The organism is Actinoallomurus vinaceus (assembly GCF_039542055.1).
Taxonomy (GTDB): Bacteria; Actinomycetota; Actinomycetes; order Streptosporangiales; family Streptosporangiaceae; genus Actinoallomurus; species Actinoallomurus vinaceus.
On the sequence record NZ_BAABHK010000001.1, the window covers coordinates 338,973 to 395,224 of the forward strand.

At 67.7% G+C, this 56,252-nt stretch carries 56 protein-coding genes (2 of these 56 cut by a window edge); 26 read left to right on the forward strand and 30 right to left on the reverse strand.

Annotated elements, in window-relative coordinates; all coding sequences use genetic code 11:
- Positions 1–363: the start of a metal ABC transporter substrate-binding protein gene (locus ABEA24_RS01540; RefSeq protein ID WP_345428529.1), read on the reverse strand. It extends 588 nt beyond the left edge of the window; the window shows 363 of its 951 coding nt (coding positions 1–363); it begins with the start codon at positions 361–363; the stop codon falls past the left edge of the window.
- Positions 364–522: 159 nt separating this feature from the next.
- On the opposite strand from ABEA24_RS01540, the gene ABEA24_RS01545 reads away from it, so the two are divergent.
- Both ABEA24_RS01545 and ABEA24_RS01550 read left to right on the forward strand, forming a co-directional pair.
- Positions 523–723 carry a hypothetical protein gene (locus tag ABEA24_RS01545; RefSeq protein ID WP_345428530.1) on the forward strand — a complete coding sequence of 67 codons (201 nt, stop codon included), beginning with the start codon at positions 523–525 and terminating at the stop codon, positions 721–723.
- 116 nt (positions 724–839) lie between these two features.
- Positions 840–1,229, forward strand: a complete 390-nt coding sequence (locus ABEA24_RS01550) for a Fur family transcriptional regulator (RefSeq protein WP_345428532.1) — start codon at positions 840–842, stop codon at positions 1,227–1,229.
- Positions 1,230–1,614: 385 nt separating this feature from the next.
- On the opposite strand, the gene ABEA24_RS01555 is transcribed toward ABEA24_RS01550, so the two are convergent.
- Entirely contained in the window at positions 1,615–1,908 is a 294-nt protein-coding gene (locus ABEA24_RS01555) for a hypothetical protein (RefSeq protein WP_345428534.1), read from the reverse strand.
- Positions 1,909–1,990: 82 nt separating this feature from the next.
- On the opposite strand from ABEA24_RS01555, the gene ABEA24_RS01560 reads away from it, so the two are divergent.
- Entirely contained in the window at positions 1,991–2,128 is a 138-nt protein-coding gene (locus tag ABEA24_RS01560; RefSeq protein ID WP_345428535.1) for a hypothetical protein, read from the forward strand.
- Positions 2,129–2,381: 253 nt separating this feature from the next.
- Here ABEA24_RS01560 and ABEA24_RS01565 read toward each other — a convergent pair whose 3' ends face one another.
- From ABEA24_RS01565 to ABEA24_RS01575, 3 genes are read right to left on the reverse strand one after another with little or no spacing between them, the layout of a single operon-like run.
- Positions 2,382–3,449, reverse strand: coding sequence for an ABC transporter permease (locus ABEA24_RS01565; RefSeq protein WP_345428537.1), 1,068 nt, complete (start codon positions 3,447–3,449; stop codon positions 2,382–2,384).
- Complete coding sequence (locus ABEA24_RS01570) at positions 3,439–4,998, reverse strand: sugar ABC transporter ATP-binding protein (RefSeq protein WP_345428539.1); 1,560 nt, start codon at positions 4,996–4,998, stop codon at positions 3,439–3,441. Before ABEA24_RS01570 ends, ABEA24_RS01565 begins: the two co-directional genes overlap by 11 nt.
- On the reverse strand, positions 4,998–6,035 hold the full coding sequence (locus ABEA24_RS01575; protein ID WP_345428541.1) for an ABC transporter substrate-binding protein: 1,038 nt from the start codon (positions 6,033–6,035) through the stop codon (positions 4,998–5,000). The genes ABEA24_RS01570 and ABEA24_RS01575 overlap by 1 nt, the downstream gene beginning before the upstream one ends.
- A 295-nt stretch (positions 6,036–6,330) precedes the next feature.
- On the opposite strand from ABEA24_RS01575, the gene ABEA24_RS01580 reads away from it, so the two are divergent.
- Positions 6,331–7,266: a carbohydrate kinase family protein gene (locus ABEA24_RS01580; RefSeq protein ID WP_345428542.1), complete on the forward strand. Its 936-nt coding sequence runs from the start codon at positions 6,331–6,333 to the stop codon at positions 7,264–7,266.
- Positions 7,267–7,338: 72 nt separating this feature from the next.
- Here the strand turns inward: ABEA24_RS01580 and ABEA24_RS01585 are convergent, their stop codons facing one another.
- From ABEA24_RS01585 to ABEA24_RS01600, 4 genes are all read right to left on the reverse strand, one after another.
- The gene (locus ABEA24_RS01585) at positions 7,339–7,983 is read right to left on the reverse strand and encodes a DUF5994 family protein (RefSeq protein ID WP_345428544.1); all 645 of its coding nucleotides are present in this window, start codon (positions 7,981–7,983) and stop codon (positions 7,339–7,341) included.
- A gap of 295 nt (positions 7,984–8,278) precedes the next feature.
- The gene (locus ABEA24_RS01590; RefSeq protein WP_345428546.1) at positions 8,279–8,869 is read right to left on the reverse strand and encodes a DUF5994 family protein; all 591 of its coding nucleotides are present in this window, start codon (positions 8,867–8,869) and stop codon (positions 8,279–8,281) included.
- 199 nt (positions 8,870–9,068) lie between these two features.
- Positions 9,069–10,136 carry a TerC family protein gene (locus tag ABEA24_RS01595; RefSeq protein WP_345428547.1) on the reverse strand — a complete coding sequence of 356 codons (1,068 nt, stop codon included), beginning with the start codon at positions 10,134–10,136 and terminating at the stop codon, positions 9,069–9,071.
- Positions 10,137–10,415: 279 nt separating this feature from the next.
- Positions 10,416–11,552, reverse strand: coding sequence for a N(5)-(carboxyethyl)ornithine synthase (locus ABEA24_RS01600; protein ID WP_345428549.1), 1,137 nt, complete (start codon positions 11,550–11,552; stop codon positions 10,416–10,418).
- A gap of 339 nt (positions 11,553–11,891) precedes the next feature.
- On the opposite strand from ABEA24_RS01600, the gene ABEA24_RS01605 reads away from it, so the two are divergent.
- Positions 11,892–12,041, forward strand: a complete 150-nt coding sequence (locus ABEA24_RS01605) for a hypothetical protein (protein WP_345428551.1) — start codon at positions 11,892–11,894, stop codon at positions 12,039–12,041.
- Here ABEA24_RS01605 and ABEA24_RS01610 read toward each other — a convergent pair.
- A complete protein-coding gene (locus ABEA24_RS01610) occupies positions 12,034–12,927 on the reverse strand; it encodes an SPFH domain-containing protein (RefSeq protein WP_345428552.1) in 894 nt (297 codons plus the stop codon). The genes ABEA24_RS01605 and ABEA24_RS01610 overlap by 8 nt on opposite strands.
- Positions 12,928–13,021: 94 nt before the next feature.
- Positions 13,022–13,936, reverse strand: coding sequence for a LysR family transcriptional regulator (locus ABEA24_RS01615; RefSeq protein WP_345428554.1), 915 nt, complete (start codon positions 13,934–13,936; stop codon positions 13,022–13,024).
- A 350-nt stretch (positions 13,937–14,286) separates the two neighbouring features.
- Here ABEA24_RS01615 and ABEA24_RS01620 point away from each other — a divergent pair, with 350 nt between their 5' ends.
- The 3 genes from ABEA24_RS01620 to ABEA24_RS01630 all read left to right on the forward strand — a co-directional run bounded on the left by ABEA24_RS01620 (position 14,287) and on the right by ABEA24_RS01630 (position 16,220).
- Complete coding sequence (locus ABEA24_RS01620; RefSeq protein ID WP_345428556.1) at positions 14,287–14,580, forward strand: UBP-type zinc finger domain-containing protein; 294 nt, start codon at positions 14,287–14,289, stop codon at positions 14,578–14,580.
- A gap of 136 nt (positions 14,581–14,716) precedes the next feature.
- Positions 14,717–15,739, forward strand: a complete 1,023-nt coding sequence (locus ABEA24_RS01625) for a fatty acid desaturase family protein (RefSeq protein ID WP_345428558.1) — start codon at positions 14,717–14,719, stop codon at positions 15,737–15,739.
- 25 nt (positions 15,740–15,764) lie between these two features.
- On the forward strand, positions 15,765–16,220 hold the full coding sequence (locus tag ABEA24_RS01630; protein WP_345428560.1) for a universal stress protein: 456 nt from the start codon (positions 15,765–15,767) through the stop codon (positions 16,218–16,220).
- A gap of 203 nt (positions 16,221–16,423) precedes the next feature.
- Here ABEA24_RS01630 and ABEA24_RS01635 read toward each other — a convergent pair whose 3' ends face one another.
- Both ABEA24_RS01635 and ABEA24_RS01640 read right to left on the reverse strand, forming a co-directional pair.
- Positions 16,424–16,780 (reverse strand): hypothetical protein, encoded by a 357-nt coding sequence (locus ABEA24_RS01635; protein ID WP_345428562.1) that lies wholly within the window; start codon positions 16,778–16,780, stop codon positions 16,424–16,426.
- A 106-nt stretch (positions 16,781–16,886) separates the two neighbouring features.
- Entirely contained in the window at positions 16,887–17,081 is a 195-nt protein-coding gene (locus ABEA24_RS01640) for a lipopolysaccharide assembly protein LapA domain-containing protein (protein ID WP_345428564.1), read from the reverse strand.
- Between the two features lie 782 nt (positions 17,082–17,863).
- On the opposite strand from ABEA24_RS01640, the gene ABEA24_RS01645 reads away from it, so the two are divergent.
- The 6 genes from ABEA24_RS01645 (at position 17,864) to ABEA24_RS01665 (ending at position 23,919) form a co-directional block, all read left to right on the forward strand.
- Positions 17,864–19,045 carry a glycosyltransferase gene (locus ABEA24_RS01645; protein ID WP_345428566.1) on the forward strand — a complete coding sequence of 394 codons (1,182 nt, stop codon included), beginning with the start codon at positions 17,864–17,866 and terminating at the stop codon, positions 19,043–19,045.
- Positions 19,046–19,443: 398 nt separating this feature from the next.
- The gene (locus ABEA24_RS01650; RefSeq protein ID WP_345428567.1) at positions 19,444–20,412 is read left to right on the forward strand and encodes a protein kinase family protein; all 969 of its coding nucleotides are present in this window, start codon (positions 19,444–19,446) and stop codon (positions 20,410–20,412) included.
- 360 nt (positions 20,413–20,772) lie between these two features.
- Positions 20,773–20,943 carry an RGCVC family protein gene (locus ABEA24_RS53375; protein WP_425551126.1) on the forward strand — a complete coding sequence of 57 codons (171 nt, stop codon included), beginning with the start codon at positions 20,773–20,775 and terminating at the stop codon, positions 20,941–20,943.
- A gap of 45 nt (positions 20,944–20,988) precedes the next feature.
- On the forward strand, positions 20,989–21,195 hold the full coding sequence (locus tag ABEA24_RS01655) for a hypothetical protein (protein WP_345428568.1): 207 nt from the start codon (positions 20,989–20,991) through the stop codon (positions 21,193–21,195).
- Positions 21,196–21,501: 306 nt separating this feature from the next.
- The gene (locus ABEA24_RS01660; RefSeq protein ID WP_345428570.1) at positions 21,502–22,746 is read left to right on the forward strand and encodes a PP2C family protein-serine/threonine phosphatase; all 1,245 of its coding nucleotides are present in this window, start codon (positions 21,502–21,504) and stop codon (positions 22,744–22,746) included.
- A 279-nt stretch (positions 22,747–23,025) separates the two neighbouring features.
- Positions 23,026–23,919 (forward strand): P-type ATPase actuator domain-containing protein, encoded by an 894-nt coding sequence (locus ABEA24_RS01665; protein ID WP_345428572.1) that lies wholly within the window; start codon positions 23,026–23,028, stop codon positions 23,917–23,919.
- Between the two features lie 453 nt (positions 23,920–24,372).
- On the opposite strand, the gene ABEA24_RS01670 is transcribed toward ABEA24_RS01665, so the two are convergent.
- Positions 24,373–24,576 (reverse strand): hypothetical protein, encoded by a 204-nt coding sequence (locus ABEA24_RS01670; protein ID WP_345428574.1) that lies wholly within the window; start codon positions 24,574–24,576, stop codon positions 24,373–24,375.
- 431 nt (positions 24,577–25,007) lie between these two features.
- The gene (locus tag ABEA24_RS01675) at positions 25,008–25,763 is read right to left on the reverse strand and encodes a TetR/AcrR family transcriptional regulator (protein WP_345428576.1); all 756 of its coding nucleotides are present in this window, start codon (positions 25,761–25,763) and stop codon (positions 25,008–25,010) included.
- Between the two features lie 204 nt (positions 25,764–25,967).
- Here ABEA24_RS01675 and ABEA24_RS01680 point away from each other — a divergent pair, with 204 nt between their 5' ends.
- Together ABEA24_RS01680 and ABEA24_RS01685 are read left to right on the forward strand one after the other, a co-directional pair.
- Positions 25,968–26,375: a hypothetical protein gene (locus ABEA24_RS01680; protein WP_345428578.1), complete on the forward strand. Its 408-nt coding sequence runs from the start codon at positions 25,968–25,970 to the stop codon at positions 26,373–26,375.
- 78 nt (positions 26,376–26,453) lie between these two features.
- Entirely contained in the window at positions 26,454–26,609 is a 156-nt protein-coding gene (locus tag ABEA24_RS01685) for a DUF6131 family protein (RefSeq protein WP_345428580.1), read from the forward strand.
- A gap of 365 nt (positions 26,610–26,974) precedes the next feature.
- Here the strand turns inward: ABEA24_RS01685 and ABEA24_RS01690 are convergent, their stop codons facing one another.
- From ABEA24_RS01690 to ABEA24_RS01710, 5 genes are all read right to left on the reverse strand, one after another.
- Positions 26,975–28,090, reverse strand: coding sequence for a fatty acid desaturase family protein (locus ABEA24_RS01690; RefSeq protein WP_345428582.1), 1,116 nt, complete (start codon positions 28,088–28,090; stop codon positions 26,975–26,977).
- Between the two features lie 15 nt (positions 28,091–28,105).
- On the reverse strand, positions 28,106–29,287 hold the full coding sequence (locus ABEA24_RS01695; RefSeq protein WP_345428584.1) for a ferredoxin reductase: 1,182 nt from the start codon (positions 29,285–29,287) through the stop codon (positions 28,106–28,108).
- 186 nt (positions 29,288–29,473) lie between these two features.
- Complete coding sequence (locus tag ABEA24_RS01700; protein WP_345428586.1) at positions 29,474–30,577, reverse strand: SRPBCC family protein; 1,104 nt, start codon at positions 30,575–30,577, stop codon at positions 29,474–29,476.
- 5 nt (positions 30,578–30,582) lie between these two features.
- The gene (locus ABEA24_RS01705; RefSeq protein WP_345428588.1) at positions 30,583–31,152 is read right to left on the reverse strand and encodes a hypothetical protein; all 570 of its coding nucleotides are present in this window, start codon (positions 31,150–31,152) and stop codon (positions 30,583–30,585) included.
- A gap of 900 nt (positions 31,153–32,052) precedes the next feature.
- Positions 32,053–32,457 carry an STAS domain-containing protein gene (locus tag ABEA24_RS01710; RefSeq protein WP_345428590.1) on the reverse strand — a complete coding sequence of 135 codons (405 nt, stop codon included), beginning with the start codon at positions 32,455–32,457 and terminating at the stop codon, positions 32,053–32,055.
- A 264-nt stretch (positions 32,458–32,721) separates the two neighbouring features.
- Between ABEA24_RS01710 and ABEA24_RS01715 the strand changes: the two genes are divergently transcribed.
- From ABEA24_RS01715 to ABEA24_RS01730, 4 genes are all read left to right on the forward strand, one after another.
- Positions 32,722–34,539, forward strand: a complete 1,818-nt coding sequence (locus ABEA24_RS01715; RefSeq protein WP_345428592.1) for an APC family permease — start codon at positions 32,722–32,724, stop codon at positions 34,537–34,539.
- A gap of 63 nt (positions 34,540–34,602) precedes the next feature.
- Entirely contained in the window at positions 34,603–34,854 is a 252-nt protein-coding gene (locus ABEA24_RS01720) for a hypothetical protein (protein WP_345428596.1), read from the forward strand.
- 490 nt (positions 34,855–35,344) lie between these two features.
- Positions 35,345–35,584 (forward strand): integrase core domain-containing protein, encoded by a 240-nt coding sequence (locus tag ABEA24_RS01725; protein WP_345428599.1) that lies wholly within the window; start codon positions 35,345–35,347, stop codon positions 35,582–35,584.
- Between the two features lie 328 nt (positions 35,585–35,912).
- On the forward strand, positions 35,913–36,173 hold the full coding sequence (locus tag ABEA24_RS01730) for a hypothetical protein (protein ID WP_345428601.1): 261 nt from the start codon (positions 35,913–35,915) through the stop codon (positions 36,171–36,173).
- A gap of 615 nt (positions 36,174–36,788) precedes the next feature.
- Here the strand turns inward: ABEA24_RS01730 and ABEA24_RS01735 are convergent.
- Both ABEA24_RS01735 and ABEA24_RS01740 read right to left on the reverse strand, forming a co-directional pair.
- The gene (locus ABEA24_RS01735; protein WP_345428603.1) at positions 36,789–37,235 is read right to left on the reverse strand and encodes a hypothetical protein; all 447 of its coding nucleotides are present in this window, start codon (positions 37,233–37,235) and stop codon (positions 36,789–36,791) included.
- Positions 37,236–38,335: 1,100 nt separating this feature from the next.
- A complete protein-coding gene (locus ABEA24_RS01740; protein WP_345428605.1) occupies positions 38,336–39,580 on the reverse strand; it encodes a PP2C family protein-serine/threonine phosphatase in 1,245 nt (414 codons plus the stop codon).
- Between the two features lie 649 nt (positions 39,581–40,229).
- On the opposite strand from ABEA24_RS01740, the gene ABEA24_RS01745 reads away from it, so the two are divergent.
- Entirely contained in the window at positions 40,230–40,610 is a 381-nt protein-coding gene (locus tag ABEA24_RS01745; RefSeq protein ID WP_345428607.1) for an STAS domain-containing protein, read from the forward strand.
- A 692-nt stretch (positions 40,611–41,302) separates the two neighbouring features.
- Here the strand turns inward: ABEA24_RS01745 and ABEA24_RS01750 are convergent.
- Positions 41,303–42,130, reverse strand: a complete 828-nt coding sequence (locus ABEA24_RS01750; protein WP_345428609.1) for a hypothetical protein — start codon at positions 42,128–42,130, stop codon at positions 41,303–41,305.
- Positions 42,127–42,711: a SigE family RNA polymerase sigma factor gene (locus ABEA24_RS01755; RefSeq protein ID WP_345428613.1), complete on the reverse strand. Its 585-nt coding sequence runs from the start codon at positions 42,709–42,711 to the stop codon at positions 42,127–42,129. Before ABEA24_RS01755 ends, ABEA24_RS01750 begins: the two co-directional genes overlap by 4 nt.
- Positions 42,712–42,839: 128 nt before the next feature.
- Between ABEA24_RS01755 and ABEA24_RS01760 the strand changes: the two genes are divergently transcribed.
- Together ABEA24_RS01760 and ABEA24_RS01765 are read left to right on the forward strand one after the other, a co-directional pair.
- Positions 42,840–45,176 (forward strand): WD40/YVTN/BNR-like repeat-containing protein, encoded by a 2,337-nt coding sequence (locus ABEA24_RS01760; RefSeq protein WP_345428617.1) that lies wholly within the window; start codon positions 42,840–42,842, stop codon positions 45,174–45,176.
- Between the two features lie 256 nt (positions 45,177–45,432).
- Entirely contained in the window at positions 45,433–46,335 is a 903-nt protein-coding gene (locus ABEA24_RS01765; RefSeq protein ID WP_345428619.1) for an expansin EXLX1 family cellulose-binding protein, read from the forward strand.
- A gap of 79 nt (positions 46,336–46,414) precedes the next feature.
- On the opposite strand, the gene ABEA24_RS01770 is transcribed toward ABEA24_RS01765, so the two are convergent.
- Positions 46,415–46,735 carry a glutamate ligase domain-containing protein gene (locus ABEA24_RS01770; RefSeq protein WP_345428621.1) on the reverse strand — a complete coding sequence of 107 codons (321 nt, stop codon included), beginning with the start codon at positions 46,733–46,735 and terminating at the stop codon, positions 46,415–46,417.
- Positions 46,736–47,246: 511 nt separating this feature from the next.
- On the opposite strand from ABEA24_RS01770, the gene ABEA24_RS01775 reads away from it, so the two are divergent.
- Entirely contained in the window at positions 47,247–48,860 is a 1,614-nt protein-coding gene (locus ABEA24_RS01775; protein WP_345428623.1) for an FAD-dependent oxidoreductase, read from the forward strand.
- 139 nt (positions 48,861–48,999) lie between these two features.
- On the opposite strand, the gene ABEA24_RS01780 is transcribed toward ABEA24_RS01775, so the two are convergent.
- From ABEA24_RS01780 to ABEA24_RS01800, 5 genes are all read right to left on the reverse strand, one after another.
- Positions 49,000–49,767, reverse strand: a complete 768-nt coding sequence (locus tag ABEA24_RS01780) for a class II glutamine amidotransferase (RefSeq protein ID WP_345428625.1) — start codon at positions 49,765–49,767, stop codon at positions 49,000–49,002.
- Between the two features lie 65 nt (positions 49,768–49,832).
- Positions 49,833–50,708, reverse strand: a complete 876-nt coding sequence (locus tag ABEA24_RS01785) for an amino acid ABC transporter permease (protein WP_345428627.1) — start codon at positions 50,706–50,708, stop codon at positions 49,833–49,835.
- On the reverse strand, positions 50,705–51,349 hold the full coding sequence (locus ABEA24_RS01790) for an amino acid ABC transporter permease (RefSeq protein ID WP_345428629.1): 645 nt from the start codon (positions 51,347–51,349) through the stop codon (positions 50,705–50,707). The genes ABEA24_RS01785 and ABEA24_RS01790 overlap by 4 nt, the downstream gene beginning before the upstream one ends.
- Before the next feature lie 5 nt (positions 51,350–51,354).
- A complete protein-coding gene (locus tag ABEA24_RS01795; RefSeq protein WP_345428631.1) occupies positions 51,355–52,296 on the reverse strand; it encodes a glutamate ABC transporter substrate-binding protein in 942 nt (313 codons plus the stop codon).
- Between the two features lie 26 nt (positions 52,297–52,322).
- Positions 52,323–53,093 (reverse strand): amino acid ABC transporter ATP-binding protein, encoded by a 771-nt coding sequence (locus ABEA24_RS01800; RefSeq protein ID WP_345428633.1) that lies wholly within the window; start codon positions 53,091–53,093, stop codon positions 52,323–52,325.
- Between the two features lie 147 nt (positions 53,094–53,240).
- On the opposite strand from ABEA24_RS01800, the gene ABEA24_RS01805 reads away from it, so the two are divergent.
- Both ABEA24_RS01805 and ABEA24_RS01810 read left to right on the forward strand, forming a co-directional pair.
- The gene (locus ABEA24_RS01805) at positions 53,241–54,176 is read left to right on the forward strand and encodes a LysR family transcriptional regulator (RefSeq protein ID WP_345428635.1); all 936 of its coding nucleotides are present in this window, start codon (positions 53,241–53,243) and stop codon (positions 54,174–54,176) included.
- Positions 54,177–54,469: 293 nt separating this feature from the next.
- Positions 54,470–56,252 carry the 5' portion of a hypothetical protein gene (locus ABEA24_RS01810; protein WP_345428637.1) on the forward strand. 3,929 nt of this gene lie beyond the right edge of the window, so 1,783 of the gene's 5,712 nt are visible here — the first part of the coding sequence; its start codon is at positions 54,470–54,472; its stop codon lies beyond the right edge, outside the window.

Here is a 56,252-nt window from a genome sequence, read left to right on the forward strand (position 1 = left end):
GCTCGTGTCGACCAGCGCGCCGTGGAACCCCGCGGACTTGATCGTTTGGTCCAGCCACCGCTCCAGACCGACGCCGTTCTCGAGCACCACGTCCGCCTCGGCGATCGCCTGCACGTCGGCGGGGGAGGGCTCGTAGTCGTGGGGGTCGACGTTGGGTTTGAGGATCTGGGTGACCTTGACCTTGTCCCCGCCGACGTTGCGGGCGAAGTCGGCGACCTGCGTGGTCGTCGCGACCACCTTCAACTTCGCGCTGCTACCTGAGCCGCCGGCGTCACTCGCGGAGCTGGAACCACCGCAGGCGCTGGCCGCGGCCAGGAGGCCCGCCAGAACCGGTGCGGCCAGCTGGGGGGTTCGGATGCGCAACGTGTCTCCTCGCGGTCGGCACGGATGAGATGCAAATGAAAACCAATGCCATGTTCGTCTTAACGGTAATGGTTGTCAATATCAGTAGATGTCCGTACGGTCGGATCATGGGCTCGCATGCCGCCACCGCCGACCACCGGTCGCGCGACGGGACCGCCGATGACATCGCCGTACGGCTGCGGACGGCCGGGCTGTCGCCGACACGGCGGCGACGTCCACGAGCACCCCGCCTCCGACGACGGCACCTGGCTGAGCCGAATCGCGGCCGAGGCCGACTTCGAGCCCGACCCGCTCCTGGCCGAGGTGCACGGCGTGTGCGGCCGGTGCCTGCGAAGCCAAGGTGATGGCCTGGCGGGTTGATACGGTCGAGAGACGGCCGATGATCAGACCACGACCAGCCGGAGTACCCGCCCATGACCTCGCACCCGACCGAACGCCCCGCACAACAGACTTCCGCGGTCGGCAGAGGGACGCGTGTGCGAGGCACCCGGCAGGCCGAGGCGCTCAACCAGGTGCTGGCCGACCTGCCGGAATTTCGCAGCGCCCAGGACATCCACGCCGAGCTCCGCCATCGCGGCGAGCGCATCGGGCTGACCACCGTCTACCGCCAACTCCAGGTCCTGGCCGAAGACGGCGCGGTCGACACCCTCCGCGACGAGACCGGCGAGACGCTCTACCGCCGCTGCGAGACCAGCACCCACCATCACCACGTGACCTGCCGCTCGTGCGGCCGCAGCGTCGAGGTCGAAGGCCCCGCGATCGAACACTGGGCCGAACACGTCGCCACCGAAGCAGGCTTCACCGACATCGACCACACCCTGGAGATCTTCGGCCTGTGCCCCGACTGCGCCGGTCAGCGCAGCTGACGTTTGTCTCGGCCGGTCATCTTGTCGTAGAGGGCGGCTCGACGCATCGATCGAGAAGGCTCATCCGACCTGGAAGAGCAGGACCACGCCGCGCTCGCCTGCGCATGACCTGTTGTGCGGCCGTCGCCGTCCCGATGCGCGTCGTGATCAAGAAGGCGCCCGCCGCACGCAGGCACCTGGGTTCAGGTCACCCGTACGTGGTCACCGGTCTGGGCGCACATCAACAGGATCGCCCTGCCCCAGCTGATCGCGACCGGTCAGCGGTGCATCGCCGAACCAGCCGACCCCACGAATAGGGCGGCAGATCCACCGAGCGTCGGCGCCGCCGCCACAGTTGCCACTGTTCACAGGCACCTTCTTTGGGCAGGACGAGACCGAGGGGGGTTCACCGATGACAGCGATGACACAGCACCGGCAACATGCCACTCACGATCATGCTCACGGACCGGGATGCGGCCACGTGGCCGTGCCGCACGGCGACCACATCGACTATGCCCACGACGGGCACCTGCACCGGCCACACGACGGACACGTCGACGAATGCGAGGCCACTGGCCACACGCAGCATGAAGGCCATCCGCATCGGCATGGTGAGGGCTGTGGCCACGTGAGCGTGCCGCACGGTGACCACGTCGACTACATCCACGACGGATGCCGGCACGCGGCCCACGAGGATCACTGGGACGAGCACTGACCATCTCGCGTCACCGCCACCGCTGAGCGATGCCCTCGTCTCGCCGGTCTCCGGCAGAGTTGGGGGCATGCGGGCGGGAGCGTTCTTGCTGGCGGCGCGGTTCCCCGGGCAGGACGACGGCGAGGTGGACCGTACCCGGGAGAACATCGCCCGGCTCGGTGCCGAGGTCCCCTCTTACCTGCGCGAACGGCACGGCCACCGATAAGCATCGACCAATCTATGCACGGTCGTGCTCCGCCTCCAGCCGTGTGACGGGGCCGGCCATGTCACTTGCTGATGCTCACGAATCAGCCCGATGCCGTATCGGATACTGCCGGGCCGTACCGCGACATACGAGTAACCATCGAGCACTCGACCCGGTCCTCCGGACAGCGACCCGTTGCGGTGGCGCATGGCCGAAACCGCTGTCCGGTGCGCATGCGGCGGGTCTACGCGACTCGCACAGGCGCTTTCCCGCTTCAGCCGGATGAAGCCGCCCGGCGGGCGTTCAGCTGGTCGAAGCCGACGGCCACGAGGATCAGTACGCCGATGCCGATCTGCAGGTAGAAGGCGTTGATGGCGAGCAGGTTGCCGCCGTTGTTGAGGACGCCCATGATCAGCGCGCCGGTCGCGGCGCCGATCGCGCTGCCTTTCGCTCCGAACAGGCTCGCGCCGCCGATGACACAGGCGGCGATCGCGTTGAGCTCGAACCCGGTACCCGCGGTGGGGATGCCTGCCCCGAGGCGGGAGGTCAGTAGTATCCCGCCCAGGCCGGCGAGCAGACCGGAGATCGCGTACACGGAGATGGTCACCGTGCGGACCGGGACACCGGCCAGACGGGCCGACTCGGGGTTCGAGCCGACGGCGTACACATAGCGTCCGAAGACGGTGCGGGTAAGCAGGAACCAGACGACGACCGTGACGAGCGCGGCGATGATCAGAAGGTTGGGGATGCCGAGGACGGTGCCGTTCGCGATGGTCTGAAAGCCGGTCGGCAGGCCTTGCACGGTCTTCGCATCGGTGATCACCAGGGTCGCACCCCGGGCGATGCCGAGCATGCCGAGGGTTGCGATGAACGGCGGCAACTTGGCGCGTGTGACGAGCAGGCCGTTGATCGCGCCGAGCACGGTGCCGAGCGCCACTCCCAGCAGCAACGCCACCAGGATGGGCATTCCGCGGACCAGGAGCAGCGCGGTCACGCACCCGGACAGCCCGAGGACCGATCCGACGGACAGGTCGATGCCGGCGGTCAGGATGACCAGCAGCTCGCCGACCGCGATGATGCCGAAGATCGCGACCTGACGGGCGAGATTGGACAGGTTGCCCGTGGTGAGGAACTCGTCACTCGTCAGCGTGAGGATGCCGACCGCGACGAGCAGCACGACGAGTCCGCCGCTCTCTCGGCCGGTGATGTCCCCAAGAGTGACGACCCGCCGCCGAGGCGGGGCCGCAGCCGGCGCGGCGCCACCCGTCCCCGAAACGGCCGATGCCCCGCTCGTGATCGTCGTCGTGGGGATCGGCTCCCGCCAGATCAGTTTAGGAATCACGGTCGGCCTCCTCCGTACCGTCGTCGGCCACCGCATCCGCGGCGGCCTTGCCTCCGTCACCGCTGGCCAGATGGAGCACGTCCTCCTCCGAGGCGGACCGGCTCAGCTCACCGGCGATCGCGCCGTCACGCATGACGAGGATCCGGTCGGCGAGTCCGAGGAGCTCGGGCAGGTACGAGGAGACGATGATGATGCCCAGTCCTCGCGCGGCGAGGTCCCCGATGACCGAGTAGAGCTCGCCCTTGGCACCGACGTCGATGCCTTTCGTCGGCTCGTCGAACATCAACACCTTCGGCTTGGTGAGCAGCCACCGGGCGAGGAGCACTTTCTGCTGGTTGCCACCCGAGAGCGTCGACACCGGCTGGTCGTAGGAGCCGGCGCGCAGCCGCAGGCTGTCGAGCAGCCGGTCCGCATCCTGGCTCTGTTCACGTCCCGGTAGCAGGCCCCGGCGGGAGTCGCGGCGCAGGCTGGCGATGGTGACGTTCTCCCGGATCGAGAGTTCCGGAAGCAGCCCGAGCACCTTGCGATCCTCGGTGAGCAGGCCGATGCCGGCGCTCATCATCGTGCGCGGCCCGCCCGGCCGCACGCGCCGTCCCTCGACCTCGACACGCCCTGCGGCGGTCGGGACGGCTCCGAAAACCGACAGCAGCAGGCCGCTGCGGCCGGACCCCAGCAGGCCACCGATGCCGACGATCTCGCCGGCCGCGACGTCGAGGTCGATGCTCGGCGACCGTTCGAAGCGGCGCAGCCCACGGACCCGCAGCATCGGCACTCCCGCCTCCCGGCGGACCTCGGGGTACAGCGAGCTGACCTCCCGCCCGACCATCGCCGCGATGAGGCGGTCCTCGTCGTAGTCGCCGATCGGCCCGGCCTCGGACAGGCCGCCGTCACGTAGAACGGTCACCCAGTCCCCGATCTCGAACATCTCCTCGAGGCGGTGGGTCACGTAGAGGATCGCGACGCCGCGGTCGCGAAGCCGCAGGATGTGCTCCATGAGATGGGCGGACTCCGCCTCGGTGAGCGCGGTGGTCGGCTCGTCGAACACGATCACCTTGACGGCGTCGGCGGTCAGGACCTTGGCGATCTCCACGAGCTGGCGGGTGGCGGCCGGCAGCCGTTCGACGATCGCGTCCGGGCTGAGGTCCTCGAGTCCGACCTCGTCGAGCGCCGTCCGCGCCCGGCGACGCAGGTCGCCTCTGGCGAGGACACCCGCACGCGCCGGAAGCCGGCCCATGAACAGGTTCTCCGCCACCGACAGGTGCGGGAGCAGGCTCAGCTCTTGGTAGACGGCCTGGACACCGGCGGCGCGCATGTGGGCCGGCGTCGGCGCGGTGACCGGTTCGCCCTCGATCTCATAGCGACCGCCGTCCCTGCGAAGGGCGCCGGTGAGCACCCGGATCAGGGTCGACTTGCCGGCGCCGTTCTCTCCGGCCAGGCAGTGCACCTGACCGGGGATCAGTCGCAGCGAGACGTCCGTGAGCGCCTGGACGGGGCCGAACGACTTCGACACGTCGTACAACTCGGCCACCGGCACGGGAGGCCCGCTCATCAGCCCACCTTCGCGGTCGGCGGCTCGAGCAGCCGCTTCACGTCGGGCTCACGCATGTTCTTCTTGTCGACCACCACCGCGCCGGGGTCGATGTTGCGCGGCGGGATGCGGTCGACACTAGCCATCGCGGCTCCGAGCACTCCCTGGTAACCGAAGAAGTAGGGGTTCTGAACCACCAGGGCGTCGATCGCTCCGGTGGCCAGCGCGGCGTTCTCCTGGGGGTCGGAGTCGAACGCGACGACCGGGATCCGATCGACAGCGCCGTTGTCCTTGATCGCCCGGGCCGCGCCGACTCCCGACGTGTTGTTGTCGGCGAACACTCCGAGCAGGTTCGGGTTGGCGGTGAGCGCGTCGTTCACCTGCGAGGCGGCGGTGTTGATGTCGTTGTTGTTGAAGCGCTGCAGGGACACCTTGATGCCCGGGCAGTAGGTCGCGAGCCCCTGCTTGAAGCCGGTGTCGCGCTCGACGAGCGACTGGATACCGGCCACCGACGATTCGATCATGATGACGCCGGTGGTCTTCTGCTGTGCCCGGAGCAACTGGCACATGCGCTGCCCGCCCTGCGCGCCGGCCTTGACGTTGTCGGTTCCGATGAAGCCGTCCGACGGTCCGGTGATACGGCTGTCGACGGTGATGACCTTGATTCCCGCCTGACGTGCCCGGCCGATGACGGAGTTCAGCGCGCTCGACGAATTGGGCGCGATGACGATCCCCTTGACCCCGCGGGAGATGGAGTTCTCGACCAGCTGGACCTGCTCGTCGATGTTCGTCTCCGACGTCGGCGCGAACGCGCCCACGGTGAGACCGAAGTCGCCGCCCGCCTGCTTCGCACCGGCCAGCATGACCTGCCAGAAGGAGGAGTCACTCGCCTTGATGATGACATCGATCTTCTTACCGCCGACCGCGCCGGCACCCTTGCCACCGCCTGAGGAGTCCGACGAGCCGATCGCCCGGCCGGCCACCACGCCGATGACGAGCGCCACCAAGGCGATGGCGGCGACGAGGGAGAGCGAGAAGACGGTACGCGCCCGGGCCATGGCAGCCTCCCGAAAAAACCTCAGATCAGATTCTTGTCGGGGGCATCTCTGGCGGCTGCCGGGAAATTCATAATGAACGGTGGAACGCCGACCGTACGCAGATCATGAATACCGAACCGGACTCGCGGATGGGAATCCGTAGCCGCATTCTCCGCACCTGACCCGTAGGCCTCGTGCGTTCCTCCCGTGACAATTCGAATACTTCCGGTTCCAGGCAGACGCCTGGAAGAGATGTCCTTTTCGAACTCTACCCCTCTGTACCAGGCAGGCCCGGATCCGGGAAGGGGAGAGAGCCATGATCGTTGTCTTCGGGGAGGCATTGATCGATCTGGTGCCCGCAGACGGCCCTGACCAGTGGCGGGCCATGCCGGGCGGCGGGCCCGCCAACACCGCGGTCGCGCTGGCACGGCTGGGCACACCTGTCGCGCTGGCATGCCGTCTTTCGAACGACGCCTTCGGTCGCCGCCTGCGCCGCCATCTGGAGGAGAACGGCGTCGATCTGTCGCTCGCGGTCAGCGCGACCGAGCCCAGTTCCCTCGCCGTCCTGGGCTTCGCCGGGCAAGGGGTGCCCGACTTCCGGTTCTACGTCCAGGGCACCGCCGACTGGCAGTGGACGGCGCATGAGCTGCCCGAGCGGCTGCCGCCCGCAACCCGGGCCCTGCATTTCGGGACGCTGGCGAGCGTCCTGCCGCCGGGCGCGGAGGTGCTGCTGGCATGGGCGACAGGTCACGCTCACGCCACGGTCATCACCTACGACGTCAACGTGCGTCCGTCCCTTCTGCCGGACCGCCGAACGTACCACGACCGTATCGACGCCTGGCTGCGCATCGCCCACGTGGTCAAGGCCAGCAGCGACGACCTCCGCTGGCTTCATCCCGGCCGGGACCCTTTCGATGTGGCCCGTGACTGGATCGACCGGTACGGGAACCGCCTCATCCTTATCACCTTCGGCGCCCGGGGAGCCACAGCCGTGTCTGCGGACGGGTTTCCGGTCCATGTCCCCAGCGTCCCGGTCGACGTCGTCGACACAGTGGGAGCGGGCGACACGTTCACGGCGGGCGTGCTCCATTCGCTGTTCGCGCAGAACACCCTCAACGTCGTGCCACCGGCGGTGAGCACCAGCGCCATGGACCGCGCGCTGCGCTTCGGGTCGGCCGCCGCCGCCATCACGTGTACGCGTCCAGGGGCGCAGCCGCCGACCGCCGCCGCCGTCACCGAGCTGCTCGCCTGACGCCGGTCCCGCGTGAACGGAACCGGCTCTGGCCGACGCCTGGGTACTGCGCTCAGGCAGGCGTGGACTGCATCAGTCCGGGTGCCGTGCCGGGAGGTCCGGGGAGGGCGCGCCGTCGTCGAGCCAGCGGCCGATCTCACCCCCGTCATCTCGCCGGGCGTCCTCGATCACCATGGGGCGTACGCCTCCGGCGCCTGCGGAGCGAAGACCCTGGTCACGGGCGTGATCACCATCGCTTGGGACCGCCTGGGGCGTGTTCGTCCCGGCCTCGTCCTCAACGCCGGCGGCGGCGAGGATCTCTTCGGGCCTGCCGCTGTCCTTGCCGGTGGCCGCCATCGCCAGCGCGGCTTTCGCCGAGGCCGTTGACGCCTCGGGCGGTATGACCAGCAGCATGATGTGGTCTTGCGGGCCACGGGTCACGATGATCTTGTGGTTCACGTCGGCGAACCGCCCGACCCGCACGACGTGCCCGCCGACCCTGAGCCGGCGGGGGATGTCATCCCAGTCCCGAGCGTCGATACCGAGCCGCAGGATCGTGCCGACCCGTGCGTTCAGTGACGAGACGAGGAGCGGCAGTTCCACGCTCGCGTTACGCGAGCGCGGCCACCAGCCGCCGTCGAGGATTCCCCGGCGCCTCAACGCCGGATCCAGGCTCAGCCGGGACGCCAGCGGGATGGCAGGAGACAGAACGTCTGTTTGATCAACATGCGGTGCCATGACATCGGCCCCGTCCTCGGCCCGATAAAGGAACCGGATCTCCGTACACCCAGGACGACGTCAACTTGGCTATCGGCGCACGAAGTGCCCTCGGTAATTCCCATTATACCCCGAAAATGCTGGTCCGAATCGATGTGGTGCTTTTAGTCCGCCATTTTTTGGCGTCATGGGGCCCGTCGTCTGAAGCACCGGAATGCAGGCCCACTCCGGCCTCCGGTCGAAGAAGGGTGATGGGTGCCTGTCAGCCGGGTGCCGGCGGTTCCGGGCACGGTTCGAGTCGCCGTCGATGTGCGGATCAGGAAGCGGTGGGCCCTGTGGCCGTCGCAGCGGTTCGCTGTGCTGTTCTCAGCACCGGCCGGCCCACCAGGTTCCGGCGCGCCAAGGTCTGGCTGAGCGGATGGTCGGCGATGGTGGTGAGGGAATCGACCGGACGCAGGTCAACAATGCCTGCGACGCCGGGGGCGGCCTTGGCCGGCCCGCCTGTGCTGTCCGACGGCATGATCAACAGGTTGACGGCATCGGCCCCCGCGAACATCAGCGTGATGAGGCGGGGGTCGGTGCCGCGGCGCCGGCCCACTTCGATCTGGCGTCCCCGGGCTGGGATACGGCCGGGGATCTGGTTCCAGGCGTCGGTGTGCACGCAGACGCGCAGCGTGGTCCGGCCCAGCCGTTGATCGACAGCGGCGATGAGGCCGGGTAGCTCTGCCGCGGCGTCATGGGAATAGGGCCACCACGCCCCATTCAACGGGCCCCGCCCGGAAAGGACAGGGTCCAACCTGAGTCTCACCGGGGAGTCGATCCTGGGGAGTGCACTGGCGACGGCGCTGAGCGGTGTGTGGTGAGAAAGCAGTGTCGGCGTGTGGTGAGAAAGCAGTGTCGGCGTCATGATCGCCTGGCCTGTCCCCGGCCCGCGAAAGGTCCAGTCACGCTGTATCGCCGGGGGCGACGCCGACCTGACCGCCAACGCACGAAAAGTCCTCGGTATTAACGGCATACCCCGCAGACTCTGCAATCACTCTATTCGGGAGGTAAAGACCGCGCTGAGCACACGTTCGCGGGCTGACGGTGACTGTGCCGCGCCGGCCTCACGAGGGAGGGGCGTGGGTTCGGCCGGGTGCCGATCCGTCCTGGGGGTGGTTCGAGGGCGGCGGGGCGCTGTCGTCGGGCCGGCCGCGACGGGCGCGCACCGCACCGGGATGTGCGCGCTCTTCGGGGTGCGTGCGGACGCGCAGCACGCTGGCGATCGTGGTGACGATGAGGATGAACAAGATGAGGGCGAGCGAGAGCGAGGTGGGGATCTTTGGGACGGACTCGGTGACGTCCTCGTGCAGGAACAGCAGGATGAGCTTGACCCCGATAAGGGCCAGGATCAGCGAGAGCCCGATGGCGAGATAGACCAGCCGTTCCAGTAGCCCTTCGATGAGGAAGAACAGTGCGCGCAGGCCGAGCAGGGCGAAGGCGTTCGCGGCGAACACGATGAACGGTTTGTTGGTCACCCCGAAAACTGCGGGGATGGAGTCCAGGGCGAACAGCAGGTCGGTGCTGCCGATGGCGACGAACACCAGTAGCACCGGGGTCATCACCCTCCGCCCGTCCTCGACGGCGAGCATCCGGCCACCGTGGTAGCCGACGGCAACGGGCATGATCGATCGCGCCCGGCGTACCAGCCACGTGTCCTCCACGTCGGGTTCCTCGTTGCGGTGGCGGATCAATTGCACCGCTGTCCACAGCAGCACCAGGCCGAACAGCAGGAAAGTGAAAGAGAACAGGCTGATCGCGGCCGCCCCGATCGCGATGAACACCGCGCGCAGGCACAGCGCGAACGCGATGCCGTACAGCAGGATCTTGTGCCGGTACTCGGCCGGTACCGCGAAGCGAGTGAAGGTGATCGAGAAGATGAACAGATTGTCGATCGACAGGCTTTTCTCCACCACCCAGCCCGCGAAGTACTCGGTGCCCGCCTGCGCGCCTGCCGCCGCCCACAGGATCAGCCCGAACCCGACCGCGACGGCGATGTAGAACACCGACCACACGGTGGCCTCGACCAGCCCGACGGAGTGCGGGCGGCGCACCGCCACCAGGAGGTCGAACGTGAACAGCGCGACGATCAGGCCGATCAGCGCGGCCCAGGCCTGTACAGCGAAGCCGTTCACCGTCCACCACCTCCTTCACCTACCGTCTTTCCCCTAAAGGTGGTCGACGGTGCCCCCGCGCCACTCGACTAGGAGAAGGGTCGCGTCGGCGGTGGTGATCCCGCCCCTTTCCCGCAGGCTCGTTTTTCATTTCCCCCCGCCAGCCTTTGTCCCTAACGTCTCTTCGGAGTTCCGGCCGGCGAACGCCACAAAGGGTGGGACATCGACACTTCTCGGTACCTCCGATCTATGCTCATCGGCTAACTCCGCTCTCTAGAAACAGTTCCACCTGTCGATGAATTAAAACGGTGCGGATAGTGCGGTGAACGATGCTGGAAGGACAGGATGGCGGGGTTCTGGATGACGCCGTCGCGGATCTCGATGGCTCGTCGGACGGTCTGGTCCGTGTCCCACGCCGGCGGGCCGGCGAGCACCGTCGGCAGGTGGGGCAGCAGAGCCTCGCTGATCTCCCAGGTGGCGGAGTCCCACAGCAGTGAGGGGCTGTGGTCGACGGCGTAGTAGTGGACGGTCGCCCACGGTGAATGTCGGGCGTGTGAAGGAGGTGGGTCGTGCCCAGGTGAAGCCCATTCCCTCGTCGCAGGACACGTCGATGATGAGGCTGCCCGGGGTGAACGCGGCGAGGCAGTCGTCGGTGACGAACGTCAACGGCGCGTCGGGGTTCTGGAGCACGCAGTTGACGACGATGTCGTGTTCGGCGAGGAAAGGCGCCACGGGTACTCGGAGACCCTGCCGCAGCACATGGATGTGGCTCGGATCATCGGGGTCGTGATCGAGGCCGACGATGCGCGCGGAATGGATCGGGGAGGCGACCGCCGTGACGCTGCGGTTGGTGAGGATGTGCACGTCGTGCACGCCATGCGCGTTGAGGGCGGTCACCGCGCCGCGGCCGGTCGCCCCGAAGCCGATGACGGCCGCCCGAAGCCTGCGGCCGTAGTCGCCGGTCGCTCCGACGAGTTGCAGGGCGTGCAGCACCGAGCAGTAGCCTGCCAGTTCGTTGTTCTTGTGGAAGACGTGCAGGCTGAACCAGCCGTCGTCGGTCCAGTGGTTCATCGCCTCGAAAGCGATCACCGTCAGCCGCCGGTCGATCGCCAACTGTGTGAGCTTCGCGTTCTGAACGCAGTGCGGCCAGCCCCACAGAATCTGTCCTTCGCGCAGCCTGGTGACGTCCTGAGACAGCGGCTTGGGCAGCAGGATGACAGCGCAGTCCGCGATGAGCTGGGCACGGGTTCGCAGCCCTGCCACGTACGGTGCCAGCCGTTCGTCCGGCACACCGAAGCGTTCACCGTAGCCGTGCTCGAGGTAGATGCGTTTCCGCAGGTCGGCGTCGATCCGTTCCAGATGCAGCGGGTGGATGGGGAGCCGGTTCTCGTTCTCCTTGCGCGACCGTGACACGACTCCGAGAGTGAGCTTGTCCACGCGCGTGGCTAGCGTCGCCCTCGTCGTGTGATCCGCCGCCACGTCGCCGACCCGAATGCGGCCGTACCCGCTATCGCGCCGGCGACCGCCTTGGGGTTTCGGCGTGCCCAGGCCGCTACCTTCCCGGTCACACGGCGGGTTCGCGTGGCGGCACCGCCGGAAACCTGTCGCACTCGTACCGGGGCCGATCGCCGCGTCCTGGCCGCCACATCGGTGACGTGCCGTGTTCCTTCTCGTAGGGCTTCGCCCGCCTCGGCGGCGCGTTGCCGAGCGCGGGCGCCGGTGCCGGGCTTCGCCTGCTGGGCGTCCGTCGTGGCGTCGGCCTGGGACGTAGCGGACGTGTCCGCCGCCGCGGATACGCCGTCGGTCTGGGAGGAGGCGGATCGTTTCGTGGTCATCGCGGTGTGCCCTTCTTTCAACGCCATGCTCGTGGGAAGCGGCGACGTTCTGTATCGGCTCACCGGTCGGCGCGCCGATTCGTTCAGCTGATGGGTTCGGCTTCTTCGGTCAGGAGGGTGGCCGGGGTGGCGGGAGTCACCGGGGTCGCCGTTGGCCGCGGGTCGAGACGAGGAGTCTCGGCAGGCGCGTGCGCCGTGCCGGTGCCGCCGGGCCCGGGCCCGAGGCGGTCGAAGAAGCGGAGCAGTTCGACGGGGACGGGCATGACGAGTGTGCTGTTCTTCTCCGCGGCGATTTCGACAACGGTCTGCAGGAGCCGCAGTTGCAGGGCGGCGGGATCGGCGGCCATGGTGGCGGCGGCTTGGGCGAGCTTTGTCGAGGCCTGGAATTCGCCGTCGGCGGTGATGACACGGGCGCGGCGTTCGCGTTCGGCCTCGGCCTGGCGGGACATGGAGCGTTTCATCGCGTCGGGCAGTGCCACGTCTTTGAGCTCGACCCGTTCGACCTTGACCCCCCAGGGCAACTCGGTGGGGCCGTCGATGATCGCGGTGAGTTCGGAGTTCAGCCGGTCGCGCTGGGACAGCAGGGCGTCCAGGTCGGCGCGGCCGATGACCGAGCGCAGCGAGGTCTGGGCGACTTGGGAGATGGCGAAGGGGTAGTTCTGCACGTTCACGGTGGCCTTGACGGCGTCGACGACCCGGAAGTAGACGACCGCATCGACGCGGACGCTGACGTTGTCCTCGGTGATGCCGTCTTGGGCGGGAACGCTCATGGTGATGACCTGGACGTTCACCTTACGGAGCCGGTCCACGATCGGTGTGATGAAGGTGAGTCCCGGCGGTCGTACGGTGCCTTGGACACGTCCCAGCCGGAACACGACGCCGCGCTCGTACTGCTGCACGATCCGCACCGACAGCATCAGCGCCAGCAGCGCCACGGCGACAAGGGCGACGGCGACGGTGATGAGGGTGGTGTCCATGCCATCAGCCAACCGCCATGTCCTTGGCACGGAAACCACGAACCTGAGCAGGGCTGATCACGCCAGCTGATGACCGGCCCGCCGGCCCGGCGTTTCAGCCGGCGGTCCGGTCCGGTACCGCCAGCCAGCCCAATCGCTGCGACATCGCCCGCGCGCAGGTGACGATGGCGCGTACGTGATCGGAGGCGTCGGTCGCCCGCCACAGAATCGACCACGGGTAATGGGACACCGGTTCGATCAGCGGCCGCCAGATCGTTCCGGGGAGGGCGGAGATGCAGGAGGAGGGCACGCAGTACAGGCACCGTCCTGCCGCGACCAGAGCGGCGGCGGCGCGGATGCTCTCCACGGTGCCTTCGTACACGGCGGGCGTGAACCCCGCCGACCGGCACATCTCAACCACGAACTGGTTGAACTCCGGCGCCTGCACGTCCTCGGCGAGCAGCAGAGGCTCTTGGGCGAGCGTGGCGACCGGCACACCGTCCAAAGACGTGAATCGGTGACCGTCGGGGACCAGTACGCCCAGCGGGTCCTTGCGGAACAGGTGTGAGGCCACCCCGGGTGGGGCGAGCGCGGCCCGGCCGATGCCCACGTCCAGGCGGCCGTCGAGGAGTTGCTGGTATTGCTCGGGCACACCGGCCTCGACCTGGTGAATCACCAGATCGGGATATCTGGCCTGGACCTCGTGCAGGATCTGCGGCATCGAATCGTAACTTGCGTCGATGATGCCGACGCGCAGGCTGGGAAATGTTCCGGCCGCGCTGCGGGCGACCTGCGCCGCCCGGTCGACGTGAGCGAGGATCTGCCGCGCCTCGACCAGGAACGCCGCTCCCGCCGCCGTCAGCCCGACGTGGTGGGTGCTGCGCTCCAGCAGGCGTACCCCCAGCTCGCGCTCCAGCCGCTGCAACTGCTGACTCAACGCCGACTGGACGATGTGCTCCCGGGCGGCCGCCCGGCCGAAATGCAACTCTTCGGCCAGCGTCACGAAGTAGCGCAGCTGGCGAAGCTCCATGCCCGCCACCTCCACTCACCGCCGGGTTTCACCTGCCACCACGGCCTGGCGTGACCGGTATCCCGGGCGCCGGTCCGCACGCATCATGTACAGGCTCGCACGCGGCACAGGTCCTGATCCAGGTTTGTGATGAGGTTCCCGTCGGTCAGCGTCATCGCCCAGGTCCGAGGGCTTGCCCGCTTGTCTGCCATAGGGGGCGCTCGCCTGGTGATCAGGGCAGGTGATGAGGCTTGCGCGGGTTGCCGGTTTCCGCCCGGCCCCGATGCGGGTGGACTGGAAGTGATCAGCCCGGCATGGCACCGCGCAGGTTTCGGGGAGAGAGGGCGCAGATGAGTGCGGATGGAGCCGGCATGGCGCTCGACGCGCGAGGCGTCAGCTCGAACGGGTCGGCACCCCGATGTGAGCATCTCGATGCGCTGGTGCCGGTGGCCCCCCACTCGAGCACGTGCCGGGAATGCCGAGCCGCCGGTGAGCACTGGGCCGGCCTTGTGATGTGCCTGACATGCGGTTGGGTGGCGTGCTCTGACGACTCGCCCCGTCGGCATGCGCTCGCGCACTACGAAGAGACCGACCATCCGGTGGTACGCGCGTTGCAGCCCGGGTCGACCTGGAGATGGTGCTACGTCCACCGGCGTGCCGTCTGAGCAGTCCACGCCCTGTCATCTCGGTCATCTCGTAACAGCCGAAGGAGCAAGCAGAATGGTCGTTGAACCCGTAAGACCGGGTACACGCCCTCGCCGGGGACCACCGGCCGACGGACGCGGGAGCGCGTATGCCGAGTTGTCCCGCCAGGTCAAGCGAGCGGGACTGCTCGATCGCCGGCCCGCCTATTACGCACTGAAGATCGCGGCGAATCTCACGTTGTTCGCTGCCGGGTGGGTCGTCTTCGCCCTGCTGGGACGCTCCTGGTGGCAACTACTGGTCGCGGTCTTCCTCGCGGTGATGTTCACCCAGGTCGCGTTCGTCGGGCACGACGCCGGGCACAAGCAGATCTTCGGTTCGAAACGCGCGAACGACCTGCTCGGCCGCCTGCATGGTGGTCTGTTGGTCGGGCTGAGCTATGGCTGGTGGGTCGACAAGCACAATCGCCACCACGCCCACCCGAACCACGAAGGCCACGATCCCGACATCGCAGGCGGTGCCATCGCCTTCACCCAGGCCCACGCTCGCGCGCGCCGCGGACTCGGCATCCTGCTGGCCCGCTCGCAGGCCTACCTGTTCTTCCCGATGCTCCTGCTGGAAGGACTCAACCTGCACGTCGCAAGCGTCCGGGCGCTTCTGGACCGCAGTGGATCACCGAAGGCGAAACCGACCGAGGCGATCCTGCTGCTGATCCACGCGGCGGGCTATCTGGCGGCCCTGTTCCTCGTGCTGTCTCCTTTCCAAGCCGTGTGCTTCCTGCTCGTGCAGCAGGGCCTGTTCGGCGTTTACATGGGATGCTCGTTCGCCCCGAACCACAAGGGCATGCCCATCCTGGGCGAGGACGAGAAGGTCGACTACCTGCGCCGCCAGGTACTGACGTCCCGTAACGTACGCGGCGGCCGGTTCACCGACTTCGTACTCGGTGGCCTGAACTATCAGATCGAACACCACCTGTTCCCCAGCATGCCGCGTCCCAGCCTGCGGCGCGCCCAGGCGCTCGTGCGTGCTCACTGCGAACAGCACGGCATCTCCTATACCGAGACCTCCCTCGCCCGTTCCTACGCCGAAGTGCTCCGCCACCTCCACATGGTCGGCAGCGCCACTGGGCGGACCCTCATGGCCACGGACTCAAGACCGGCGGATCACGCCGGTGCGACGTGAAAACCTCCGGAGAAAGGAACGGGCGATGTACAAGCGAATCCTCGCTGCGATCGATTGGACGGCGAGTACGGAGGCCGTGCTGGACCAGACCCGGCACCTGGCGTCGCTGACCGGTGCGACGGTCCTCGTTCTGCATGTCCGGGCCACGGACTTTCCGTCCCTGCCGTCGATCCTGGGTGCCCTGGCAAGCCAGGCACTGGCCGGTGAACCGGCGGCGAGCGACGCGGGCAGCGTGGCGCAACGGATGGTCGATGACGCTGTCGCCGTCCTGTCCACGGCGGGCGTGCACGCCGAGGGCCTGCTGCTGGAAAGTACGCCGGGACACACGCCACGGGCCGTACTGGATCAGGCGCGGGAGCGGGAGGTGGATCTGATCGTCCTAGGGCGCCGGCACCACGGCGGACCGTCTGCGCTGTTCCGGTCCAACGTCGCCGACGAGGTGTTTCGTCACGCGGAGTGCCCGGTCCTCATCGTGCCCTGACACGCATGCTTTGAGCCGTCGGTGCCTTCTGGTTCCGTATCGGGCCGCCATCAGCGGACGGGGGCACACTTGAAAGTGTCGGGGTCCGCAGGGATGAAGCGCGGATGAGGGGTCCCGCAGTCAGTCGGTCGGGGGCGCGCCCTCCTGGATTCCGTGTGGAAGGGGACCGGCCGTGTCTGACAAGGTCGTGTTGATGCTCCGGTTCAGCGCCGGTGGTGAGGACGGGTGTGCCGCGGCTCGCGCCAAATCCGGGCGGCCTTGGCGCCCTCGATTTGGCGGATCATGTCGTTGCGGACTTCCGTCACGGCGGCGCTCAGCCTGTGGGCGGCCGCGGTGGCCACCAGATGGGTTTGCCCGGCGCCCCGGCATTCCAGGGTCACTCGCGGATCGGCGCCATCGCGGTCCTTGATACTGAGGTGGAGCTCGACCGCTGTGTCGGCGAAGGAGCGCAGCCGGGTCACGAGCGGCGCGAGACGGCGAGTCACCCATTTCGCCTCGGACTCGGCAAAGCCGGTTCCTAGGTGTGGTTGGCGGGCAAGAGTCTGCTGACGATGATTCATCTTGTCCTCATCTGTCGTTTCATTGCCGGATGGGTGACCCGTTTGCTGTTTCTCGATTTCCGGCCCTGGCCAGCCATCCGGTCAAGGCCCCTATCGACAACGGCCGTCAGTCGCGACGCCGACGGGCCAGGCGGTGTAGCTGGGAGATGCGCGCGGTGCCGATCATCAGCGTCACCGCCATCCCGGCGACCATGGCGATCAACAGACCGACCGCCAGCGGCAGGGTTCCGTGCAACCAGAGAAAGGAGACCTGTGCGTCGCGTGTGTTCTGCAGGATGAACACGATGAACGCGACGAGCACGACTACCGCGGTCCATACGCCGACCCACGCCACGCTCGTCCGCGTGACTGGGACCGGTCGCATCTTTGGCGCAGGGCGTGCCGGCGCGGAAGGCGACGAACGCACGGGCGGTGCCGACGTGGCGGGTTCAGCGTGCCGGCTGGTGGGTCCGTTACGGGAGTGATGCAAGAGGGGCATGACATCCCCTTCGGTAGGGCCGGCATGACGGGCAACCAAAAAACCGGGATGTCGTCGTTTCCGGATACTCAAAAGCATACACCCGAAATTACGGAAAATGCGGTCTTTCTCGGAGAATTGGGGCCGGGCGGCTGAGTTTTGAAATACGAACTGGAGGGTCGCGCTGTCTCGTGCTTGAAAATAGAGCCGGATCGATCGAGCACACCGTACAGGTGATCTCTCCTGGTGATGGGCCTTGCTGGAGTTGCTTGTTTCCGTTCGGCTGCGGGCCGGATTGACTCAAGGGCGATCGGCCGGCTTGTCGGTTCCGATTCCTCGGCCCGGGAGGCCGCGGATGGCCACACGCAGGCCACTCCGCCGCCCCAACGCTCACAAGGAGGTCCTGTCGTGCGCCGCAGATACGGCATCAGGCTGATCGCTCTCATCTATCCGCTCATCGACGCGATCGTGGGTCTGGAAGAGGCACCACCCGGACGCCGTCCGGCTCGGCCGGTTCGCCAATGGGCTCCCGGCCATCTTCGGGCGGGTTCTGGTGGCGCTCGATACCGACCTGTGCATCACCGGCGAACGGCCGCATTCGCTGGCGGCATACGGTGAAGATAGCCATGGTCACGGTGCTCGCCAACCCACGTGCGAGCAGCGGGCCGGAGGGGGCATGCCGATGGGGGCTGGACGGTCACGGCGTCCACGTCGCCGAACTCGCCACCGAGCTGGGCCGCCAGGGCCACCAGGTCACCATCTACGCCCGCCGCCAGGACCCCGATGAGCATGACCTGCTGCGTCTGGCGCCCGGGGTGCTGGTCGAAGAGTTCACCGCCGGGCCGGTCGCGCCGCTGCCCTGGCAGGACGTCCTGCTGCATGTCACCGTCCTCGGTGAACAGCTCGCCCGCCGATGGCGGCAGAAGCGCCCTGAGATCATCCATGCCCACTCTTGGATGAGCAGCCTCGCCTCGCTCGTCGCCGAGCAGGGTCTTCGTATCCCCCTCGTGCACACCCCTCACGGCCCGGCCCTGCTACAGCGGCGTGACGGAGAGCAGGCCGCAGCCGTATTGCGGCGCATCCGTCTGGAGCGCGCCATCGGGCGCACCGTCCCGGCCACCATCACCACCTGGACCGGCCAGGAAGACGAGCTGATCCGGCTGGGCGTCCCCCGCCACCGGATCGACGTGGCGCCGGGCGGTGTCGACACCCGCGCCTTCAGCCCGCACGGTGGCAGCTACCCGCGTGGTGAACGTCCCCGGTTGCTCCTGCTCTCCCGGCGCGCCGAACAGCACGGAGCAGTGACCGCCATCCAGGCGCTCACGCGGATCCCCGGTGCCGAGTTGATCATCGCCGGCGGGCCTGGCACCCCCGACACCGATCCCCAGGCGCACCGTCTGCATCTGCTCGCCAAACAGGAGGCGGTCGCCGATCGCGTCTTCTTCCTCGGCCCCATCCAGCGCGACCGCGTCCCCGAACTGATGCGCTCGGCCGACCTGCTGCTCACGCTGCCCCGGTACACGGGTTTCGGCAGGGTACCGGTGGAGGCGATGGCCTGCGGTATTCCCGTCATCGCGACCGGTGTGGGCGGGCACCTGGACACCGTCCTTGACACCGTCACCGGGGTCCACGTCCTACCGGACAGACCACAGGAGGTCGCCCGCCAGATCCGCGGCCTGCTCGCCGATCCGACCCGCCGCCTCGCGCTCGGCATCGCCGGCGCCGACCGAGCCCGCTCCCGCTACGCCTGGACCCGCATCGCGCGGCAGATCACCACCGTCTACGACCGCGCGACCCAGAACCCGTGATCCGCCCCAGGACACGGCGACGTGAACCCAGCGCGGCCGGTACGCACTCCGGCCGGGCCCTACGGGCATCCGGCGTCCAGGCCGCCACCGGCGGACCGTACGCCGCGGCATCGACATCGAGTGCCCCGCGTGTCGGAGTCGATAGGTCTGCCCCACACCGCCGGCTTTGCGTACCGTGTCGGTCCGGGCACTGTCCGGGAGACCGGCCTCGCCGGTCACGACCGGCATCACGTCCCCTGGCCAGGTCTACCGCGATCACGGCGTCACAACCGGCACGACCGCCTTCAACCAAGACCACGTCCGTGCCCAGTGGCCCGGAAACCTGCCTCTCGCCACCGCCCGGTGCGACGACCCATTGCTGAGGTCTGCCCGACAGCGACCTCGAAACGGAGACACCGATGGAAATGCCAAGGCTCGCCGGGGGCGAGCCGGGCGACAGCCCTGGGAGCGACAGAGCGGGCGGGCGTCCCGACGGGCGGATGCGTGCGCCGGGCAGCCGAGTCATAGGCCGGTACCGGCTGGTGGACCAGGTCGGTGAGCCCGCAGGTTGCAAGGTCTGGAAGGCCTTCGACGAGGTGTTGAGGCGTCCAGTGGCGATGCTCACATTCGCGCCTGGGGCGGCCGACGCGGGTGAGGTCGTAGCGGCCGCCGGAGCGGCCAGCCGGGTCGGCGACGTACGGTTCGCCCACGTCTTCGACGCCGCGGACGACGCGGAGGGCGCCTATGTCGTCACCGAATGGCCCTCTGGCGAGTCGTTGGAGGACCTGGTGGCCGACGGGCCGCTGGAGGTTGCGGACGCGATGTGGATCGTGGCTGAGGCGGCGGGGGCGCTCTCGGCGGCGCACGCCGCCGGCGTGGCGCACCTGCGCCTGTCACCACGGGCGGTGCGGTGGAGCCCCGACGGCGGAGTGAAGATCACCGGGCTGGCCGTGGACGCGGCACTGGCGAGTACGCGCCGCGATGACGGAGCGCTGGCCGACACACGGGCGCTGGCGGCTCTCCTGTATGCCGCGCTCACCAGTAGATGGCCAGGGGAGGAGGAGAGCACGCTGGCCTCCGCGCCGATGCGTAGGAGAAAGGTCTATCCTCCGCGGCAGGTACAGGCCGGGGTACCGGGGCGCATCGACGCGATCATCTGCCGAGCCCTGCTGCCCGAATCACGGCGCGGCAACCCGCCGATCACCCATCCGGCACAACTCGCCGCCGCCCTCCCCGACATGATCGTCCGGGCCGCTCTCTCCGTTCGTTCGCACACCGGCCGGGCCAGGCCGAATGCGCCACGGTGGCCACGCCGTCCCCGGCCGGGGACGCTGATCCCTTCTCCCGACGGGCCGGGGGAGTGGGCAGCCGAAGCCGATCCCGCATGAGCCACCCGGGCCGCCGGACGGAGTCGGATCCGGTGTCGCGGATCAGCGTCGTGACACTCTCGGTCGGCGCCGCCTCGACGACACGGGCATGCAGCCGTTCGTCGAGCCGACGACCTTCCGTCGGCGGCGAAGGCGAGCAGAACCTGGCGCTCATGCAAGCCGGCGTGAGAGGCGCGGGAAGCCCGGTCATCAGTCCGTGTGATGAGCCTTGGTCGAGCTCATGGTTTCCGCGCGCGCGATATCGCGGTTGGCTGTTGACATGCACTTTCGTGTGCGTTCGTCCCAGCCGCCCCCGACCGGCGGTCTTTGGCGGCGGTGGCCTGATGTTTCGTGGAACGGACTGTTCGGACGGGTGACGCCATGACATCGGAATCGCGTTGCGAGACGCCGCCGGTCACGCTGTGCGCGTGCGGGCACCCCGTCGACGAACACGATTACGTCGCTTCCCGCTATTGCAGGGCGACCTCCTCGGGCGCCTTGAACCGAGACTGCGTCTGCATCCCGGTAGCCCCCAAGCCGTACCTCCGTTGATGACGTCGGCGACCGATCGGGAACGGTACTGCAGGCTCAGCATCGATGGGGGAGTGGGGATTCTCGACCACGGTCGGGCCCATCGGCTACGGACCGGAAGGACCGACTCGCGACAACCCCTTCGCCGGCCGCCCCTACGCCGAAGAGACGCAGCGTTCCATCGACCAGGAAGAAGTAGTCCGGCTGCTACGAGAAGCCGAGGTCAGGGCGACCGACCTGATCGGCAAGCCCTTGACACGCTCCACCGGGTGATCGACCTGCTCCTCGAACGCGAAACGATCGATGGCAGGGACCTGGCGGTGATCATCGGCGTCCCCGAGCACTAGAACGGCCACCTCACGGCGGGCCCGCTCTCATGATCCGGCCGGATCGGCGCCATCCCGTGCGCCGCCGGGTACCTCCTGCTCATGGGCCTGTTTGACCGGCTCATGGACTGGTGACCTACCCGGATCGGGGTGATGCTGGATTGAGGGAGTGCTCAGTGACCCGCTGACGATCCACGTCGGGGAGCAGGGACATTCGTCAGGGCATAAGGATCAGCACGGGGGTGAGATGGCCATGACGGAGAGCGAACGGCGGGCCCGTAAGGTCATGGTGGATCGGTCGGAGGGGTTCGGCGAGCGGTTGCTGGGGATGCTGCTGGACCGGGCGCATGAGATGCCACCGCAGCTGATCGCCCCCTTGGTCGCGGAGGAGGTCGCCAGGGTCGGTGGCCGGGATGTGTCCATCCTCCTGCAGGATTATGGCCAACTAGTGCTCGCGCCCCTCCCGGGAAGGGGACTCGTGGTCGGAGGATCAGAGTCGATCGACGGTTCCTCGGCCGGCAGAGCCTTCCTGCGTGCGACCCCCGTCGAAGAGCCACAGGCCGACGGTGTGCGGATGTTCCTGCCGCTCCTGGACGGCAGCGACCAGGTAGGGGTAATGGCCGTCACCCTCGACGCCGTCGACGACGATGACCGACGGTTGCTGCGGCGACTGGCCGGTCTGGTCGCCGACATGCTGGTCACCAAGAGCAGCTACACCGATCAGTTCTTCCGGGCCCGGCGCCGCGAGCGGATGAGCGTGGCCGCGGAGATCCAGTGGTCACTGCTGCCTCCGCTGATCATGGTCACTCCGCAGGTCGCGGTGGCCGGGATCCTCGAGCCGGCCTACGACGTCGCCGGCGACAGTTTCGACTACGCCCTCAACGACGACATCGTCCACTTGGCCGTCATCGACGCGATGGGCCACGGCCTGAACGCCGCGGTGCTGGCCACCGTCGCGATCGGCGCCTACCGTCATGCCAGACGCGCCGACATCGGGCTCGCGGAACTGTACGCGTTCATGGACGCGGCCGTCGACGAGCAGTTCGGGCCCGATCACTTCGTCACGGCACAGATGGCGCGGCTCGATGTCCGATCGGGAGTCCTGCGGTGGGTCAACGCCGGTCACCCTGCGCCGCTGCTGATCCGCGACCACCGGGTCGTCCAGGCGCTGGAGAGCCCGGGAACGCTGCCGGTCGGCTTCGGGGGCGACGAACCGCAGATCGGAGAGGAAGAACTCCGCCGCGGTGACCGGGTGCTGTTCTTCACCGACGGCTTGGTCGAAGAACACGAGAGCGGCGGAGAGCAGTTCGGGGAGAAACGTCTCATCGACTTCATCGAGCGTGCCGGGCGCCCGAGCGAAGGCATCCAGGAGATGGCGCGCAGGCTCTCTCACGCCCTCATGCGGGAAAGAGGCGGGGTCACCAGTGACGACGCGACCCTCTTCCTCCTCGAATGGCGCGGCGGCACCGCAGACCATCTCGCCACGATGGACCCGTAGCCTCCCTGGTCATCGCGGTTCACCCTTCCTCAGAGCCATGTTTTGAGGCGAACGCCCGTGCGCGGCATCACGCCGGCCGCGGGCTCGAACCCTCACCTGACGGCTTCGGGTCCCTCGGTCAGGAGGGTGGCCGGAAACGCCGGCGGTGCTGTGGGGGACCTTCGGCTCTGTGCAGGGGCGGGTCGGGGGGTGAGGCACGAGCGGAGAGGATTGGAACCGAAAGGAAGCCAGATGTCTGTGACCGTGGCGTCCACGTCCCGCCCAAGGGATCGGCCCGGTGTGGCTTCGCTGGAGGTGACCGCTGCCGGGTCGCTCACCGCCGAGGAGGTCCTCGGCCGGGTGGGCGGCAGGCGTGACGGTCTGGGCGCGGAGGAGGCGGCCGACCGGCTGCGGTCGGCCGGCCCGAACGCCGTGCGCTCACACCGGGCCCGCGCGCTGCCGGTCCTGGTCCGCCAGCTCCGCTCGCCCCTGCTGATACTGCTGGCGGTCACCGCGGTCGCGTCGTTCTTCGTCGGTGAACGCGCCGACGCACTGATCATCGGGGCCATCCTGGCGGCCTCGGTGGGGCTGGGATTCGGCAACGAGTACCGCGCCGAGAAGGCCGCGGAGGCGCTGCACGCGCAGATATCCCACCAGTGCGTCGTCCTGCGCGACGGGCACCCGTGTCCGATCGACGTGACACGGCTGGTGCCCGGCGACGTCATCATGCTGCAGCTGGGTGAGGTGGTCCCCGCCGACGTACGGCTCGTTGCCACCGTAGGCCTGGAGTGCGACGAATCGGTCCTCACCGGTGAGTCCCAACCGGCGGCGAAGTCCACCGACCCCGTTCTGGCCGGGTCGCCCCTGGCCGAGCTGGCCTGCTGTGCACTGATGGGCACCGTGGTATGCGCCGGATCCGGCACCGGCGTCGTCGTCGCGACCGGCGGCCGCGCCGCGTTCGGCCGGATCGCGCTCGGGCTCGGAGAACGCCCGGCAGGCCGACTCCGCCATCGCCCCCGCCGGAGAGCGCCGCCACGAGGAACGGGCCAGACCGGTCGCACATCAACGGATACGATCGCGCACCGATGGCAGCGGCGGGGCCACCCGATGACGGTGCGGCAGCCCCAGGCCCGCCGACAACGGGTGAAATCCAGCCAGGCGAGGCGTCCGAAAGGCCCGCCGACGACGGTCTGACGGCAGCGCCGAATCGCGGTTCCGGTGCTCCCCGGGGAGCCCGCGGATACCCATGCAGGCGACTCGGCCGAGGTACGGCAGAGCCTGACCGACGAACATGACCGCATCGCCCACGACCTGAACGACAGCCATCGTCCGGCCAGATGGTCGCCGTGAGTCTGCATCTGCACATCGCCTTGACGCGCATCGACGACGCCCACGCGACTGAAAGGATCCGCCACGCCATCGGCGGGCTGGATGAAGCCATTAAAGATCTTCGCATCACCATCTTCGGATTCCGGCAGTCCGAACGCACTCCAGGACCCTCGCCCTACCGGCACGACCAGAACTCGTATGCGGTCGGCACGATGTTCGCGGGCATGAGAACGGCTTCGGGTGCTCGAACGCTACGGACACCTCGTCCCACTCGGCAACGACCGCTCCGGGTAACACCAAGCCCTGCGACATCGGGGATCAGCGGCTCAACCGGCCGACGAAGAACCCGGCCATCACTCCGACGGCCAATCCGACGACACCGCCGATGAGCAGACCGGCGACCAGCCCGGCCACCACGCCGGTGGTGAAGAACACGGTCAGGCCGACGGCCAAGCCCACGATCAGGCCGGCGATCAACCCGGCCAGCAGGCCCAGGAACAGTCCGGCGATCAGTCCCGGCACGCGCCACCCCCTCCCTGCCCCCTCACCAGGGCCGGCGCCTGACACGCTGGAGGGCATGGCTGGTGCCGTGCTATCGGCGCTGGGCGGATATGGGTTTATGTCGGTCACGCCCCGAAATCCAACTTACTCATCTGCGGAAATACCCCGGATCGTCCTGCGGAGGCCTGCGGGCGGCAGGAAGCGGGGAGCCGGATTGGCGGACGGGGCGCATGGCCGCAGCCGAAGGCGTTGCTGGTCGCGGCCACCGCAGGCCTTCGCAGCCCGAGCTCGGCGGCGAACTGGCAGTTGCTCGGGTGTGAGCAAGCTTGGCGGGGGTTGCCGGGCGCAGGTCCAGGCAGATGTCGGCGGGGCGCGCGTCGCCGGCGCTTCCCGCCCGGTCTTCCTTCTGCCTGTGCGGCCAGGATGGGGTGCGGGAGAGGGAGAGTGTCGGGTCAGCCGGTGGGGGGTTGTGCTTCCCTGGGTGGGGTTTGGTTTGGGGGGTTGAGTGTGGTGGTGAGTCCGGCGAGCAGGATGTCGAGGCCGCGTTCGAGTTCGGTGGCGCCGTCGTAGGTGGCCAGGACGGGGGCGAGGCTGCGCAGGAGGGGGAATTGGTCGATGGGGAGTCGGTGCAGGCCCAGTCGTAGCAGGTCGTCGGTTTCGGCGGGGTTGTCGATGAGTTCTTGGAGTTCGTCGAGGATGTGGCCGTGGAGGAAGCCGAACAGGGCCCGGTAGATGTGCAGGGCGGCCGGTGGGCTGAAGCCGGCTGTGGTGAGCAGGGTGAGGATGTCTTCCAGTGGCCGCAGGGTGCCTTGGGGCCGGAGCGCCAAGGGGGTGGCCAGCGGTCGGGTGACCAGCAGCGGCACGACGCGCGGGTGGGTCAGCGCCAGTGAGCGGTACTCGCGGGCGACGGTACGTAGTTGGGCGACCCAGTCAGGGTCGGTGGGGTCGACCTTGAGTTGGGCGAGAACGGTCTCGGCGACGCCGTCGAGCAGGGCGGCCTTGTTCGGGGCGTGCCGGTAGACGATCATCGGGTCCCGGTCCAGGGCGCGGGCGAGGCGGCGCATGGACAGCGCGTCGACTCCGTCACGGTCGATGATCCCCAGCGCAGCGGCCAGCACCACCTTCCGGGTGATCTTGCCCCCGCCGTTGCCGACCGTGCCATCGGCGTCGTCGTTGGCGTCGATGGAGTCAGCCGGTGGTCGAGTCATCGCGGCAGCACCTTCCTGATGGCCTTCTCTGGCGTCGTTCCCGATGTCTTCTCGCGCCGTCTGGGGAGCGCCGCCTCTGGCATGGCTGAGTTCGGTCGCGACCATAACGCGACCATAATCCCCGATGTGTAGGTCTACGGTGTTGACGCCACTCTACCGTGGTGTTGCACTGTAGACATACGGTGTAGACGGTAGGAGGGCGTCATGATCCTCATTCTCGGGTTCGTCATCCTGGTCGCCGCGGCGATCGTTGGTGTGACCGGTGTCCTGGCCAACAGCGGCAGCGGGCACGAGTTCACTCATGGGTTCGCGGTGTTCGGCTATCACGTGACCGGCTCGACCGGCACGCTGTTCCTGTACGGGCTCGTGGTCGGCGCGATTGCGATGCTGGGACTGAGCCTGCTGCTGGGCGGCGCCCGCCGGACCTCGGTCCGCGGCCGTACCGCACGCCGGGGCCTCGCTCAGTCCAGGCGCGAAACCGCCGCCGCGAGTCAGGAACGCGACAAGCTGATCGACCAACGCCAATCCGCCCAAGGCGACGCCGCACAGAACACGGCAACCGCGCCCGGGGAAGACGCCGGGCACCGCAGGCGGCACCTGTTCGGGCACTGATCCACCTCCGGCCAGGCCCCGGCCCAGCCGGCGCCGCCCTCCGCTGCATCTTCGCTTCCATCGAGACAGGCAACCATCATGATCATTGCTGGAATCATCCTCATGATCGCCGGATTCCTGACCGGCATCACCATCCTGTGGACCATCGGGATCATCGTCCTGATCGTCGGACTCGTGCTCATGCTGATGGGCCGTATGGGGCACGCCGTCGGAGGCCGCCACCACTACTACTGACAGTGACTAAAGACAGGCGCCGCTCACCCCGGTGCGGCACCTTCTCCAGGGCCGCCGCGTAGTCTGCGACGAACTCTGCGATGTCGTCCGGCAGCGGGGTGGGCCGCGGCGGCGACGGCGGTCCGGTCCCCGTCTTCCGGCTCGGGTTTGTGTTCTCGGAAGCCGGGATTACTTCTGGGAACGCGTCTTTCTCACCGCGTCCGGGGACACCGTCTGGCCTGCTGAGAGCCCCGCCACTCCTACGCGAACGGAGCAGCATGAACGAGCCACTGAGGGTGGCGGGAGCCGGCGATGCCCCACATGTGGCCGATGTTGGTGGCGTACGCCGAAGCCGGCCAGGCCAGGATGCATGGCATGGGTGTGCTTCAGATGACGGCCTGGAGGTCTGGGGCTGGTGGTTCTGCCGGTTCGGTGTGCTGGTGCCGGGGTCCGGGGAAGGCGAGTCGCAGGATGCGCTTGTAGACCGATCCGGTCTGTCGGGCCAGTGAGCCGGAGGTGTAGGGGAGCCCGAATCGTTCGCACAGGGCACGGATTCGTGGCGCGATCTCGGCGTACCGGTTGCTCGGCATATCGGGGAACAGGTGATGCTCGATCTGGTGACTCAGATTGCCGCTCATGAGATGCAGGAGACGGCCGCCGTCGATGTTGCAGGAGCCGAGCAGCTGGCGGACGTACCACTCGCCGCGGGTCTCGCCTTCGAGTTGTTCCTCGGTGAAGACTTCGGCGCCTTCGGGGAAGTGGCCGCAGAAGATGATGGTGTGCGCCCAGACGTTGCGGGCCAGGTTCGCGGTGAGGTCGCCGAGCAGGGCGGGCACGAAGCCGGGGCCGGCCAGCAGCGGGAACGCGAGATAGTCCTTGACGATCTGGCGCCGTACTTTGCCCGCGATGCCGCGCAGCTGGGTCCAGGTCTCTTTCAGGCTCTTGTCCCCGGCCGGTATGCGTTCGACCTCCAGGTCATACAGTGCGATGCCGTACTCGAAGACCAGCGCGAGCAGCACGTTGTAGATCGGCTGGAGAAGGTAGATCGGATGCCAGCGTTGCTCCGGGCTGACCCGCAGCAGCGAATAGCCGATGTCGCGGTCCTTGCCGAGCACATTCGTCCAGGTGTGGTGAACGAAGTTGTGGGAGTGTTTCCACTGGGCGGCAGGGGAGGCGGTGTCCCACTCCCAGGTCGTGGAGTGAATCTTCGGATCGCGCATCCAGTCCCACTGCCCGTGCAGGACGTTGTGGCCGATCTCCATGTTCTCCAAGATCTTCGCGGTGGCCAGCGCCGCGGTCCCGGCCACCCAGGCGGGCGGCAGCCAGGACGCGCACAACAGGACACGGCCGCCCAGCTCAAGCTTGCGCTGGGTCGCGATGACGCCGCGGATGTACTGTGCGTCCCTGTCCCCGAGGCTCGCGATGACCTCGTCACGGATCTTATCCAGCTCACGTCCGAACTCCTCGACGTCGGCCGGACTGACAAGTGCGGTGGTCGACATGATCCCCCCTCTGCGTTAAAGCTCTATCTCGACTGGGCCGGCGGCGGCCGACACACAGGTCTGGACAAGGTCGCCCGCCTCACCGTGGACCTGACCGGTGCGCAGGTCACGTACCTGCCCCGAGGCGAGCCGCCCCACGCAGCTGTGGCAGATCCCCATCCGGCAGCCGCTCGGCATGAGAACACCCGCGCCCTCCCCGGCGATCAGCAGCGGTGTGCCGCCGTCGGCGTCGGTCTCCCGGCCGCTCCTGGTGAACCGGATCCGGCCGCCCTCGCCCCCGGCCGCCGGTGCGGCCGGGCGAAAGTGCTCGACGTGCAGCCGATCAGGCAATCCCGCCCAGTGCTCCTTGGCTTCGTCGAGCATCTTGGCCGGTCCGCAGACCCACGCGGAACGTTCGGCCCAGTCCGGGCACAGAGCCGGCAGGTCGGCCGGCCGCAGGCGTCCCCGCGTTCGCGTGTGCCGCTCATACAGCCACAGATTCGGAAACCGCGCCGCCAAGGCCCGCAGCTCCGCGCCGAAGATGACGTCTCCTGGCGTGGGCGCCGAATGCAGCAAGACCACATCGGCGACTCCGGGCTCCGCGGCGCCCCTCGCGGCCGCGGGGGTCAAGAGGCCGTGCAGCATCGCTCGAACGGGTGTGATGCCGCTGCCGGCCGTCAGGAACAGCAGACGCCGCGGTGGCGGCTCCGGGAGGACGAACTCACCATCTGGTCTGGTCAGGTGGACGATCATGCCAGGCGCCGCCTGCCGTACCAGGTAGCGCGAGACCAGCCCGTCCGGGTCCGCCTTGACGGTGATCGTGATACACCCGTCCGGGCGTCCCGGAGGGCAGGACACCGAAAAGGACCGCCAGTGACGCACCCCCTCGATATCGACACCGATCCGCACCCACTGCCCCGGCCTGTGCCGAACCCAACCACGGCCGGGACGGATCACCAGTGTCGCCGCGTCCGCGGTCTCCGCGTGTATCGCCTCCACCCGGCCCTTTAGCTCCCGCCCGCACCACAGCGGATCGAACAGCGCGAGATAGTCATCCGGGAGCAGCGGCGTGGTCAGCCACCGCACGGCGTCCGCCAGGCCTCCCAGGACGGCCGACCGGACCGCAGCGCCGGACGCCGTCCAAGAACGGCCATGCGAAGCCCCTGCGACCAGGACGTCCACCGCCCGGTCCCACCCGTCGATCGGACCCGCCCCCATAAGGGCGTGGTACCCGGCATAGCGACTACCACCCACCTCGGCACGCCGGCCCTTCTACCGTCGTGACCAGGCCTTGCCCAGGCCGTGTCGATGACGTCGGCGAGCCCCGCCGCCCGACCTGCCGAGCTGAGCCCGCGCGCCGGTTGCACGGCCGTCGCGCGTGGTGTCCTCATCGACCGGTGCTGCTCATCCTCCCCGCCGCGCTCGCACCGCTTCGGCTTGCCTCCGGCCTTCGGGTTCGCGATCTTCTTCCTCCTCGCCCTGGTGCTCCTCGCCTTGTTCGCCCGCGTATTCCGGCTCCTCGACCTGTTCGCCCTCACCCTCATACTCGCCGTACTCTTCGAGCTCTTCGGGTTCTTCAGGTTCTTCGGGTGATGCCTTCTCCTCACGCAGTGCGGTCTGGTGGTCCTTGACGACCTGGCTGTCGCGAATCTCACCGCGCCAGCCCTCGATCTCGTCCGGGCGCAGAATCGCTTGTGTCATGACGTGGCGGCGGAAGTGTTTGAACTCCAGCCGGGCCCGGCGGCCCTGGGCGCGCCAGAGGTTGCCGGTCTTCTCAAAGAGCCCCTGCGGATGGTATTCGAGGACCAGCGCGATGCGGGTGAGCTCCGGCGCGAGTTCGTGGAAGGTGACGGCGCCGTCCACCGAGCCTTTGGGTCCTTTGGAGCGCCACACGATGCGCTTGTCGGGGATCTGCTCGAGGATGGTCGACTCCCAGGTCCGGTGCGACCAAAAAACCTGCGCCTTCCAGTTGAGCTTCTCATCCGCCGCCTGCTCGACGCTCTCCACCTTCTTCATGAAGCTGGGGAAGTCTTCGAACTGGGTCCACTGGTCATAGGCCAGGCGCAACGGAACGCCGACGTCCAGCGTCTCAACGATGTTGATGACCTTGAACTTCTTGCCCTTACCACCGCCGCCCTTGCCCAGCTTCTGCTGCAGTTTCGTCTTAGTGAACGCCTTGAGTGCGTTAAAGCCCGGTGCCAGCCGGTCCTTCAGCGACGAACCGCCGTCGCCTCCCCCGCCGGTGAGCGCCGACAGCAGGCCTGCGCCCCCGGGGTTTCCGGTCAGCGCCGACAACAGCCCCGAGCCGCCCATTTCGGAGTAGTCGGCGAGCCGTCCGGCGGTGCCCTCGACCTTGCCGAGCAGCGAGGTGGCACCCCGCATCGCCACGGCCGTCAGAAGTTTCTGCAGTTCGCCGGTCAGACGGTCGGTGTGCAGGTCCTGCATGAGGTTCCCGCCCGGTGCTTTTCCCGCCGCGCTGTGGACGGTGTCTTGGAGTCGGTCGGTCACAGGTCTCACCTCCGGGTCCGTCGTACGGGCGGTCGGCCCGCCGGCCTGGTCCGCCGGGGCCGCTCCGCCTCGTCGTCGTCTTCGGGTTCGGTCTCTTGTCCACGGTGCTGCGGGCGCGGCCGTACGCCCGCGGACGCCGGGCGCCGCCTCGGCCGTTCCTCCCGCTCCCCCCTGACCGGCTCTTGCTCATAGCCTTCCTCCTCGTCGGCCTCGACCCGACCCGAGCGGCCCTCGTCGGCCCCATCGCTCCCTTGGCCTCCGCCTCGAGTGGGCGTGGCGGGGCGGCTCAGCGACCGGGTGCGTTCCTGGATCCGGTCGCTCAACGCATCGATCTGGCTGTTGACCGCCGCCACCGCGGCCGCCTTGCCCGCCTCAAGGAGCCGTCCGCGTACGGTGTCGGTGAGCGTTTTAAGCTCGGGCGAGGAAACGAGCAGTTTGGTGCCCTGCCTCACCAGCCTGGCAGGGTTCTTGCCCAGCCGGGAGGACGCTCTGGCGGCGGCCAGGGTCATCACCAGCTTCAACTTCCGCGTCCGGCCCAATAGATAACCCACACCAACGGCCACGCCGATGTTCATGATCAATCCCCCCCGTCCAAGGCCGACGGAACCGTTCCAGCGCTGGCCAGGCGACCGCAGCGCGGTCGCCGTCATGAGGCCGATCCGGAAGAATCCACTGCTAAACCCGGCCCTACCCGGCTGTTTGGGGCGAAACCCTGCGCAGCAGGGGTGGTGTACGCCGGCGAGCTAAGGCGGCCATGGCAGGGTGACCGGGCGCCGACCCGGATCGGTGTCGAAATCGGTGGGCCTTACGGGGCAGCCGTACCCACGCCACCCAACTCCAACGGCACGGCAACGGTATTCGTTCAGCTGGTGGGTCCGGGTTCTTCGGTCAGGAGGGTGGCCGGGGTGGCGGGAATCACCGGGGTCGCCGTTGGCCGTGGGTCGAGACGAGGAGTCTCGGCAGGCGCGTGCGCCGTACCGGTGCCGCCAGGTCCGGGCCCGAGGCGGTTGAAGAAGCGGAGCACGACGACAGGATCATCATCGATTTGCGTTCCTGAGTACTGCACATCACCGCACCTCCCTTCCACAGTCACCGCAACTTTCAGGACCCTGCGACCCGCGGGTTGCTACCGGCGGCGCCGGGCGAGGCGACGCACCTGTGTGATTCGGGTGGTGCCGAGAACCAGCGTGACCGCTATCCCGCCACGTTCCTGGCCTGAAGGTGCGGGCACACGACGGGTGGGCGCGGCGCGGATCAAATCACTGAGGACATTCTGCGCGCTAACCATCAAGTTGACGCCGTCCTGGGCGAATGGAAAGTCGGCTCCTTTGCAGGGGTCGAGGGCGGAGTCGATGTCATGACACCGAACGCAGTGGGTCGAATAGACGTTCTTTCTTCCACGATCGGCTCAATGGTGTTGCGGGCGCCTCGGCCCCCCAGCCAGCAGACCGGCACCTCGGTCTGGAAGTGTGTCCTTAATAACTGATCGGCGCGGCGCCGGGTGGGGGGAATGCCTGGAGAATGCCGGTCAGGTGCATGATCCGTACGACACTGTGCTGTACGACGCCGTCGAGGTGGATTGATCCGCTGTGGTCACGGGCGTCGTTGCGGGCGCGCATGAGCGCGGACAAGCCCGCGCAGTCGATGAAGGTCAGCCCGCTCATGTCGATGGTGACTGTCGTGTGGCCGTTGCGGAAGTGCTGTAGCAGGGTGTTGCGTAGCAGGTCGGCGTTGCTGATGTCGACTTCGCCGGCGAGGTGGACGGTCACCCGCTCGGCGTGAGCGTCACTGGTGATCGTCAAGGCCGTGCTCGTCATCGGATCCTCTCCGAGGGCCGGATCGTGGCTGCGCTGTGGACGGCGGGCCAGCTGATCGCTCAAGCCAATCCGTTCGGCCGCAGGCCGGAAACAAGCGAGGCCAGAAAGGCCTATCGCCAGAGGAGATTGCTGCGGCGACGTGCTCGATCTGCTCATTCTGGCGGTACGTGGCGGAATGCCGGGGCGCTGGGGCAGTGGTCTGACTTCGCCACTGCCGAAGGCGACTGAATCTGGGGGCACTATGGAAATGCCGGGCCTGCCTGGCAGTGTGATGGCGTAAGTAACAGGACCGGACGGGCGGCAGGGCCGCCAGCGCGGAAGGCACCTATGAGCCTTGGAACGGCGCCGAAGAAGGTCGTGCCGCGGGTGCCGCTGCGGCATGGGGAGGGCAACAAAGAGCATCTGACCAGCTTCGGGGGGCTGGCCGCGCTGTCGCTTGATGCGCTCAGCTCGGTGGCCTACGGGCCGGAAGCCATCGTGCTCGTGCTGGTGGCGGCCGGTACATCGGCGCTTCGGTTGACCGTGCCGATCACCTTGGCCATCGCGGGCCTACTCGTCGTGCTGGTCGTCTCCTACTGCCAGGTCATCTCGGTGCATCCTGACGGCGGTGGCGCGTACGCGGTGGGCAAGAAGGATCTGGGACCCACGGTCAGCCTGCTGGCAGCCGCCAGTCTGGTGGTCGACTATGTGCTGACCGTCGCGGTCAGCCTCGCCGCGGGAGCGGCCAGCCTGGCATCGGCATTCCCGTCCTTGAGACACCACATCCTCGCGATGTGCCTGATCGGCCTGGTTTTGATCACTGCCGTCAACCTGTGGGGCATCGCCGAAAGCGCACGCGTCCTCATGTTGCCGATGGTGGCGTTCCTGGCCGCGATCTTCGGTGTCATCATCGTCGGTCTGGTACGCGCGCATCCGGCCGTTGTGGTCGGCAGCGCCCAGCCGGTCCACGTCAGCGAGGCACTCGGAACGATCGTGATCCTGAAGGCATTCGCGGCCGGCTGTTCGGCCCTGACCGGGATCGAAGCCATCGCCAACGGAGTCCCGACCTTTCGCCGGCCGCGTGCCAGACGCGCTCAGCGCACAGAACTGATGCTCGGTGCGCTGCTGGGGGCGATGCTGATCGGGCTGGCGGTACTGATCGGCCGCGAGCATGTGGCGCCCCGCGGCGGAGTCACCGTGCTGGCCCAGCTCACCGCCGGCTCCTTCGGCACCGGCTGGGCCTACTACGCGACGAACATCGCCGTCACCGTGGTCCTGGCATTGGCCGCCAACACCAGCTTCGGCGGCCTGCCCGTACTGATGAGCCTGCTGTCCACCGATGACCGGCTGCCCCACCTGTTCGGTCTTCGAGCCGAACGGCCGGTTTACCGCTACGGCGTCGTCGCCCTGGCCGTGTTCGCGGCCGTTCTGCTGCTGGCGACCGGTGCCGCAACCCACCGACTGATCCCGCTGTATGCGATCGGGGTATTCATCGGATTCACAATCAGCCAAAGCGGGCTGGTCCGGCACTGGCACGGCCGGCGCTCCCGGCGCTGGCGGCTGCGCGCCGTCCTCAACGGCACCGGTGCGGTCTTGACCGCGACCGCCGCCGTCGTCTTTCTCGCGAGCAAGTTCACCTCCGGTGCCTGGGTCGTGGTCCTCACCGTGCCGGCGCTGATGCTGCTGTTCTCCCGGATTCAAAGCTACTACCGGGCAGTAGGACTCGAACTCGACCTGGGCCGGCACCCGAACCGCCCGCGACCGGCCGAGAGCCTGGTGATCGTGCCCGTCGGCGGGATCAGCAAGCTCACCGAGCATGCGCTGCACGCGGCGCTCTCCCTCGGCGACGACGTCGTCGCCGTCAGTGTCCACCCCGAAGCAGCCCAAAGCGCCGCCTTCCGCACCGAATGGGACCGCTGGAACCCCGGCGTGCGACTGGACACCCTCAACAGCCCACACCGATCGCTGGTCCACCCGATCGTCGACTACGTCCGGCGAGCACAGCAAGATGACCGGCAGGTCGCCGTCCTCATCCCCGAAGTCCAGCCACGCCGATGGCGCTATCGGATCCTGCAGAACCAGCGCGGCCTGCTCCTGGCGACCGTACTTCGCGCCAGCACCGACGCCGTCATCTGCACCATCCCCTATCGGCTCACAACCCGATAGCCGGGCATCGGACACCGACTGGATGGGCTGGGAGATGCGGCCTCCTGGCAGGATACTTGCCACATGGTCAACGACAGTGCGCGGGAACGGGCCATCTACCAAGCGCTCAAAGCGGCTGACGAGGTCGCGGCGGCTCTTCAGACACATCTCATCGAAGAGCACGAGGCCGACCCGGAACGTGCCGCCGAACAGAGTACCTTCACCAATTCACTCAAGCTTTTGCGCCAGGCTCGCGAGCGGCTCGGTAACGGGTTGCGCGCCATCGAGGCCGACACCATCGCCGAGACTGATGAGATTTCTCTGCGCAACGAATGATCAAAAAACAAGCGGGACATACGGCGTAGCGCGCAGGGTTCGTGTCGCACGAAAACAGGATCGAGCATTTGATTTTCGAACCGGCGGGGTCGGCCGTTAAAACAGCAGGTCGCAGTGCCCGCGACGAGTACGTGCCGTCGAGCCACCTCGTCCGCCCCAGCACGCGGCGTGCGGGGCAGGGATCGGCCTGTCCGCGCGCCTGTCCCGCTCGGAAACTCGGTTTGGTGCCTTGAGCTGGGGTTTCGCTGCGGGATCGGTGTCGTGGCTGGCCCCATCTCGGGGCGTTGTTGTCGCTGGCCTACCGGTTGGTCAGGTCTCTGCCCGGCCTGCTGAAGATGCTGGTCCGTTCCGATGTCTCCAAAGACTTCGAGCTGCTGGTGCTCCGCCACGAGAACCAGGTGTTGCGCCGGCAGTTGGGCGGCCGACCGCGGTGGGACCACGCCGACCGGCTCTGGCTTGCGGCGCTGTCGCGGCTGGTAAACCGACGCCGGTGGCCCCAGATCCCCTCTTCACCGCCGCGTTCGGGGAGGTCTTCCAGGCTGAAGGGCTGCGGATCATCAAGACGATGCCGCAAACGCCGAGGATGAACGCCATCTGTGAACGCGTCATCGGCACCCTCCGCCGCGAACTCCTGGACCGGATCTTGATCCTCGGCGAACGGCATCTGGCCCGGGTACTCCGCGAGTGCCTGATCCACTACAACCTCCACCGCCCGCACCAGTCTCGGTGACAGCGGCCCCCGGATACCGAAACCAGGCCGACCCCGCGCGCAGCCGAGCTCACCGACCTACGATCCATCCGGCGAAGACCTGTGGTCACCGGCGTGATCAACGAATACCACCACGCCGCATAACACCAGCTCAGACTACGTAACCCAATGTTCGAGCGGCACACCCCGGGAAGCGTCGCCAGGCCGGCCTGATGGCCCTGGTTCCTGGGACCATGGACGAGGGCACACTTGAGAGTGTCGGGGTCCGCGCCGACGAAGCGTGGACTAGGGGGCCGAGGTCAGCCGGGTGGGGCCGCCCACCTGGATTCCGCGCGGAAGGGGACCGGCCGTGCCTGACAACATCGTACTTATCCTGCGATTTCACCCGATAGGCGGGGAAGATGTCTCCGTGGTATGCCGGGATTTCACTGACGAGAATGAGGCGCTTGAATCGGTCGCTCATGCCATTGACGAGCATCGCAGCCTGGTCTTGAACGAGGCGAGGTATGAGCGCGAGCCCGACGAGACCGGCGTGGTCATCAACATGGCCAACGTGGTGTCGATGCGGGTGTCGAGGACCGATGGCGCCGCGACGGGCCAGTACCTCTAAATTAGCCGATCTTGACGGTACGCCGGTTCAGCGTCGGTGGTCAGCACGGGTATGGCGCGGCTCCGTACAGCATCGCCCTCACCTGCCGTCACGAACCGCAGACACCGGCCGGAGCGGCCCGCGCGGGACTTGGCGGCCACCGATGAGCATGGCACCGGAGCAAACCGAAACGACCCCGGTGCAGTCACACCGGGGTCGCCCTTTCGGGCCGCTACACGTGAGAGTGCGTGGCCCATATCGAATTTATCGCAGGCAGGGTCTGATCGCCAGGAAATCAGGCCTGTCGGGTGCTGCGCGGCTCGAAAACTCGGCTCAGCATCTTGACATACGGCGTTTCGGCACGGCCGCGATGGCCCGGGGCGCAGCACCCTGGCGCGCGCTGTACCTCGCTCCTCTACGCATGAAGGGGCGTGCACGCTGCGACCGAACACAGGAGCGAGCCAGGACGCAGGGCGCCTTGCGGCTTGTGAGGGCGCGGCGTTTCCGGGACTCCCAAGGCAAGATCACATGATGCGGGGCGCCATCCCTGGCCGCCTCAGCGGGGCTGTCTCCAACCGGCAGGCCGAGCGGCCTGCCGGGGCGTGGCAGTCCGGTGCGAGACCGATGACGACGCTCCTACCGGAAGTCACGCTCCGACTCTGGCTCGGCACTCTCGTATTGGCCGATGTCGCCCTCGTAGTCGTCGTGGTCATTCGCCGCCTGTTGACGAGTCCGCTCCTGCCGGGGCGGCTCTCGGCGTGCTCGCTGTCCCCGGGCCGGCTCCTCCTGCGACTCCTCGGCCTCCTCTCGCTGTCCGCCCTTCGTGACGCCCGGTTCGCGCATCGATTGCAGCTTCTCGCCGATCGCGGCCTTCTTCGCCACTGACGTGCCCGCGTCGACCAACTGAGTACGAATATCTGCCGTTAGCTTGTCCAGTGGGGCACCCAAAGGGGTACGCCGTAGCACTTCGCGCTCATCTATGGGGACTTTGCCTCCCGCTGCTGCCAGGAGCGCAAGAAGCGCGGCCAACCGCTTCTTGTGTCTACGCCCCAGCAGGTAACCCACGACGACGGCAACCGCCATCTGACTTCCGCACTTCATGCCTTCCCCCTCCAGCGCGACCCACGATCACCGGAACCCGGTGCCGGTGTGCGAGTGAACGCACGCAATCCGGGCCGTCGGCCGACCGGAGAGTCGGCGAAGACCGCCGGGGCCTAGTGGACCTACGCGAGCTCCGTCCCACGATTAGCTCGCCAAGGACCGGGCGCCACCGCACTATTGGAATAGCGGCCGGACCGCAGGTCACCGCGTGTTGGTTCGACTGTACCTCTCGGCAAATCACCGAAGATCGGGTCCTCCCTCCTGTCCGCAGACCGCTTCACCACGACCTCAAACCGGACAGAGCTTCCGCGCCGCCCCGTCGTTGCCCGCCGACATCGACCCAGTCATGCTGAGGGTCGCTTACCCGCCGGTGACCGGTTCCAGCAGTCCGGACTCACGGCGGCCACGGTGCGGCCGCTCGCGTCGCCGGTCCAGCTCCACCTGCCGGTCAGGACGTTGACGGTGTGGAGTCCTCGTCCGGCCTCTGCCAACCCGTCGGCCTCGCGTATCGTCGGCTCGCTTTCGCGACCGTGCTCAGCGGCAGGTCTTCGCGACGCGTAGCGCCGATCGGTTCGGCTGCACGGCGGTCGATGACGGCGGCGCGGATTGCCTTGACGAGGACCAGGTCGGGGTGTCCGCACGGCGTGACCTCACCGGCCGCATCCCACCCGCCGTCCGTACGCCTACCGGGGCGTGGTCATCCGGCGTCCGCCGCGTGACGCGAGGGCGCGCCGACCGTGTGCAGATGGCGGAGAACAGCGACGGGAGCCGGTAAGGCGCTTCGTGGAACTCGACATCGCCGCTCCCCTCTCGGGGGCACTGCGGTCCGCCGGTTGCGGGCAGCCCTGTTCCGGCGGGGGTTGGGCCTGTTCGGTAGGTGGGTCGGTGCCGGTGCTGTGCCGAGGAGTCAGGGGTGGTGCGCCGTCGTCGAGCCAGCTCGGATCAGGGTGCGTCCGTCGTGGCCGGCCACCCATACCTGGGACTGGGACCCGGACATGTGCGCCTCCTCGTGCGGAACGATGGGGGCCTCAACATGGCATACCCGCCGCTTCCTGCGGTCGCCCACTGTGCTCGGAGGCTGATCAGGTGTCCAGCGCGGCGAGGTGGTCGGCGGTGCCCCCACGCCATTCGATCAGGAAGAGGGTCGCGTCGTCGCTGGTGGTCCCGCCGCGTGCGCGCATGAGGGCGTGAGAGAGTCCGCGGACCATCTCCTGCGCGCTTTCGCCGAGGTGCCCGGCGTCGTTGATGAAGTCGAGGAGGCGTTCCTCGCCGAACTGCTCGCCACCGGTCTCATGCTCCTCGACGAGGCCGTCGGTGAACAGCAGGACCCGGTCACCCCGCTGGAGAACCTGCTCGCTGATCCGCGGCCGGTCGCCGCCGAAGCCGACCGGCAACGTTCCCGGGCCCTCCAGTGCCTGGACGACCCGGTGGTCGCGGATCAGCAGCGGCGCCGGGTGGCCGGCGTTGACCCATCGCAGCAGGCCTGATCGGACATCCAGCCGCATCATCTGCGCCGTGACGAAGTGGTCGGGCCCGAACTGATCGTCGATGGCCGCGTCCATGAACCCGTACAGCTCCGCCAGCCCGACATCGGCGCGTCTGGCGTGCCGGTAGGCGCCGATGGCGACGGTGGCCAGCACGGCCGCGTTCAGGCCGTGCCCCATCGCGTCGATGACGGCGACGTGCAGGACGTCGTCGTTGAGGGCGTAGTCGAAGCTGTCGCCGGCGACGTCGTAGGCGGGCTCGAGGATGCCGGCCACCGTGACCTGAGGGGTGATCATGGTCAATGGGGGGAGCAGTGACCACTGGATTTCGGCGGCCACGCTCATCTGCTCGCGGCGCCGGGCCCGGAAGAACTGATCGGTGTAGCTGTTCTTGGTGACCAGCATGTCGGCGACCAGACCGGCGAGCCGCCGCAACAACCGCCGGTCATCGTCATCGACGGTATCGAGGGTGAGGGCCAGAACCCCCACCTCGTCGCCGCCGTCCAGGAGCGGCAGGAACATCCGCACACTGTCGATCAGCGGTTCTTCGACGAGAGCTGCATGGAGGAAGGCGTCGCCGGCCGGGGAACCATCGATCCTCTCGGGTTCGCCGGTCAAAAGCCCCCGGCCTGCAAGTGGCGTGAGCATCAGCTGGTCATAGTCCTGCAGGAGGATCGAGACGTCTCTGCCGCCGATCCTGTGTACTTCCTCCGCGACCAGCGGGGCGATCAGCTGCGGTGGCATCTCACGAGCCCGATCGAGCAACGCACCCAGCAGCCGCTCAGCGAACCCCTCCGAGCGATCCAACATCACCCTGCCGGACGGGCCCTCGCGTTCTGTCATGGTCGCCCTCGTCTCCCCGGCCGGTCGCCGCCCGGCGAGTCCCGACCGCCCCGCGGCCCCTGCCCTCTCTCCCAGCATCGCCCCCGGTCCGCGGGTACGCCAAGCGGCCCTTCGCCTCTGACCTGTGGAGGTCGCGCCAAAGGACGGACGGCCTATATGTGAGCAGATCAGCGGATGGTCGATGGCGCGGAAGGAGCCGACCTCGATGGCGCGGCCGTCGGGGGTCGGGTGTCTGAGGTGGTGAGGTGTCCTGGCGCTCCGCCCATGGCGTGCTGGCTTGCCGTAGCAGGCTGATCACACTGTGTGAGGTAGGGTCGATCTCAACCGAGGATTTCCGCACGCTGACAGCAGAGTTGGCGTCGCCCCGGTCTCTTACTAATTTGACCTTTCTTTCAAAGAGGTCAAGACGGGTCGGCGAGCATGGCGCCGCAACGGATCATCATCCGCGACCAGGCGCGATCGCACATTCGCGATCTGTGTTCTCGACTGCCTCGGCTCCACGGTGCCTCGACTGGGCACTCGCTCCCGGTGAGACCCGCATGCTGACGTGCGAGGGTCACGTTCGTCAGGGTTAGCGCGCTCGTCATATCCCCGGCTCGGCCGAGCTCACGCCGAACCCACCTCATCTCTTCGGATCGGAGATTCACCGATGCGCCATGACCCCGCCCGAGCCGGCTTTCTCAGCCGCCGGATGCCCGGCCATATCGTCCTGACGGTCCGCGGAGAGCTCGACATCGCGACCACCGCGCGCCTCCGCGATCAGATCGCCGGCATCCTGGATGACGCCACCGCTCCGGTGATCATCGACTTGTCGGGCGTCTCCCACGCCGATGCCTCCGGACTTGCCATGCTCGTCGGCGTACAACGCCGGGCCAGGCTGCGTGGACTCACCGTCGCCATCTCCGAGCCCGGCCGCGAGGTGAGCGAACTGCCGCGAACCAGCGGCCTCGACCATGCCTTCACCATGTATCCCACTCTCACCGCGGCCCGCCGCGGCCCGGGACGCTCCGGTCACCCGGCCGTCGCATGACCTCCGGTGACAAACCAGATCCACACCCGCCGGAGGTGGAGAACCCCACGGTTGCGGATCAGGTTCACGGGAGTGCGAACGCCGCGACACCGCGCGCCAAGAGCGCCCAGACGGGAGCGTCGGCGGAGGAAGTGCTCCACCGGTGGGGCCACGTGGTCGAACCGTCCTCGTGGCGACCGCATGTCGTGCCGGCTGATCCGGCGGCCCCGGGTGAGTGCCTGTGCGGTGAGCCCGCGGACTTCGTCGTGGAGACGAACTGGTTCGGCGGACGCCACTCTCAGGACCCGGTATGCGGACGTCACGTCGACGAGGTCGTACGCGCCATCCAAAAAAGGCAGGCTCGGCGCAACGGAGCGTGATTGAACCGATGATGATCAGACATCACCAGAGTGCCGTCACCATGGCTAAGACCGAACAGGCTCAGGGCGCTTCCAAGCGGGACGCACAAGGATCCAGCAGCCTCCATCCTCGCAGTCTGCCGAGATCACCAAGATGCGGCACATGCTCGCCGGCATGTAGCCCTATGCCGTACGGGCCGGCGACACCGGACGGCGCCGGGACGTCATGGGACGATCAGATTCGTCTGCTGCGAGGGGCCTGCGGGCACGTGGCGCCATGTTGAGGCCCATGCTCATGTACGGCTCTTGAACGCGATCGCCCCCAAAGCCCTGGCGGCTTCGCCGCCGATCGGGCTACGACGCGAACGCGCCGGAGGCGGCTACGTGGGACGGACTGCGGTCGGCGGTGGTCGCGCTGACGTGGTAGGTGTCCGTGGCGAAGTCGTGGCCGTTGACGGGGTGGTTGAACTGGACCCCGAAGGAGTAGGTGCCCGCTTGGAGCGTCTGGCCGGGGTTTAGGGCGATGTCATACACCAGGCCGCCCGGGACTCGGTTCACGGTAGTGGTGATGTCGGCGGAGTTTATCGTCGACCATGATCCGGTTGACTGCACCGTCGAGCCACCGGAGACCTTGACGCTCACGTGGAGTCCCCGGATGGGGCGGGTCGTGGTGACGGTCAGGTTCTCCTGGGCCCAGTACTGGTTGCTCTGGCGATCGATGGTGCCGATCGCCCTCAGTGGTCTGGCTGTGGGTGCCGCACTGGGACGGCCAGGCGTTGAGGTGGTGCCCGCCGTGTGGGTGGGCCTCAGCGTCAGTGTCGGTTGCGGGACCTGCTGGTGATGTTCCGGAACGGCGCCTCGGCTGTTCGACGGTTTTCCGGCCTGGCTGGAGAGGCGGCTGTCGTGTCCCCCGCCGATACCGAGGGTCACGGCCGCTGCGATGCTCACCGCGGTCGCCGCTGCCGCGATGCCCAGCGGGATGCCGATGGGGCGAAGCCGCGCGAGGCGGCTGGGTCTGGCCGGGCCGACCGAGTGGGAGCCCTCGGCGGTGAGGTGCTTGAACCGGTCTTCGATGCGTATTAGTTCGGGCTCGTGCCTGTCCGCCTGTTCGCGCAGCTCGGAGGCCAGCCATGCGGCGTCGGCGTGGGAGGTGCGGGCGTTGCGGGTCCGGCGGCGATTCATTGGGTCGCTCCTTTGGCGGACCGGCGGGTCCGGCCGCGTGTCACGGTCGCGGCGGACCGCGATCCGCGCAGCAGGGCCGCGAGTTCTTCCAGGCCACGTGAGCTTTGGCTCTTGACGGTGCCCACCGCGATACCGAGGGTTGATGCGGTCTCCCGTTCGCTCAGCCCGTAGTAGTAGCGCAGCACGACACAGGCGCGTTTGCCGGCGGGTAGCCGCAGCAGAGCCTCGCGAAGGTCGACCACCCCGGCAGCGTCAGGCGGCTCGGTCCGATCTTCGCGGCCGATGCCCCACAGCCGCCAGCTCCGACGCTCGCGGACCAGCGTTGCGGTGCGGTCCGCGGCAAGGTTGGCCACGATGCGGCGCACATACGCCAACGGCAGGTCGGTGGCGGTGACCCGGCTCCAGTGCCGCCATGCCTCTGCCAGCGCCTCGGCGGTGATGTCGTCGGCCGCGTCGTGCTCGCCGGTGAGCAGGTAGGCGAAGCGCGCCAGCTCTCGGTAGTGGTCGGAGAAGAACGCGTCGAACGCGGCACGATCGCCGGCTGAGCGTGCGGCTTCAGCCGCGCCTTTCGGTTCGCGCACGCCGGGGAATCTAGCAAAAACATTTGGTGCACTTTCCCGGCAACTTTTCGCGCCCGTGAACGGACAGGAGGGCGACGCACGGGACACCGCGAGCCCGCGCACGGACATCACTGCCAGGAGAACCCCAGGTGAAGAACCTTCACGGCGGGCGCGAGACCTCGCGTTCCGGCCACGTTCCGCGAGCGTTCCGCCGACACGCGCTGCGCACACCCGTACTGATCGGCGCGGCCGCCGCACTCGTCGGTGCTGTACCGGTTGTGATCACGCTCACCTCGAGCGGGGACCCGAAGACCGGCTCCACCGTCGCGGCGCGAGCGCACCTCGATCGGCGATCGCCGACGTCTCATCAAGCGGACGCGTCGATCGGCCATAGTCGGACGGGTGAGTCGGCCGGCCGCGGTTCCGGTCCCTATGCGTGGGCGAACGCACCGATCAACGGCGGCGGATTCGTCACCGGACTGGTGTTCAACCCCGCCAGGAAGAACCTGGTGTACGCGCGCACCGACATCGGTGGCGCGTACCGATGGGACCCCCGGACCCGATCATGGATCCCGCTGACCGACTGGATCAGCCAACGCGACAGCAACCTGTTCGGCATCGAGAGCCTGGCCACCGACCCGGTGAATCCCAATCGGCTCTACCTCGCCGCCGGCACCTACACCAGCGCGTGGGCGGGCAACGGGGCGATCCTGCGCTCCACCGACCAGGGCGCCCACTTCACCACCATCCCGCTGCCCTTCAAGCTCGGTGGCAACGAGGATGGGCGGTCGATGGGAGAGAGACTCGCCATCGACCCGAACGACGACCGCGTCCTCTACCTGGGCACCCGGCACAACGGGCTGTGGCGCTCGGCCGACTACGGTTCCACCTGGCACCCGGTGGCCTCCTTCCCGGTCAAGGGTGACACCAGCAGCGGCATGGGGATCGGCTTCGTCACCTTCGACAGGTCCAGCGGCCACGCCCACACTCCCATCAGGACCATCTACGTGGGCGTCGCGGACGGCGCGACGAACCTGTACCGCAGCACCGACGGCGGGGCGAGCTGGTCCGCCGTGCCCGGTCAGCCGACCGGCCAGTTGCCCCAACACGGCGTGCTGGCCTCCAACAAGGAGCTGTATCTGTCGTACGGCAACGCTCCCGGCCCCAACGGGATCACGGCGGGCTCAGTGTGGCGGCTCGACACCGCCACCGGCACATGGACGAACATCACCCCGGCCTTCGACGGCTCCGGCTATCGCACCTACGGCTATGCGGGACTTGCCGTGGACCCCGAGCACCCGGACACGGTGATGGTCGCCACCCTGGACAAGTGGTGGGCCCATGACGAGATCTACCGCAGTACCAACCGGGGCGCGTCCTGGACGGCGATCAGCCCCCACGCGGTCTACGACAACTCGGCCGCGCCGTACATCCCCAAGGCGATCGGGAGCTGGATCGGCACGCTGGCGATCGACCCGTTCGCCCCTGGCCACGTGATCTACGGCACCGGCAGCGGCATCTGGGGCAGCGACGACGCCACCAACGCCGACCGTGGAGCGGCCACGCACTGGAAGGTGCGCGCCAAGGGCCTGGAGGAGACCGCGGTCCTCGGCCTGATCTCGCCGCCCGGCGCCGCATCGGTCATCAGCGCCCTAGGCGACGTCAGCGGCTTCACCCACACCAACGTGCACGCCGAACCCCGTACGAACCTGACCAACCCCGAATTCAGCAACACCACCGGCCTGGACTTCGCGCAGAACGCCCCGAAGGTGGTGGCCAGAGTCGGCATCGGCCACACCGCGAACGGCGGATACTCCACCGACGGGGGTCTTCACTGGCGCCCCTTCAACAGCACCCCGCACGCCGGCGCCCAGGCCGGGACCGTCGCGGTCTCCGCCGACGGCAGGACCTTCACGTGGGCCCCGTCGGACGACGGCCCGTTCTACTCACGGGACCACGGTACGACCTGGAGTGCCGGCAGGGGACTGCCCGCAGGTGCCCAGGTGGTCGCCGACCGGTCGAACCCGAACAACTTCTACGCCCTGACCGGCGGCGTGCTGTACGCCAGCACGGACGGCGGCGCGACGTTCACCGCCCGTACCACCTCCCTGCCGGACGGCAGCCTCAAAGCCGTCGGCGGCATACCGGGTGACCTGTGGATCGCCGGCGGCAGCTCCGGGCTGCTGCACTCCACCAACGGCGGAGCGAGCTTCACCAGGCTCACCACGGTGAAGGTGGCCCAGGGCGTCGGCTTCGGCAAACCCGCCCCCGGTGCCCACTACCAGGCGATCTACCTCATCGGCACGGTCGGCCGCGTGTTCGGCGTCTTCCGCTCCACCGACCAAGGCCACACCTGGCTGAGGATCAACGACGACCGGCACCAGTTCGGCAACCTCGGCACGATCATCACCGGTGACCCCGACCTCTACGGCCGGGTCTACCTGACCGGCAGCGGACGAGGCGTCATCTACGGCACCCCCCGCTGAACACTCCGGCCCGGCAAGCGAACCGGCCGCTGTCCGCGTCATCGGCCAGCGAGCGGGCGGCCGACGCGCCGAGTGGTGCTCGGTGGCCGCGGTCTCGCCGGTCGGATCGGCTCGTCGAGGTCATAGCTGATCGTCTCGCCATCGTCGGTGAATCTCCGCAAGAACGACGCAGCCCTGATGTTTTGGGCGGCAACCTTTTCGTTTCCTGCGAGGACTGAGTAGTGCAACATCGATTCGATCTCCCGAACGGATGGACATGAAGGCAACGAGGCAGGCCGCGCGGCACCGCAGGCGCAGGCTCGGGCTGATGATGGGCACTCCTTTGGCGCTGATCGCCGCGGGCGTTCTCTCCTACCTGGTCATGGCGTTCCCCTCCGCCCGCAAGGCCGATGCCGGGAATGTCGCGGCGACGCCCGCCGCCGGCACCCCAATGATCGTCCAGCCCGGGCCGGGCTCCCTGACCGCGGCGGCTGGTCCGACCACCGCAGCGGCGCAGCCGTCGGCCCCGCGCACCCGGCGGACGGCTTCCACCGTGGCACCGTTGGCGGGACGGATCCGGCCCAAGGTCACCTACCGAGGAGTCGCCACCGCCTACGACGCCGGGAACGGCGGAGGCGCTTGCCTGTACGGCCCAAGCGGTGACCTCATGATCGCGGCGATGAACCACACCGACTACGAGGCATCCAAGGCGTGCGGGGCCTACGTCCGCGTCCACGCGGCCAACGGTGCCTCCATCACGGTCCGGATCACCAACGAATGCCCACTACCCTGCGCACCCGGGCAACTCGACCTCAGCAAACAGGCCTTCGCCAAGCTCGCTAATCCGTCGCTCGGCCGGATCCCGATCACGTGGAGGCTGCTGAGCCCCCGCATGTCGCGCACGATCTCGATCCGGTACAAGACCGGGTCCAGCCGTTGGTGGTGCGGCATCCAGGTGATCGGCCACCGGAATCCGGTCGCGCGGCTGGAGGTCCGCAGCAGCAACGGCTGGCGTCGGCTGCCCCGTACCCCCTACAACTACTTCATTTCCGCCGACGGCAGCGGGTGCGGCGGCGCGATCAGGATCACCGACATCTACGGAGAACGATTGACGATCAAGGGGATCGCGCTGCGGCCGAACGTCGCACAACCGACCCGTGTCCAATTCGCCCGGCACTGACCCCCGTCGACCACGACGGCCAGGCGATCGACGTGTACGGGAAGCACACCCCGGACACCTTGGGCCAGCTCGCCGGCGTTCAGCCAGAGACGATGAGGCGGCTCGGGTGATGAGCCTGGATCTTCTGGTTCGCCCCGCCGAACTGCGTGAGCGCGGTGGCGACCTCGTCGAGGTGCGCCCCGCGGGAGGCCTTGACGAGCACCACATCGCCGGCGGCGAGGTGGCCGCGCAGCCAGTCGACGGCCGCGTCGTTGTCGGCCAGCGCCACCGCCCGCTCTCCCGCGCCGGCGGCGAGCGGCCGGGCGGCCCCGCCGACCGCGGCCACCACGTCGGCTCGGCAGGCGGCGTACTCCCCGATGGCGCGGTGCTCGGCCTCGCTGTCGTCGCCGAGCTCGAGCATCCCATTCGTTCCTGCTGGGGAGCAGGTGAGCGGCGATGCGGAACCAGCGTGCCTCCGGCCGGTCGGCCGAGGTCTGTATTCGCCGGACGACCACGGTCAGCGTGGTCTTTTTCGCGCTGATCGCCGCGTCGAGCAACTCGCGGTCAGCGTGTCGCGGCGGGTCGTGCAGAGGCCCATCCAGTAGGCGTCGCTGGAGCCGACGCGCGTCCTGCTTACCATGGGAGAAACGGAACGGGCCCGCGATGTCTGGGCCTCCGCACGATCCGTGATGCTCACCTTCCAGAACGGCGGTACTGACGGAATACGTCTCTCCCTGGACGAGCCCGGGCAGGCGCTCGGCGCCCTTGAGAACCCGGCCCTGGGAGACTGACGTAGCCGGCGCCTCGGAAGCCGGCAGGACGGAAACGTCTGGTCGGTCCTCTTCAGGGGGCGGCGCCTCGATGGTCTCGTGAGCCGATGAGGGCGAACGAGAGTGCATGTGCGGTTGGTGCGCGACGTGGGGGGAGCGAGGATGACCGAGCCGACTCTGGATGACGAGCAGTTCCGGCGGCTCGCGCGGTACGGCCGGAGCGAGCGCGTCGAGGCCGGGGATGTGCTGTACACCACCGGTGACGACTCTTATGACCTGGTCCTTCTGGAGACGGCGAGCGCGCGGGTTTTGCGCGACGCGACCGTGACCGAGTCCGAGCAGGTGATATACGACCGCGGGCCGGGTGAGTTCCTCGGCGAGCTCAACCTCCTGACCGGCCAGACCGTCTATCTGACGGCCCGCGTCACCGGGGCCGGGACGGTCAGCAGAATCGGTCCGGAGGATCTCCACCGGGTGCTCTCCGAGCAGGTCGACATCGTGGACGTGCTGGTCGAGACGTTCCGGGTACGGCGAGAGATCATGCGGGCGTCCGCAGGTGGGGCGCTGGAGATCGTCGCCCGGTCGGACGAGGCGCGCGGCCGGGCGTTGCGCGCGTACGTGACGCGCCTGAATCTGCCGCATTCGTGGTTCGACGCGACGTCGCCGCCCGGACGCGCGCTGATGACGGCCGTCGGCGCCGAGGAGACGGACCTTCCCGCCGCCGTCGTCAATGGCGAGGTACTCCGCAAAGCGACGCCGGGGACGCTCGGCAGAGCGCTCGGCCTCGCCTTTGGCACGGACCGGGGGCACATCGATCTCGTGGTCGTTGGGGCGGGCCCGGCAGGTCTGGCCGCGGCCGTGTACGGCGCGTCCGAGGGACTCGTCACGGTTCTGCTCGACAGAGCCGGTCCCGGAGGACAGGCGGCGACGACCTCACGGATCGAGAACTACCTCGGCTATCCCGGCGGGATCAGCGGCGAGGAACTCACCCGGCGAGCGATGCTTCAGGCGCTGAAGTTCGGCACCGAGATCTCCGTACCCTGCGAGGTGAGGGGTCTGGACCTCGGCGACGCGGAGTGCCCGGCCGTGACGCTGATGGACGGAACGCGGGTACGGGCGCGCGCGGTGATCGTCGCCACGGGCGCCTGTTACCGGCGCCTGGACGTCCCCCGGTGGGCCGAGTTCGAGGACGCGGGCCATATCCGGTACTCGGCGACCGAGCTCGACGTACGAGGGTGTGAGTCGCGGCCGGTGACCGTCGTCGGAGGCGCCAACTCGGCCGGGCAGGCGGCGCTCTTCCTCGCCTCACGCGGAGCGAACGTCGACATGGTGGTCCGCGCCGCCGCGATCGAGGACGGCATGTCGGCGTACCTGTCCGACCGGATCCGGGCGCACCCGCTGATCCGGGTACGGGTCCGGAGTGAGATCCGCGCGCTCGACGGTGAGGACGGCCTGGAGGCGGTCGTCGTCGAAGGGCCCGAGGGCCGGCGGGAGCGGCTGGAGAGCCGGGTGTTGTTCTGCTTCATCGGCGCCGAGCCCGCGTCGGGATGGCTGGACGGGCTGGCTCTGGACGACCACGGGTTCGTGCTCACCGACAGCCGGCTTCCCCAGGGAACACACGCGTCGCCGCTGCCCTTCCAGACGAGCGCACCGCGGGTCTTCGCGGTCGGTGACGTGAGATCGGGGTCGATGAAGCGGGTCGCGTCCGCCGTCGGTGAAGGCGCGGGTGCCGTGGCCTCCGTCCACGCGGCACTCGCGTCACGGGATCACGGTTGAACCGGGCCACCGGGCCGAGACGTGGCGAGCACGCCGGCCGCGGGACTCCGCGGCGTGACCCCCCGCCGCTCCCGATCCGCGCAGCGAGGCGACGGCGGCGGCCCGTAGCACCCCGGCATTTCGGTGCTTACCAAAACCGTTATTCCGGGAAACGATGAACCGATACTCGCAGGTTGCTACGTCGTATCTCCAGCACATGGCGATGAGGCAGCACGTCCCATCGGATCGATCGATCGGACGAGGCCGGAGTGGAGTCCGCGAATCCAGTGGAGGCGACCACGACCCGGCCGGGCTCGATTAGATAGCGGATGCGGAAGAATTCCGGTCCGCGCCGTTGGCTGACCTCCGAGGAAGGGTCTTCTTCCGTATAGGCGTACAGCGCCTCCTTGGTCAGAAGCAGGCAGTTCAGGCTGGCGAACTCCGCCCGGCTCCGTATGTCGGCGGCGGCAGCGGCGATCGCGGAGACCGGATCGCCGGTCCGCAGCAGCGACAAGACGCGAAGGAAGTAGCGCTCCGAATCAGTACCGCCCCCGGCATCGGCCAGGAGATCGGGATCAATCAACTCGTCAATCGCGTCAGGTGGATTGAAAAAACCATTGTGGGCGAACGCGAGCGTGCCCGTAGAGAACGGATGGGTGTTGTTCGGCTCGGTCGCCAGGCCCGGAGTGGCGAGGCGTATGTGCGTGATAGCGGCATCCGTGACCGTTTCCGTGGCCTCCCCATACCTTTGACTGGACCACGCTGGAACAGCCTCTTTGACGACAGTCAGGCCGCCATCATGCCATGCCGCAATTCCCCAACCATCCGCATGTTCGCCGGATAGTTCAGTAAATTGTTCGAGCATATCGGAAAGTGTGTCGGTCAGGCGACTTGGCGCCTTTGAGACAACACCGAGCAGGCGACACATAGACGAGATCCTTGTCCGTGACGCATGGCGTCATAGCGCGATATGTAGTTGATTGATCAAACGCTTCAGCGTGTGCGTCTGAGAAATGGGCTGATCAGGCGAGCCCTTGCGGTATCCGACGTCTTTCGCGTCCGTCGAACACGCAGACCTGTGCCGTTCTCCAGACGATGGGCAAGTCGCGACAGTGCCATGTTGATCGCGACGTACACCGCGGCCACGACGAGATAGGCGGGCAGTACGATGTGGTAATACTCGCCCAGTACCTGGGCTTGATGTAGCAGTTCTATGTAGCTGACCACGTATCCGAGCGTGGAGTCCTTGAGCAGCCGAACCAGCTGTCCTACCAGTGTGGGGGTCACCTTGCGTACGGCCTGCGGAATCACGACGAGGTGCATCGCTCGCCGATATGTCATGCCAAGGCTGTAGGCGGCCTCGGACTGGCCCCGATCGAGCGCGAGTATTCCCGCGCGACATATCTCCGCTATCACCGCGGAGTTGCTCGCGACGATCGGGACGACGAGCTGCCAGAAGGTCGGCAATGTCAGTCCCAGGCGGGGCAGGCCGAACAGGAACACATACAGGAGCAACAGAATCGGGATTGCGCGGAAGATCTCCACGTAGGCGCGAGCCGGCCAGTGCAGGTATCTGGACCGGGAGAGCCGAGCCAGTGCCACCAGTGCTCCGAGCGGGAAGGCGATGGCGGCGGCGACTGCGGTGACCACCACGGTCGCCTGCACTCCCACCAGCAGAAACCGGATCGTCGGCCACTGAGCGAACATCCGCCACTGGTCCGCGGCCAGCATCCCGTGGTCGGCGAAGCGGTGAACCGCCAGGAGGGCCAGCGCGCCGATCGCCACCAGGGACAGAGCCGTGGCGATCCTTATCCGGCGCCGACCTCGCGGGCCGGGAACGTCGAACAAAGTGTTCGCCTCCGTGTTCACCGGTTGATCGCCAACTTTCGCTCCAGTCGACCGGTGACCAGTCCTCCGGTCAGCGTCATCAGGACATAGATCGCGGTCGTCACCGCGAAGATCGGAATTGGGATGTCGTACCTGATTGTGAAGACCTGGGCTTCGCCGGTCAGTTCCCGAACGCCGACCGCGGCGGCCAGCGACGTGTTCAGGGTCAAAGCGATGAAGATGTTGCCCAGCGGCTGCACCATCGACCGGGTCGCCTGCGGCAGTACCAGGTGCCGGAGAATCTGAATGAAGCGGAAGCCCAACGCGCGGGCGGCCTCGATCTGACCGGGTGGGACGGTGCGGACGCCCGACCGGATCACCTCGCAAATGAATGCGGCCCAATACAGCGCCATCGCCACCGTGACGGTGGTCAGCAGCGAGTACAGCAATCCGATTTCGGGGAGGCCGAACACGAAGAGCACGAGCCATACCAGCAGCGGGATGTTACGGAACACCGCCACATAGACGCTCGCCAGCGTGCGCATTGGTACCACCGGGCTGATCAGGAGGACAGCGAGCAGGACGCCGAGGGCCAGCGCGCAGGCGAATCCGCAGATGGTCATCGCCAGGGTGAGGAAAAGGCCGTGGGCGAGCTGCCCGCTGTGGTCGATGATCGCATTCACCGATATCAGCTACCCGCGACGGAACCGATCGCCAACGGGCGTGGGGCATCGCCGCTGACCGCAGTGCCGATGGTCGCCTTCCACAGCTCCGACCATTGCCCGTTGGTCTGGATCAGCTTCAGCCAGTTGTTCACGAATGTCTTCATTTCGGGCGCCGATTGGGACAGGCCGATACCGTACGGCTCAGTCGTGAACGGCTGGCCGACGACCGTGACCTTATGGTCGCGGTACGCGTCACCGAGCAGGATGCCCTGATCGAGCACGTACGCGTCAGCCCTGCCATCTTCGACCGCCTGCACGCATTGGGTATTTTGGTCGAACAGGACGACCTTCGCCTTCGGCGCGGCCTTCTTGATGTCGTTGGCGGCGACCGAGCTGGTCTCCGTGCACACCGTCCTGTTGTTCAGATCGGACGCCGAGTTGATCGACTTCTCGCCCTTCTTCACAAGGATCGCATCGCCTGATGAGTAATACGGGCCGGCGAACGCCACCTTCTTCGCCCGTTCGGGGGTGATGGTGTAAGTGGCAAAAACGGTGTCCACGGTTCCGTTCTGCAGCAGCGCCTCGCGCGTGTTCACGCTGACCTGCATCAGCTTCACATCGGGTTTTCCGATGATGTATTTCGCCAGCATCGCGGCGAGGCCGGCGTCAAAACCGCGGGTTTTGCCGCTGATCGGATCCTTCAGCGAGAACAACGCCGCCGTTTCGGTGCCGCCGACGATCAACGTCCCTCTACTTTTGATCTTCGCCATCAGGCTGCCGGCCGGAATGTCCGACCCCCGTGCAGTCGGAGCGGCGTCGATGACCTGCTGGTACGCATCGGCCGATCCCGACGCGGGGGGAAGACCTTGCCCTGACCCGTCACCGCATGCGGAGGCAGCGGCGACCAAAGCGCAGGCTGGAATCAGGGCGGCGCACATCCGCCGCTTGGCGTCAACAAGGATCATGCCATGCTCCCTATCGTCGAGATTCGTCAGTGGGTAAGAATTTTGGCCAGAAAATCGCGGGCTCGGTCAGTCCGCGGTTTGGTGAAGAACTCAGCCGGAGTACCGGTCTCGACGACCTGGCCCCGATCGAGAAAGACGACACGGTCGGCGACCCGTCGCGCGAAGGCCATCTCGTGCGTGACGACGAGCATCGTCATTCCCTCTGCGGCGAGTTCGGTCATAACGTCCAGGACCTCATTGATCATCTCTGGATCGAGCGCTGAGGTCGGTTCATCGAACAGCATCACCTTGGGCTCCATGGCCAGTGCCCTGGCGATTGCGACTCGCTGCTGCTGCCCACCGGAGAGCTCGGCCGGATACGCCTTCGCCTTGTGGGCGAGGCCGACCCGCTCCAACAGGTCGTGGGCGCGCTTCGCGGCATCCGATTTTGAGATGCCGCGGATTTTGACGGGAGCCAGAGTGATGTTCTCGTGCACCGTCTTATGTCCAAAGAGGTTGAAGGACTGGAACACCATGCCGACATCGGCCCGCAATCGCGCCAGATCACGGCCTTCCTCGGGCAGCACCTTTCCATCGATGACGATCTGTCCCGAGTCGATGCTCTCCAGCCGGTTAATACACCGACACAACGTCGACTTTCCTGACCCGGACGCGCCGAGAAGAACGACGACCTCGCCCGCGTACACATCAACGTCGACATCACGCAACACAACCTGGTCGCCGAAGGATTTGGTCACCTTGGCCAGCCGCACCAGTGCGTCTGCAGCATCCAGGACCAAGCTGTCAGGCTCAGCCATAACGAGCATCACCTCGTTCCACATTCAGCGGCCGACGTGGCGCGCGTTCGTTGGCGATCGATGTCGCCAAGCATGAGGTCTCGCTTTTCCATTCGTCCAATGAAGGATTCTTGTCAGATCAATAAAAGATCTTTATGCTCGGCGTCCATGTTCGACCCACGCCATCTCGAAGTCCTGGCAGAAGTGGCACGTACCGGCACCTACACGGCGGCTGCGGCCACTCTGGGTTACACGCAGCCGGCGGTGAGCTACCACATGCGGATGCTGGAACGAGCGGCCGGCACGCCGCTGGTCATCAAGGCCGGCCGGAGGATCCAGCTGACGAATGCCGGAAGAATCCTGGCGCGGCAGGCAGAGACCGTGCTCGCCGCGTTGCGAGCTGCTGAGGATGAACTCGCTCCGTTCGCGGCGACGCGTGGCGGGCGCGTGCGTCTGTCCGCGTTCCAAAGCGGTTGCGTCAGCCTGGTACCCGCAGCACTCGCAGACCTCCGCAGAACCGACCCCGAACTCGAGGTGGTCCTTACCCAAGCCGGATGTGGCAGATCCCACGAGCTGCTGATCGCCGGCGAGGTGGACCTCGCTCTCATGTGCGACCTGGACGACGACCCCGTGGCAGACGACGCCGTCCACACCGACGCGCGGCTACACCGCGTGCCGCTGATGACCGACCGGCGCTGCGTGCTGCTCCCCGCCGACCACCCGGCCGCCAGCGCATCCACCGTGGCGCTCGCCGATCTCGCGGAAGAACGCTGGGTGCTGGAAACTCAACGATCACGCGTCATGGCCGCGTGCAGGGCAGCCGGATTCACCCCGAAGATCGCTGCGACCAGCGACGACCAGCTCACCATCCATTGCCTTGTCGCCAGTCGAGTCGGCCTGGCCGTGATGAACGAACTCGGAACCACCGCGCACAACGACCACCGCGTCGTTGCCCGGCCCCTGCAAGACTGGCCACGGCGACAGATCTTCGCTCTGCTGTGGCCGGACATGAACCGCGTCCCACAGGTCAAAGCATTGATCGCGGCACTACACGCCGCCGCCACTTCCCGTGACGCCCACCCACCCCCGCCGGCGGCTACCTAGCGAGGTCGACCAGACCCCTGCCTCGGCGTCGGCCGTACCGGCTGGCCGTCACCCCGATTTATCAGATCCGTAACACAAGTTTCGGTCGCGCGAGAATATGATCCCAGCTCTGAGCGGAGTCCTCATGCGTTGGGAAGGCCGCCACGGAGAAGTCGTCATAGGGAAGCGTGGCCATGGTCAGCCCCGTCGATCGTCGGTACAGGCAGGCGGCCGGATGGCGGATGTCCATATGGAGCGCTGCGGCCGTCCCTCACGCGTGCGTTCAAGCCGCCTCCGGTCATCTGATCGGCGGCGTGTTCATCATCGACCCGGCCGTCGCACCGGCCACGCCGAGCCGCACACGGCCCGTGACCGTGGCTGATCCACGATCCGTCGTCGCCGCATCACAGGCGGCCGGACGGCCCGCCTGGGCCCGGACGTCCGCCCCGGCGGTCACCGCGCGGCGTTCCAGGCGGCGCACTGGAACCGAAAAACGTCAGAGCGGTCCGGTGGTGCCGCTGGCCGATCTGGACGCCGTGCACCGCGGCGTCGGCGACGCGGGTCCGACCGGCACGCGGGGCGGAGAGCCCGTGCAGCCCGCCTTCAGCGGCGCGCCGGTGCCCGCTCCTGGTCCGACCGGGTTGCACGACGGTGCGCTGGAGGGTTTGGCGGACTTCAATGCTTTGGTGCGCGAACAGGAGGAGGCCGGCGCGGCGAGCGGCCCGGTCCGGGATTTCGGGACGGGACTGAACGGTGCGGTGGATCTGGCGCACATCGCTCCGGTGCCGCAGGGGACGGTTGAGTGGCTTCGGCGGCAGGTGTTCCGGGTGGTGGAGGGCAACACCGAGCCGGATGCGCAGTTTCATGCCGATGTGGAGCGTGTGCTGACGAGCCGTCTGCTGACCGCGGAGTGGACTCGGCTGTTCAGCACGTCGGGGTTGCCGTTGCGGGTGAAGTACAAGGGGCGGTGGTATCCGGTCTCGCTGCGGTTGTCGGCGACGTTGGTGGGCAAGGCGGATCCGGGGATGCCGTTGATGCCCGACGGCGGTCCGCCCGTGACGGTGCAGCGCTGGGCTTTCGGTATCGGTGAGACGGACGACACCGCGGCAAAGGGCAGCGTGCGGCCGGGCTCTGCCGCCTATACCCACTACTTCGAGACCGACCGCGGCAAGCTGCACCAGGTGGCGGTCAGCCCGCAGCTCAACATGGTCTACAACCAGGCCACCAGCGTGGTCACGACGGGTTCGACCATCCAGCCCATGGTCATCCTGCGCGTCCGGGAGCGTACCTTCCCCTACGAGTACGAGATGAAATGGGAGTTGCGGCCGGGAGACGCGACATCGGAGCTCTTCTCAGGCCGGGTGCCAGTCGACGGCTGGCAGGCGGTGGGGGAGGGGCCGGCTCCCGACAAACTGGTGGTGTGGTTCCCCAAGCACCTGTCGCAAGCGGTGCCGGCTCTCCAGGATCCGAACGATCCGGCGACCGTGCCGGCGCCGGTCGGGCGGCTGCTGGACGAGGTACCGCTGTACGGTCCGGTGAACATCCCCGAGCACGACCGGTTGTTCGCCGACGTCATGGCCTCGTTCTCCGGTCATCTGGGCAACTTGTCCGACTGGTCGCGGGAGGAGCTGAGGGAGTTCTTCAGCGAGGGCAACCTCCGGGCCAACCTGCCGTCGGCATGGGGCGGGTCGGTGCCGTCGCCCACCTTGTACGCGAAGTCCGGGGCCGTGGTCGGGTATCTGAAGATCGGCCTCGACCTCGACGGGGGTGACCGGATCACGGGGCCGACGACGCAGAACGCGGTGGTGGAGACGTATGTCCTGCGGTCGCTGCGGATGCAGGGCAGTTCGTCGGTGACCAATTCCCTGGGGGTGAACCTGCCGATTCCGGGGTTGTCGTTCGTGCTGGGAGGCGACGAGGACCCGAAGACCGGGGTGGACGGTATCGGCGGCACCCTGACCGTCCAGGCCGGCGTGAACCACACGTTCGCCCACACGTTGAGTTCGGGTGGCAGCGCGCGGGTGGTGCGCTCGCTACGGGCGGCCAAGCCGTTGTTCCAGGTGGCGCCGCAGGCGAGGGTACGGGTCACTCTGGTGC

Excerpts from the sequence above, each read along its gene's own strand:
- ABEA24_RS01800 (WP_345428633.1), bottom strand. The coding sequence starts at position 53,093 with ATGGCTGAGCCTGACAGCTTGGTCCTGGATGCTGCAGACGCACTGGTG.
- ABEA24_RS01715 (WP_345428592.1), top strand. The coding sequence starts at position 32,722 with ATGAGCCTTGGAACGGCGCCGAAGAAGGTCGTGCCGCGGGTGCCGCTG.
- ABEA24_RS01660 (WP_345428570.1), top strand. The coding sequence starts at position 21,502 with ATGACGGAGAGCGAACGGCGGGCCCGTAAGGTCATGGTGGATCGGTCG.
- ABEA24_RS01675 (WP_345428576.1), bottom strand. The coding sequence starts at position 25,763 with ATGACTCGACCACCGGCTGACTCCATCGACGCCAACGACGACGCCGAT.
- ABEA24_RS01695 (WP_345428584.1), bottom strand. The coding sequence starts at position 29,287 with ATGGGGGCGGGTCCGATCGACGGGTGGGACCGGGCGGTGGACGTCCTG.
- ABEA24_RS01705 (WP_345428588.1), bottom strand. The coding sequence starts at position 31,152 with ATGAACATCGGCGTGGCCGTTGGTGTGGGTTATCTATTGGGCCGGACG.
- ABEA24_RS01590 (WP_345428546.1), bottom strand. The coding sequence starts at position 8,869 with ATGACGCCGACACTGCTTTCTCACCACACGCCGACACTGCTTTCTCAC.
- ABEA24_RS01585 (WP_345428544.1), bottom strand. The coding sequence starts at position 7,983 with ATGGCACCGCATGTTGATCAAACAGACGTTCTGTCTCCTGCCATCCCG.
- ABEA24_RS01575 (WP_345428541.1), bottom strand. The coding sequence starts at position 6,035 with ATGGCCCGGGCGCGTACCGTCTTCTCGCTCTCCCTCGTCGCCGCCATC.
- ABEA24_RS53375 (WP_425551126.1), top strand. The coding sequence starts at position 20,773 with ATGACATCGGAATCGCGTTGCGAGACGCCGCCGGTCACGCTGTGCGCG.
- ABEA24_RS01805 (WP_345428635.1), top strand. The coding sequence starts at position 53,241 with ATGTTCGACCCACGCCATCTCGAAGTCCTGGCAGAAGTGGCACGTACC.
- ABEA24_RS01680 (WP_345428578.1), top strand. The coding sequence starts at position 25,968 with ATGATCCTCATTCTCGGGTTCGTCATCCTGGTCGCCGCGGCGATCGTT.
- ABEA24_RS01650 (WP_345428567.1), top strand. The coding sequence starts at position 19,444 with ATGGAAATGCCAAGGCTCGCCGGGGGCGAGCCGGGCGACAGCCCTGGG.
- ABEA24_RS01645 (WP_345428566.1), top strand. The coding sequence starts at position 17,864 with ATGGTCACGGTGCTCGCCAACCCACGTGCGAGCAGCGGGCCGGAGGGG.
- ABEA24_RS01560 (WP_345428535.1), top strand. The coding sequence starts at position 1,991 with ATGCGGGCGGGAGCGTTCTTGCTGGCGGCGCGGTTCCCCGGGCAGGAC.
- ABEA24_RS01635 (WP_345428562.1), bottom strand. The coding sequence starts at position 16,780 with ATGAATCATCGTCAGCAGACTCTTGCCCGCCAACCACACCTAGGAACC.
- ABEA24_RS01780 (WP_345428625.1), bottom strand. The coding sequence starts at position 49,767 with ATGTGTCGCCTGCTCGGTGTTGTCTCAAAGGCGCCAAGTCGCCTGACC.
- ABEA24_RS01690 (WP_345428582.1), bottom strand. The coding sequence starts at position 28,090 with ATGTCGACCACCGCACTTGTCAGTCCGGCCGACGTCGAGGAGTTCGGA.
- ABEA24_RS01765 (WP_345428619.1), top strand. The coding sequence starts at position 45,433 with ATGAAGGCAACGAGGCAGGCCGCGCGGCACCGCAGGCGCAGGCTCGGG.
- ABEA24_RS01735 (WP_345428603.1), bottom strand. The coding sequence starts at position 37,235 with ATGGCGGTTGCCGTCGTCGTGGGTTACCTGCTGGGGCGTAGACACAAG.
- ABEA24_RS01750 (WP_345428609.1), bottom strand. The coding sequence starts at position 42,130 with ATGAATCGCCGCCGGACCCGCAACGCCCGCACCTCCCACGCCGACGCC.
- ABEA24_RS01655 (WP_345428568.1), top strand. The coding sequence starts at position 20,989 with ATGGGGGAGTGGGGATTCTCGACCACGGTCGGGCCCATCGGCTACGGA.
- ABEA24_RS01620 (WP_345428556.1), top strand. The coding sequence starts at position 14,287 with ATGGCGCTCGACGCGCGAGGCGTCAGCTCGAACGGGTCGGCACCCCGA.
- ABEA24_RS01795 (WP_345428631.1), bottom strand. The coding sequence starts at position 52,296 with ATGATCCTTGTTGACGCCAAGCGGCGGATGTGCGCCGCCCTGATTCCA.
- ABEA24_RS01720 (WP_345428596.1), top strand. The coding sequence starts at position 34,603 with ATGGTCAACGACAGTGCGCGGGAACGGGCCATCTACCAAGCGCTCAAA.
- ABEA24_RS01685 (WP_345428580.1), top strand. The coding sequence starts at position 26,454 with ATGATCATTGCTGGAATCATCCTCATGATCGCCGGATTCCTGACCGGC.
- ABEA24_RS01745 (WP_345428607.1), top strand. The coding sequence starts at position 40,230 with ATGCGCCATGACCCCGCCCGAGCCGGCTTTCTCAGCCGCCGGATGCCC.
- ABEA24_RS01610 (WP_345428552.1), bottom strand. The coding sequence starts at position 12,927 with ATGGACACCACCCTCATCACCGTCGCCGTCGCCCTTGTCGCCGTGGCG.
- ABEA24_RS01570 (WP_345428539.1), bottom strand. The coding sequence starts at position 4,998 with ATGAGCGGGCCTCCCGTGCCGGTGGCCGAGTTGTACGACGTGTCGAAG.
- ABEA24_RS01615 (WP_345428554.1), bottom strand. The coding sequence starts at position 13,936 with ATGGAGCTTCGCCAGCTGCGCTACTTCGTGACGCTGGCCGAAGAGTTG.
- ABEA24_RS01580 (WP_345428542.1), top strand. The coding sequence starts at position 6,331 with ATGATCGTTGTCTTCGGGGAGGCATTGATCGATCTGGTGCCCGCAGAC.
- ABEA24_RS01740 (WP_345428605.1), bottom strand. The coding sequence starts at position 39,580 with ATGACAGAACGCGAGGGCCCGTCCGGCAGGGTGATGTTGGATCGCTCG.
- ABEA24_RS01630 (WP_345428560.1), top strand. The coding sequence starts at position 15,765 with ATGTACAAGCGAATCCTCGCTGCGATCGATTGGACGGCGAGTACGGAG.
- ABEA24_RS01545 (WP_345428530.1), top strand. The coding sequence starts at position 523 with ATGACATCGCCGTACGGCTGCGGACGGCCGGGCTGTCGCCGACACGGC.
- ABEA24_RS01775 (WP_345428623.1), top strand. The coding sequence starts at position 47,247 with ATGACCGAGCCGACTCTGGATGACGAGCAGTTCCGGCGGCTCGCGCGG.
- ABEA24_RS01770 (WP_345428621.1), bottom strand. The coding sequence starts at position 46,735 with ATGCTCGAGCTCGGCGACGACAGCGAGGCCGAGCACCGCGCCATCGGG.